At 43.9% G+C, this 57671-nt stretch carries 36 protein-coding genes (1 of these 36 running past the window's edge); 26 read left to right on the top strand and 10 right to left on the bottom strand.

Annotation, left to right across the window (positions count from 1 at the left end; translation table 11 throughout):
* The 13 genes from FHS57_RS08750 to FHS57_RS08690 form a co-directional block, all read left to right on the top strand.
* On the top strand, positions 1-319 hold the 3' portion of the coding sequence (locus FHS57_RS08750) for an RNA polymerase sigma factor (RefSeq protein ID WP_183972606.1). It extends 290 nt beyond the left edge of the window; the window shows 319 of its 609 coding nt (coding positions 291-609); its start codon lies beyond the left edge, outside the window; it ends in the stop codon at positions 317-319.
* A 200-nt stretch (positions 320-519) separates the two neighbouring features.
* Positions 520-1626 carry a FecR family protein gene (locus FHS57_RS08745; protein ID WP_221225577.1) on the top strand — a complete coding sequence of 369 codons (1107 nt, stop codon included), beginning with the start codon at positions 520-522 and terminating at the stop codon, positions 1624-1626.
* A 210-nt stretch (positions 1627-1836) separates the two neighbouring features.
* Positions 1837-5415, top strand: a complete 3579-nt coding sequence (locus tag FHS57_RS08740; protein ID WP_183972602.1) for a TonB-dependent receptor — start codon at positions 1837-1839, stop codon at positions 5413-5415.
* A gap of 31 nt (positions 5416-5446) precedes the next feature.
* Positions 5447-7177: a RagB/SusD family nutrient uptake outer membrane protein gene (locus FHS57_RS08735; RefSeq protein ID WP_183972600.1), complete on the top strand. Its 1731-nt coding sequence runs from the start codon at positions 5447-5449 to the stop codon at positions 7175-7177.
* Positions 7178-7251: 74 nt separating this feature from the next.
* Positions 7252-8424 (top strand): glycoside hydrolase family 88 protein, encoded by a 1173-nt coding sequence (locus tag FHS57_RS08730; RefSeq protein ID WP_183972598.1) that lies wholly within the window; start codon positions 7252-7254, stop codon positions 8422-8424.
* Positions 8421-9455, top strand: a complete 1035-nt coding sequence (locus tag FHS57_RS08725) for a LacI family DNA-binding transcriptional regulator (protein ID WP_183972596.1) — start codon at positions 8421-8423, stop codon at positions 9453-9455. Before FHS57_RS08730 ends, FHS57_RS08725 begins: the two co-directional genes overlap by 4 nt.
* A gap of 36 nt (positions 9456-9491) precedes the next feature.
* Positions 9492-11411 carry a glycoside hydrolase family 97 protein gene (locus tag FHS57_RS08720; RefSeq protein ID WP_183972594.1) on the top strand — a complete coding sequence of 640 codons (1920 nt, stop codon included), beginning with the start codon at positions 9492-9494 and terminating at the stop codon, positions 11409-11411.
* A 100-nt stretch (positions 11412-11511) separates the two neighbouring features.
* Positions 11512-12390 carry an ROK family protein gene (locus tag FHS57_RS08715; RefSeq protein WP_183972592.1) on the top strand — a complete coding sequence of 293 codons (879 nt, stop codon included), beginning with the start codon at positions 11512-11514 and terminating at the stop codon, positions 12388-12390.
* A 57-nt stretch (positions 12391-12447) separates the two neighbouring features.
* The gene (locus FHS57_RS08710; protein ID WP_183972590.1) at positions 12448-14838 is read left to right on the top strand and encodes a heparinase II/III domain-containing protein; all 2391 of its coding nucleotides are present in this window, start codon (positions 12448-12450) and stop codon (positions 14836-14838) included.
* Positions 14839-15192: 354 nt separating this feature from the next.
* The gene (tnpA, locus tag FHS57_RS08705; RefSeq protein WP_183972588.1) at positions 15193-15657 is read left to right on the top strand and encodes an IS200/IS605 family transposase; all 465 of its coding nucleotides are present in this window, start codon (positions 15193-15195) and stop codon (positions 15655-15657) included.
* Between the two features lie 45 nt (positions 15658-15702).
* A complete protein-coding gene (locus tag FHS57_RS08700; RefSeq protein WP_183972586.1) occupies positions 15703-17280 on the top strand; it encodes a hypothetical protein in 1578 nt (525 codons plus the stop codon).
* Between the two features lie 92 nt (positions 17281-17372).
* Positions 17373-17813: a MarR family winged helix-turn-helix transcriptional regulator gene (locus FHS57_RS08695; protein WP_183972584.1), complete on the top strand. Its 441-nt coding sequence runs from the start codon at positions 17373-17375 to the stop codon at positions 17811-17813.
* A gap of 1 nt (position 17814) precedes the next feature.
* Entirely contained in the window at positions 17815-18972 is a 1158-nt protein-coding gene (locus tag FHS57_RS08690; RefSeq protein WP_183972582.1) for a homogentisate 1,2-dioxygenase, read from the top strand.
* A 261-nt stretch (positions 18973-19233) separates the two neighbouring features.
* Here the strand turns inward: FHS57_RS08690 and FHS57_RS08685 are convergent, their stop codons facing one another.
* Positions 19234-19656: a GxxExxY protein gene (locus FHS57_RS08685; RefSeq protein ID WP_183972581.1), complete on the bottom strand. Its 423-nt coding sequence runs from the start codon at positions 19654-19656 to the stop codon at positions 19234-19236.
* A gap of 250 nt (positions 19657-19906) precedes the next feature.
* Between FHS57_RS08685 and fahA the strand changes: the two genes are divergently transcribed.
* Positions 19907-21103, top strand: coding sequence for a fumarylacetoacetase (fahA, locus tag FHS57_RS08680; protein WP_183972579.1), 1197 nt, complete (start codon positions 19907-19909; stop codon positions 21101-21103).
* 61 nt (positions 21104-21164) lie between these two features.
* On the opposite strand, the gene FHS57_RS08675 is transcribed toward fahA, so the two are convergent.
* The 4 genes from FHS57_RS08675 to FHS57_RS08660 form a co-directional block, all read right to left on the bottom strand.
* Complete coding sequence (locus FHS57_RS08675; protein ID WP_183972577.1) at positions 21165-22661, bottom strand: DUF1593 domain-containing protein; 1497 nt, start codon at positions 22659-22661, stop codon at positions 21165-21167.
* A gap of 34 nt (positions 22662-22695) precedes the next feature.
* Positions 22696-24285, bottom strand: coding sequence for a DUF1593 domain-containing protein (locus FHS57_RS08670; RefSeq protein ID WP_183972575.1), 1590 nt, complete (start codon positions 24283-24285; stop codon positions 22696-22698).
* Between the two features lie 89 nt (positions 24286-24374).
* Positions 24375-25652: a nucleoside hydrolase-like domain-containing protein gene (locus FHS57_RS08665; protein ID WP_183972573.1), complete on the bottom strand. Its 1278-nt coding sequence runs from the start codon at positions 25650-25652 to the stop codon at positions 24375-24377.
* Between the two features lie 102 nt (positions 25653-25754).
* Positions 25755-28199, bottom strand: a complete 2445-nt coding sequence (locus FHS57_RS08660; protein ID WP_183972571.1) for a TonB-dependent receptor — start codon at positions 28197-28199, stop codon at positions 25755-25757.
* Between the two features lie 253 nt (positions 28200-28452).
* On the opposite strand from FHS57_RS08660, the gene FHS57_RS08655 reads away from it, so the two are divergent.
* The 6 genes from FHS57_RS08655 to FHS57_RS08630 all read left to right on the top strand — a co-directional run bounded on the left by FHS57_RS08655 (position 28453) and on the right by FHS57_RS08630 (position 39979).
* On the top strand, positions 28453-29481 hold the full coding sequence (locus FHS57_RS08655; RefSeq protein ID WP_183972569.1) for a sensor histidine kinase: 1029 nt from the start codon (positions 28453-28455) through the stop codon (positions 29479-29481).
* 75 nt (positions 29482-29556) lie between these two features.
* Positions 29557-30279 carry a LytR/AlgR family response regulator transcription factor gene (locus FHS57_RS08650; RefSeq protein ID WP_183972567.1) on the top strand — a complete coding sequence of 241 codons (723 nt, stop codon included), beginning with the start codon at positions 29557-29559 and terminating at the stop codon, positions 30277-30279.
* Between the two features lie 159 nt (positions 30280-30438).
* Positions 30439-33840: a transglutaminase family protein gene (locus FHS57_RS08645; protein ID WP_183972565.1), complete on the top strand. Its 3402-nt coding sequence runs from the start codon at positions 30439-30441 to the stop codon at positions 33838-33840.
* A 29-nt stretch (positions 33841-33869) separates the two neighbouring features.
* The gene (locus tag FHS57_RS08640; protein ID WP_183972563.1) at positions 33870-36437 is read left to right on the top strand and encodes a circularly permuted type 2 ATP-grasp protein; all 2568 of its coding nucleotides are present in this window, start codon (positions 33870-33872) and stop codon (positions 36435-36437) included.
* Entirely contained in the window at positions 36427-37302 is an 876-nt protein-coding gene (locus tag FHS57_RS08635; RefSeq protein ID WP_183972561.1) for a transglutaminase family protein, read from the top strand. The genes FHS57_RS08640 and FHS57_RS08635 overlap by 11 nt, the downstream gene beginning before the upstream one ends.
* A 79-nt stretch (positions 37303-37381) precedes the next feature.
* Complete coding sequence (locus FHS57_RS08630) at positions 37382-39979, top strand: transglycosylase domain-containing protein (protein ID WP_183972559.1); 2598 nt, start codon at positions 37382-37384, stop codon at positions 39977-39979.
* Positions 39980-40067: 88 nt separating this feature from the next.
* Here the strand turns inward: FHS57_RS08630 and FHS57_RS08625 are convergent, their stop codons facing one another.
* Both FHS57_RS08625 and FHS57_RS08620 read right to left on the bottom strand, forming a co-directional pair.
* Entirely contained in the window at positions 40068-44942 is a 4875-nt protein-coding gene (locus FHS57_RS08625; protein WP_183972557.1) for a T9SS type A sorting domain-containing protein, read from the bottom strand.
* A 40-nt stretch (positions 44943-44982) separates the two neighbouring features.
* On the bottom strand, positions 44983-46413 hold the full coding sequence (locus FHS57_RS08620; protein ID WP_183972554.1) for a glycosyltransferase: 1431 nt from the start codon (positions 46411-46413) through the stop codon (positions 44983-44985).
* Positions 46414-46581: 168 nt separating this feature from the next.
* On the opposite strand from FHS57_RS08620, the gene FHS57_RS08615 reads away from it, so the two are divergent.
* Positions 46582-47448: an aldose 1-epimerase family protein gene (locus tag FHS57_RS08615; protein WP_183972552.1), complete on the top strand. Its 867-nt coding sequence runs from the start codon at positions 46582-46584 to the stop codon at positions 47446-47448.
* Positions 47449-47507: 59 nt separating this feature from the next.
* Here FHS57_RS08615 and FHS57_RS08610 read toward each other — a convergent pair whose 3' ends face one another.
* Together FHS57_RS08610 and mltG are read right to left on the bottom strand one after the other, a co-directional pair.
* Complete coding sequence (locus FHS57_RS08610) at positions 47508-47924, bottom strand: acyl-CoA thioesterase (protein ID WP_183972550.1); 417 nt, start codon at positions 47922-47924, stop codon at positions 47508-47510.
* Positions 47925-47933: 9 nt separating this feature from the next.
* A complete protein-coding gene (mltG, locus tag FHS57_RS08605) occupies positions 47934-48977 on the bottom strand; it encodes an endolytic transglycosylase MltG (RefSeq protein WP_183972548.1) in 1044 nt (347 codons plus the stop codon).
* Between the two features lie 164 nt (positions 48978-49141).
* Here mltG and FHS57_RS08600 point away from each other — a divergent pair, with 164 nt between their 5' ends.
* From FHS57_RS08600 to FHS57_RS08580, 5 genes are all read left to right on the top strand, one after another.
* The gene (locus tag FHS57_RS08600) at positions 49142-49705 is read left to right on the top strand and encodes a DinB family protein (protein ID WP_028523170.1); all 564 of its coding nucleotides are present in this window, start codon (positions 49142-49144) and stop codon (positions 49703-49705) included.
* Positions 49706-49726: 21 nt separating this feature from the next.
* Positions 49727-50632, top strand: a complete 906-nt coding sequence (locus tag FHS57_RS08595) for an alpha/beta fold hydrolase (RefSeq protein ID WP_183972546.1) — start codon at positions 49727-49729, stop codon at positions 50630-50632.
* The gene (locus FHS57_RS08590; RefSeq protein ID WP_183972544.1) at positions 50610-50801 is read left to right on the top strand and encodes a hypothetical protein; all 192 of its coding nucleotides are present in this window, start codon (positions 50610-50612) and stop codon (positions 50799-50801) included. The genes FHS57_RS08595 and FHS57_RS08590 overlap by 23 nt, the downstream gene beginning before the upstream one ends.
* A gap of 11 nt (positions 50802-50812) precedes the next feature.
* Positions 50813-53650 (top strand): TolB-like translocation protein, encoded by a 2838-nt coding sequence (locus tag FHS57_RS08585; protein WP_183972542.1) that lies wholly within the window; start codon positions 50813-50815, stop codon positions 53648-53650.
* A gap of 871 nt (positions 53651-54521) precedes the next feature.
* The gene (locus tag FHS57_RS08580; protein WP_183972540.1) at positions 54522-56153 is read left to right on the top strand and encodes a T9SS type B sorting domain-containing protein; all 1632 of its coding nucleotides are present in this window, start codon (positions 54522-54524) and stop codon (positions 56151-56153) included.
* Position 56154: 1 nt separating this feature from the next.
* Here the strand turns inward: FHS57_RS08580 and FHS57_RS08575 are convergent, their stop codons facing one another.
* Positions 56155-57402, bottom strand: a complete 1248-nt coding sequence (locus FHS57_RS08575; protein ID WP_183972538.1) for a DUF819 family protein — start codon at positions 57400-57402, stop codon at positions 56155-56157.
* Between the last annotated feature and the right edge of the window lie 269 nt (positions 57403-57671).

Raw genomic sequence — 57671 nt, 5'->3', positions numbered from 1 at the left:
AAATTCTCAAGGTGTTGAGGAAGATACCTTGGTTGAAAGCGCTAACATTGAAATTGATTTAATCAACGCTGAACTGCTATCGGAACAAGAGCAGGCCCTTCGTCGAGCCATTGAACAACTGCCTCCACGTCAACAAGAAGTTATTTTTTTGAAATTTTACGAAGGGCTTTCTAACGAAGAAATTGCCCAAATCATGGATGTAGAGCGACAAACCGTTGCTAATTTTTTGTACCGTGCGCTTTCCCAAATGAAAAACTTACTACCCGCACTGATTGTGTTTTTACCCTTTTTGCTTCGACTCTTCAAAAAACTTGCCTAAACGTTTAAGCAACCTCTTCGGTGATAGGCTTGACCTAACAATCCAAAGTTATGAGCTTTAACACACTACAAATCAATCGTTTGTAGTGTGTTAACTTTTTTTTTCAAAAAAAATCGAAAATTTTTCTCCAAAAAAGGGTATTCCTTCTTTGGTAAGTACTATTTCCTTACAACACACCTACAGATGTGAAAATAAAATCTATGAAAGATTACAAAGAATATACCGTTACTGAATTTGTCCTGGATGATTCTTTTAGGAGGTGGGTACTTAAAAACCTACCAACTGATAGTTCCTTTTGGGAAAAATGGGTACTGGAAAATCCATCGAAAAACGAAAGCGTTACCCAAGCCCGCGCGTTTATTCTCAAAATGAACCAAACACACGAGTTACTTTCGGAAAATGAGCTAAAACAAGCCATTTCTAGTCTCTCTGAGGCACGAAACCGCGAGGAAGTTTTTGTTAGACCTTTGCTTAATCGAATAAGCTGGTGGAAACAAGCCGCTGCTGCGGTCGTTGTGTTGGGAGTTTTAGGTGCATTTTATACCGTTTATCAATCAAAAATCAACCCAACGGTTGTTTATGAAGTACGCAAAAGTCAACTGGGTACTCAACTCGTTGAGGTAATCAATGACGATAAGGTCGAAAAATTGGTTTCTCTTCCCGACGGCAGCCAAGTTCGGCTCTCGCCGCTTAGTCGATTAAGTTACCCCAAAACCTTTGCTTCTACGGTTCGCGAGGTTTATTTGAGCGGAGAGGGCTTTTTTAACGTGACCAAAAATCCACAAAAGCCCTTTTTGGTTTATGCCAACGAACTAGTCACCAAAGTACTGGGAACCAGCTTTTTGATTCGCGCCTTCGACAAAGCCGATAAAGTAGAAGTGATCGTAAAAACGGGAAAAGTAGCAGTTTATTCTGTCAAAGAAGAAGTGAGTAAAACACCTACTACTGAGCTTACTGGGACGATTCTAACCCCAAACCAACAAATCGTTTTTGACCGAAAGGTAGAAAACATGGAAAAAAAGTTGGTCAGCATTCCTACACCAGTTCTTGCCATTGCCGAACAGACCAAGGTGGGTTTGTCGTTTTCAAATACCCCCGTCGAACAAGCTTTGGACGCACTTAGCCAAAAATACGGTATCCCAATTGTGTTTGACAAAAATATACTGAAAGCTTGTGAAATCAGTGCCGAATTTGCCGATGAAAGTTTTTATGAACAACTGGATTTAATCTGTAAAGCGATTGGGGCAACGTACCAAGTGGTGGACGCTCAAATCGTGATTCAAGGCAAAGGGTGTAGTACAAATTGATGATTCAAAACCCAGACAATAAACCCTAATTTTTTTACATGACATAAAAACCTACTAACTCCTCCCTTAAAAAACGAAATCGGAAACGCGCCAACGTTCCCGATTTCAGGTCAGTCCCCGCAAAGTTTCTCAGGCTTGCTGCTCTCCGACAGGACGTCGGACAAAGGGACTTTTTGTCTCAAAAATTAACATTGAAAACGTTTCAAATGTATGAAAAATGGTTCTAAAACGCTAACGGTTTGCCTAAAAATCATGCGTCTTTCTTTCTATCAATTTTTATTATCAGTCTGGACCTGTACTTGGGTATTGGCCACCAATGGCAACGCCCAAGAGCTGCTCAACCGACGTTTGTCGGTTTCGATTGAAAATCAGAACGTTGAATCTGCCATCCGTACGATTGGCAAGGTGGCCTCGGTACGGTTTGTGTATAGCCCACAGCACATTCGGGCTGAACGTAAAGTCACCTTAAACGCTCAAAATCAATCACTTTCCTACGTGCTTGAAGAGCTATTTAAACCCCTCGACATTGCGTATGAAGTAAAGGGTTCACAAATTTTACTTCGGCACATCACCCCTTCTGAAACAGCGGTTGCAGCGCCTCAAGTCGTGGATATTTCTGTCAGCGGAACGGTAAAAGATGAAAAAAATGAGCCGATGCCTGGGGTCAACGTGACGATAAAAAACACCACGCGCGGCACAACCACCGACCCCAACGGTCGTTTTATTTTGTCCGTCCCAGACGAATCAGTGGTGCTCATATTTTCATTTTTAGGGTATGAAAAACAAGAATTGGCCCTTGGGAACCGCAAAATTATCACTATTCAGCTCCGACCCGACCCCAAAAGCTTGCAAGAAGTAGTGGTGGTAGGCTATGGCGAACAGCGTAAAGAAACCCTCACAGGCTCCGTAGTGAGTGTCAGCGACCAAGTGTTTAAAAACCGTGGCCCCGTTGCCAACCCGCTACAAGCATTGCAAGGTCAGGTTCCTGGCGTAGTAGTCACGCGGAACTCAGCCCAACCAGGCCGCGAACAGTGGAATTTCCAGATGCGAGGAGCATCTTCTGTCAACAACAGTGAGCCTTTGGTAATCATTGATGGCGTGCCTGTGCCAAGCACCAACGCCCTTAACTCACTCAATCCTAATGACATAGACAACATTTCATTTCTGAAAGATGCAGCGGCGGCTATTTATGGCTCACGCGCGGCGGGGGGAGTTGTGTTAATCACGACCAAAAGAGCAAAAAATGGCAAACCAACCGTTGAATACAGCGCCGCTTTTTCTCAGAAAAAAATAGGATTACAACCCAATTTAGTTCGCGTCAACGACTGGTGGCCGCTCATTCGGGAGGCCAGAGGCAACGACGGATTTGCCCCAACCGACATTTGGTACAATTTGACCACTGTCATGGAAAAAGCCCTTGGCCAAGGAAAACAATGGCTTACGCCCGCCGAATACCAAGCCTTGAGTGTGCCAGGTGCGGGGCTTTTTGGGGATGTGAAAGACTTCCCTTTCTTTGACCAAACCATGCAAGATGTATTGTGGGGATCGGCCCAATCTCAGGAGCACCAATTGAGCGTTTCTTCACGCAGCGATAAATCAGGCTATCGGGTTTCACTTGGGTACCTCAATGACGGTAGCTTGTTGCAGTGGGGAAACAATTCCAACAAACGTTACAACCTTCGTCTGACCCACGACTATAGTTTCTCCGAAAAACTCAAGTTGGCCACCAATATCTCTCTCGAACGTCAGCAAATTATTCAGCCGACGCGCTTGGGCGATATTATGAACAACGGTATTCAGCAAGGGCTTCCGTTTTTCAACCAAAAAGGACAAGCCTACGTGTGGGGTTCGGGTATTGCCAATGCTTCTCAAGTGTCAATCGCGGCATTTGGTGGCGACAATAAAGAAACGAACACCCGAGTTAATACCAACTTATCGCTTACCTACAACCTACTTCCAAACCTCAAGTTGGTCGGAACGGCGGGGTATTATTTGCTGAACACCGATTATCGAACTTTCGAGAACAACATTCCTTTTTATGATTATACGGGCGCGAATTTGATTGCTTACTTACCAACGCGCAGTTCGTATCAGCGAGGCAACAAACAAGAGGCGTTTTACAGCGCCAATGCGTTTGCCGAGTACACCAAAAGTTTACGGGAAATCCACCAGTTTAAACTGACGGCAGGAGTTCAGTACGAGCGTCAAGAATACAACCGATTCATTGCCAAAACCTTAGATGCGATTCCTGATGTTCCTAACTCGTTGTCATTGAGTACGGGTGACCCCACGACCAAGACAGTCGCCGAAGCCCAAAATCATTACGCCATCGGCGGATATTTCAGCCGTCTCAATTATTCTTTCAAAGACAAATATTTGCTCGAAGCCAATGCACGTTACGATGGCTCGTCAAAATTTGATGCTTCTAACCGATGGAAAGGCTTCTGGGGCGTATCACTAGGATGGCGCATCACCGAAGAAAGTTTCATGAAACAATTGTCGTTCGTCAATGACCTGAAGCTTCGAGCATCATACGGGCGGGTCGGAAACCAGAACGGAATCGGTTTGTACGACTATATCCAATTCATGAATATCAATTACTCTACAGGGGCAACCGCCGCAGGTTTCCCGATTCTTGGTACCAGTCCAGCAGTAAGGGTATCGCCAAGTGGAACGTTGGTTGCCCTCGACCGTACTTGGGAGGAAATAATCAACCAGAATATCGGACTTGACTTTGCTTTTTTACAAAATCGCTTGTACGGGACCGTTGAGTATTTCAAGAAGAAAAACAACAATATGCTCATCGCCCGTACTTATCCCAACGTGTTAGGGGCGGCAGCTCCTGACGGGAATAATGGCCAACTCGAAACCAAAGGCTGGGAATTTTCACTTGGCTGGCGGGATAAAATTGGACAATTGAGCTACCACATCGCAGGAAATATCTCCGATAATACCAACTTATTGACTAACTACGGCGGACAAAAAATTATTAATTCTGCCAATCGCGGCCTCAATGGTGCCGTGGAAGGCTATCCGCTCAACACCTATTTTGGGCTGGTCTATGACGGGCGCATTCAGACCAATGAGCAATTGGAAGCTTACCGTAAATTTATTGCGGGCAACAACATCGGAATCCCCGCTGGCGTAGCAACTGCCCAAGCCAACTCTCGCTTGAGTTTGGGCGATAATATGTTTAAGGACGTAAACGGCGATGGCAAAATTACTTGGCCCGAAGATGCAGTAGCGCTAGGGCGCGATGACCCACGCTTTGTGTATTCATTCAACGGTGGTTTAGAATGGAAAGGGTTTGATTTTAACGCCATTTTTCAGGGAGTGGCCAAACGTACCATCATCCGAGACGGCAACTGGCGGATTCCTGCGGCAGTGATTTTCCAAGCTCAAAACGAAGCATTTTTGGGTAAAACTTGGTCTCCCACCAACACCGAAGCTTTCTATCCTCGACTCTCCACGACGGGAACTATCAACAACTACAACTACTACCAATCTGACTGGATTGCCGAAAATGGCGCGTATATCCGTCTTAAAAACTTGGTGGTAGGCTATACCTTACCCACTAATTTGACTCAAAAGGCCAAAATCCAACGGCTTCGTGTCTATTTCTCGGGAAGCGACTTGTGGGAAAAGTCAAAAATACGTGACGGATGGGATCCCGAATCAACGCGTTCGGTTTCTAACTCGGGCGATTCAGAAAACAACAACGTAAGCACCTTTAGCCAGCGTTTTCCTTTTTATCGGTACATGACGCTCGGATTGAATTTGACGTTTTAAGCCCCCATTACCCTTCAAACATTCAAATAAAATGAAAGCACAAAAAATATATACCATTTTGGCCTTCACAGGAACATTGTTTCTGAGTGTTGGCTGTAACAAACTCGTGGACATGAAACCGCTGAACGAGATTTCGGACGCGAGTTATTGGAAAAATGCCGACCAGTTCAAATTGGCAGCCAATGAATTTTACACCTATTTACGCAGCTTCGGGGATATTTTGGACAACAACCCCCACTCAGACCGACGCAGCGACATTATTTTTACGCGCGACGGAGCCAATACTTTTAGCAATGGCACCAATACTGTCCCCAATACCGACGGCAGTTGGAGCGGTGCTTACGCCCGCATCAGGGCTATAAACTACTTACTCACCAAATCAGAAGGTTTTTCTTCGCCTTCCGAAATTGAAAAATATGTAGGCGAAGCCAAGTTTTTCAGGGCTTATTTGTACTTCGATTTGTTGCAGTTATTTGGAGGTGTTCCAATTGTTAAAACCCTTCTCTCAACCGAATCTCCCGAATTGCAAGCAGCCCGCAACAGCCGCGACGAAGTGATAGACTTTATTATTGCCGACCTCGAAAGTGCCATTGCGGTATTGCCCCTCGAAAGCGCCATTGCCGCTGCCGACAAAGGACGGATAAGCAAAGGCAGTGCCCAAGCATTTTTGAGTCGAGTGGCATTGTACGAGGGCACTTGGCAAAAATTCAGAAACAACACTGCCCGCGCCAATGTACTGTTGGACAAAGCAGCCACAAACGCCGATGCAGTCATTTCGAGTAAACAGTATGAACTTTTTGCCCCTGCCGCTTTGGGTGACTCTTCCCAGAAATACCTTTTTATCTTGGAAAATCAGCAGTCGAACCCCGCCAACATTACAAAATCGGCCAACAAAGAATACATTTTAGCGAATCGTTACGACTTTGCATCTCGTCAAATTCGGATAAACATTACCCACCAATTGCAGGGAAATATCCATTGGGGTGCTAAAAAATTAATGGATATGTACCTCTGTCAAGACGGCCTACCGATTGAAAAATCAACACTTTTCAACGGCTACAAAACAACGCTTTCAGAGTACGACAATCGTGACAATCGCATGATTTATACGTGGGGACAAGACGGAAAGTATTATTGGAACAACGAAAACCCAGGTGCACGAACTACGTGGAAAGGCGATGCTGCCGACATCGCTAGTTCGGGTGGTAGATACAGCCCAGCGGGTGGAAGTGGCTACGCGCCCCAAAAATTTGCTACCGAACGCCGTCTGCAAGATGCCGAGGAAGGCTACGATTATCCCGTTATTCGCTATGCCGAAGTACTTTTGAACTACGCCGAGGCAGTTTTCGAGAAAAATGGAACGATTAGCGACGCGGACTTGGACAAATCCTTGAATTTGGTTCGGAATCGTATCAACAAAAAAATGCCCAAGTTGAGCAATAACTTGGTACAAACCAATGGATTAGAGATGCGTACCGAAATCCGTCGTGAGCGTACGTTGGAGTTGTTTTTAGAAGGATTCCGCCGCGATGATTTGATTCGCTGGAAAACCGCCGAAGTCGAAATGCCCAAGCCCGTTGAAGGCATTGTGTGGACGGGGACTGCTTACGAAACCCGTTGGCCTGGCATTAAAAATCAGGTAGTGAATGGCAATTATCGTTTGGAGGGCAATCGCCAATGGAGCGAAAAACATTACCTATTGCCAATTCCTTCGCAACAAATTCAACTGAATCCCAATCTGGTTCAGAACCCAGGCTGGTAAAATTAGATAGGTTAAAGTGAATCAATCGTAGTGGCAGCACCTGTTGCCACTACCTTTCCAGCGCATCCAATCTTATGAAAAATACTTTTTATATCCTGATTTTTAACCTGCTCTGCCTCACATCAAACGCCCAACCGTTTGTTAACAATAGTCTGGACTACTCGGTAAAGCAAGTCGAAAAAACCCTCGCACTCATTCCTGACAAGACCAAAGATATTCCCCGAAATATCAATCATGACTCGACCAAGTGGCGGTTTGTGAATTTCCGCGATTGGACAAGCGGTTTTTGGCCAGGGACGTTGTGGTATTTGTACGAATATAACCATGACCCAAAACTCAAAACCGAAGCTGACCATTTTTCACGTTTATTGACGCCCCTTTCCAGCAAACCAGCCTTTGACCACGATTTGGGCTTTCAAATTTTTTGCAGCTTCGGAAATGGCTACCGAAACACGAAAAATCCCGAATACAAAAAAGTGATTTTAAAAACGGCTGATGTGCTGGCGACCTTGTATAACCCCAAAGCAGGGACGATTTTGTCGTGGCCGCGCGAAGTAAAAAAGTTTGGCGGGCACAATACCATCATTGACAATATGCTTAATTTGGAATTGCTCTTTTGGGCGTCCAAAAATGGGGGAAGTAAAAAGTTGTACGACATCGCCGTCAAACACGCCGAAACTACCATGCACAACCACTTTCGTCCCGATTTTACTTCCTACCACGTAGTGGTTTATGATACCATCACGGGCAAACGTACTAAAGCCGTCACCCACCAAGGCTATGCCGACAACAGTATGTGGGCGCGTGGCCAATCGTGGGCAATTTACGGTTTTACGATGTGTTTCAAAGAAACCAAAAAGCCTGAATTTCTGGATTTTGCACAGAAAGTAACCGACGTCTATTTAAAAAACTTACCCGCCGATTTGATACCTTATTGGGATTTTAATGACCCTAAAATTCCGAATGCTCCACGGGATGCTTCCGCAGCGGCAGTGACGGCTTCCGCTTTGATTGACTTGTCTAACTACATCAAAGACCCTGCGAAGAAAAAGCTGTATTTCGACAAAGCCAAAGCCATGTTGGAAGAGCTTTCAAGTCCACGTTACCAAAGTGGCGACAAAAACAGCGCGATTCTCTTGCATTCAACAGGGCATCACCCCAACGGCACTGAGGTAGATGCCTCTATCAATTATGCTGATTATTACTATGTGGAAGCATTGATGAAGTTGAGGAAAAAGACAAAATGAAAAAGCTCTCTATCAAAGCCATTGCCGAAACCCTGCAAATCTCTACCGCCACCGTTTCGTACATTCTCAACGGCAAGTCCAAAGAGAAGCGAATCAGTGACGAATTGACCCAGAAAGTGCTGGCTTTTGTGGAGAAAACAAACTTTAAGCCAAATCACTTGGCCAAAAGTTTACGCACGGGGAAAACCAATGTCATCGGTCTGATGGTAGAGGACATTGCCGATACGTTTTTTTCGAGTATTGCGGGAAGCATTGAAAACATCGCCTACGAAAACGGCTATAAAATCATTTACAGCAGTACCAAAAATAGCCCTCAAAAAGCCAAAGAGTTGATAACAACTTTTCGGGAACGAAACGTTGATGGCTATATTATCACGCCCACCGAAAGCATCGAAGACGACATCCGCGACTTAATGCAAAGCAACTTACCCGTTGTTCTTTTTGACCGCCAGTGCAAAGACGTAGAGGCCAGCTACGTCGGGATGAATAATTTTGAAAGCGCCTACAAAGCCGTTGATTATCTTTTTGCCCAAGGTTACCGTCATATTGGCTTAGTGACCTTGGACTCGGCCCAAGCCCAAATGATTGACCGATTGCTTGGCTATCAACGCGCTGTTTTTGAACACCGTAGAGATACCCTCATGATTAAGTTTGATTATCTGACGGCCAAAACGACGGATATTACCAATGAAATTGAGCAGTTTTTACGAAAACATCCTCAGCTCGATGCGTTGTTTTTTGCTACCAATTATTTGGCTATCAGTGGCATTGAAGTATTAAGTCGTTTAAAAACAAGCATCGGTAGCGAGTTTGGCATTGTCGTGTTTGATGACAACGATTTGTTCCGCATTCACCAACCCACTATTTCGGCCATTGCCCAACCTGTTCATGAAATGGCCCAACAGCTCATTTTGACACTACTGGACCACATGAATCGTCGAGCGGAAGATTATTTACCCCAAAAACACGTCTTGCCCGCAACACTCATCAAGCGATTATCCTCTCAAAAACAGTCCCCTTCCAAGGTTTAAAACCTTGGAAGTGTTAAACCAAAAACTTTAAAAAACATGGCTCAAAAATCAACTCTCCTACTTTTCTTAACCCTTCTGCTCCACCAGATGGCGTGGGGTCAAACGGGAGTGTTAGAAAACACCCGAACCACCATTCAGTCGCCCGATAAAAATCTAAGCTGCCACGTATATCAAAAACAAGCAAGCGACGGACGGCGAAGTATTTTTTACACGGTGACGTACAAAAACCGTTCGGTTATTTCCGAATCGGCGTTGGACATCCAGCTCGACAACCACCTTTCTGAATTGGCGATGGCCTTGAAGGTGGACAAAACCCAAAATTGGTGCGAAGACCTTACCTTTATCAAAACAGAAACCTCCAAACAAGATACCACTTGGAAACCACTTTACGGCGAACGCTCTGTGATTAGGGATCATTTTGAAGCGGCGACCCTGTCGTTTCAAAAGGCCAGTAATGCCGATTACAAAATGCAAATTCAAATAAGAGCCTACAATGAAGGGATTGCATTGCGGTATTTTTTTCCTGAAAATCCCAAAGGGAGCTATTACCAAATCAAAGCCGAGAATACGGAGTTTGCACTTCCTTCTGGCAGTATCGCCTACTATACTCAATGGGCACAAGGAAAATACAGCTCACTTCCGTTGAAAGATTGGGTGGATGATTGTGAACGCCCTTTGACCCTAAAACTCTCCGAGGGTCTGTATGTTAGTCTGGCCGAAGCTGCCATGACCGACTACTCACGCGGGAAATTCAAATTGCACCCTTCCAAACCCAATTCTATTTTAGTTTCCCTAGACGATAAGGTCGATGCCATTACCTATTTTGGCACGCCATGGCGAGTGATAATGGTGGCCGAAACGCCAGGAAAATTGATTGAAAACAACGACATTTTACTGAATCTTAATCCCCCCGCTTCCAATGATAAAAGTAAAGGCTGGGGAGATTGGTCATGGGTAAAACCTGGTAAAATTATTCGAGAAATGACCCTGACCACTGAAGGAGCCAAAACAGCCATTGATTTTGCTCAACAACGTGGTTTACAATACATTTTGTTTGATTGGAAATGGTACGGCCCCGCCCTGACGTGGGATTCGGATGCCACCCAAGTAAAAGCCCCGATTGACATGCCTGCCGTGGTGCAGTACGGAAAAGAACGAGGGGTTGGGATATGGTTGTATGTGAACAAACAAGCGCTGGTCAAACAGTCAGACGAAATTTTCCCGCTGTTTCAGAAGTGGGGCATCAAAGGCGTAAAATTTGGTTTTGTCCAAGTGGGAAGCCATCGTTGGACGGTATGGGTGGAAGAAATGATTAAAAAATGTGCCGAAAATCAACTCATGGTCAATGTCCACGACGATTGGCGACCAACGGGTGAGATGCGGATGTTTCCCAATCTAATGACTGCCGAAGGCATTCGCGGAAACGAAGAGATGCCCGATGCTACCCACAACGTCACGCTACCATTTACGCGCTATATCGGTGGAGCGGCCGATTACACCATTTGCTACTTTGACAAACGCATCAAAACCACCCATGCGCATCAGTTGGCCATGGCAGCCGTTTATTACAGCCCGTTGCAAACGTTGTATTGGTACGATAAACCTGCCTTATACGAAGGCGAACCTGAGCTAGAGTTTTGGAAGCAAATCCCTACGTCTTGGGATGAAACCCGCGTACTGCAAGGCGAAATTGGTCAATACATTACCACTGCTCGCCGAAGTGGCAACGACTGGTTTATTGGCACGATGACCAACAATGACGCCCGTATTTTGGAGATAAAATTTGATTTCTTGCCAAAAGGAAAAAAATACCAAGCCAAAATTTACTCAGATGATGACACTGTAACCACCAAAACCAAAGTAGGCATTCAAACACAGGAAATAGATGCTAAAAGTGTGTTGAAAGTGAATCTTAAAGCCTCGGGAGGGCAGGCCATTTGGTTGAAAGAAATGTAAAATAGCCACGGAGTAACACAAAGTTTTTCACAGAGTAGCACTGCTTAGTGAAACTCCGTGTCGAACTCTGAGTAACTCTGTGTCTTCAAATCAAATTCAAATGAAAACGTACATAGGCGTAGATATTGGTGGGTCTCACATTACAGCGGCCGTCGTTAATCTTGTCTCAGGGACAATCAATGAGGCATCTCTACGACGTATGCCCGTTGATTCGTATGCTTCCGCTGACGAAATATTGACTACATGGACAACGACGGTTCGGCAAACTATTCAATCCGATAACCTTACCAACTGCCAAATTGGTATTGCCATGCCAGGACCGTTTGATTACGAAAACGGTATCTGTTGGATGAAAAACGTCAACAAATACGACCACCTCTACGGCCTTGACATTCGTCAAGTATTGGCAAAACGCCTCCACATTTCGCCTGCTCAAATCTGTTTCAGAAATGATGCAGAAGCGTTTTTGGCGGGCGAAATGACGTTTGGGGCGGGAAAAGGATTTACTAAAGGACTGGGCATTACGCTCGGAACGGGCTTAGGTACGTCGTTATTTGAGAAAGGGAAAGCCTACGATTTAGCGCTTGGCATCAACCACCCACTGCACGAAGGCGTAGCCGAAGACTACATTTCAACTCGGTGGTTTATAAAACGTTACTCTCAGCTCACGCAGCATCCCATTGCAGGAGTGAAAGAGTTGGTCGATACCTACGAGACCAATCCCGCCGCCCGGCAAACATTTGATGAGTTTGCGCAGAATCTAAGTGTGGTTATGGAAGAATTTGTAGCGCTTTATCAACCCGACGTCATTGTTTTTGGGGGAAATATCGCCCAGTCCTCTGCATTATTTTTCCCTGTTATTAATGCGCGTCTCATGGCCCAAGTAATGCTACGTCAATCGGCACTAAACGAATACGCTGCTTTAATGGGGGCAGTCAGCCATTGGCTCTTACCAAAGAATTACTTCCAACACATTTAGATTCCTTAAAGCTGGCAATGTTCGGCAAAGAAATCAAGAAATAACCATTTCATTTCCATGAAAAAACAGTTCTTTTTTTGGCTTTTCAACTTACTATTTTTTGCCGCGCTGGGCCAATCAAAAAAGGCACATCCCTATCTTTTTTATACCCCTGAACGCATTAAAATCACCAAAGAACGCCTCCAAATCGACACTTCGCTGGCTAAAGCTTGGCAAAATATGCTGCAACGCACCGAAAAATCCCTTGAAGCGAAAGGGGGAAATTTGGAAAACTTGACCTTAGCCTATTGTATGACAGGCGACACCAAATATGCAGAACGTGCCAAGCTTTTGCTGCTCGAATGGGTAAACCGTACTCAATGGGACGGGATGGACGACCGTACTCCACGGTGGAACTCAGGCCTTGGAACGGCCCGTGGCTGTTTTCAAACCGCCATTGCTTTCGACGGAATTTACAATTACCTCACTCCTTCCGAACGAAAAGAAATCGCTAATAAAATTATCAGGCTGGGCATTGAGCCCGCCATCAACGATTGGGTATCGGAAGATCGCCGCATTCATACCCTCAATTCAATGGGACACAATTGGTGGTCGGCGGTGGTGTACCAAGCAGGGATTGCCTCCATGGCAGTGCTTAACGAAGAACCCCAAGCCAAAGCTTGGGCCGAGGAAGTAATGCGAGCTTCCAAAGAATGGTTTGCGTTTCAGGGAAGTGTGTTGGAAAATAAGCCGTCCAATTTTGACGCTAACGGAGGTTTCTACGAAAGTGTGAGTTATGCCAACTTTGGTGTTTCAGAATACCTTACCTTTCGATTGGCGTGGACCAACCTTTTCGGAAAAATCACAATGCCCTACGATGCAACACTCCAAAAAACAGTCGATTGGTTTATCCATGCCTCCTACCCTACGTCCAAACACCGAATGATGTCACTCAACTTTGGTGACTCCAACGACCATGCCAACGGAGAACGTCCCGCTAAGTTAATGATGGCGTTGGGAATGGGCAATCCTCATTATTATTGGTATTTACAACAAATTGGCAACAGTGAAGGGCGAGAAGACATGAATCTTGCTACACCGTTAGGGCTGCTGTACCACCCTGCGGAATTACGAGTTAGGAATGACGAATTACGAAAAGGGACTACAAATTCGACACTCGGTCTTCTGAACTCGACACTCCCTAACCCTCTTCCTACAGCTGCCATTTACAAAGATATGGGCTGGGGAATGTTGCGCTCGTCGTGGGACAAGGATGCAACCCTTTTGGGAGTAAAATCGGGTTATACTTGGAATCATGCGCACGCTGATGCAGGTTCGTTTGTGTTGTACCACAATGGCCAGTACTTACTCATCGACGGCGGGGATGTGGGCTATGGTTTGCCTGAGTACAGCGGCTATTTCGTTCGAAGTGAAGCCCATAACGTTATGTTGTTTAATGGAAAGGCGCAAGACCCGCAAGACCAATATCATGCCGTAAAGACGTCGGGCAGTTTGCATCACCTTATCAATGGTCCATCGCTAAAATACCTCATGGCAGATGCCACTGGCCCCACTTCTCGTTACTTTTTACGGAATTACCGCCATTTTTTGTGGCTTGACAAAGTAATTTTGGTAGTAGATGACGTAAAAACGTACGAAGCTGGCAAATTTGAGTTTTTGTTACACTACCAAAACGAAGCTAAAAAGAAAGGCCCCGACCTCGAAATTGGCCAAGGAGAAGCATCTATTCTGTTTCGTCCGCTCTACCCAGAAACATTGCCTTTAGGGTATCCGCACGATTTTCCCGAAAAAATGAAGTTGGAAGAACGATGGGGCATCAAAGACCGTGACGTCAAAACGAAAATCCCTTATTATGCCATTTCTCCCGCCGAAAACTCACGACAAACAAAGTTTTGGAACGCCATTATCTTATTAGACAATAACAACAAAGCCGTCGAAACCTTCGTGGGCTCGTCGGGCGCAAACGGAGCCGCAGGGCGTACCAATTTGCCCGTAATCGAAAAAATAAGCGGTGATAATTGGCAGGGAGTACGGATTACCCAAAACGGAACGATAACGGAAGTGTATCTCAATCTGCTCGCCGATGGCCGCCTCATGCACCGCAACGCCAATGCGGTTATCAATGGCTGGGAAACCGACGCCTATTTAACCGCCATTTCTTTCCCCGAAAAAGCCGACCGTACTAATCCCGATAACCTTACCTCCTTTTTTGTGAGCAACGGAAGTTATTTGCGCAAAGACGGCAAAACCTTTTTGCATTCGATTTCCAAGGTTTTTATGAATGCTGATTATTCTAACAAGCAATTGAAAATACAAGTAGATGGCCAGCCGTTGATGCGTATTTCCTTGCGGGCTACCGAAAAACCAAACGCAATGAATATCAACGACAAAACGATAGCACCTGCATGGAAAGATGGTAAGGTAACAATTGACTTGGAAAACAAATGATGCGTGATACGTTACAAATAGGTAGCCCCTACGGGACAAGGACAAACGAAACATCTATCAAAAATGCTACAAACAGGTAGCCCCTACGGGGCAATGATAAACGAAACATCTATCAAAAATGCTACAAACAGGTAACCCCTACGGGGCAAGACAAACGAAACGTTTGTTAAAAACGCCGTAAAAACTGCCCCATCGGGGCTACCTATTTGTAGATAAAAAAATGATTCGTGACAAATTGGGAATGTGCCCCATCGGGACTAACCATTCAAATTGCTGGACGAGAAGTATCCTTTTTCTTTAAATCGTGTCTTAAACAATGGAAAATGAATCAACTTATCCTTATTGTTTTAAGCCATGGCCAACACATATTCCCAACTTTACATCCATTGCGTTTTCGCCGTAAAATACCGAGCAGCCGTTATTCACCCCGACTGGGAAGATATATTACACAAGTACATTACAGGTATTGTACAACACAACGGTCATAAGCTATTAGCAATCAATTCTGCGTACGACCACATACATCTTTTCATTGGCCTCAATCCCAAACAATCTATTTCTGAACTAATGCAATTGGTGAAAGGTGATAGTTCTGAACTCATCAATAAAAAAGGCTTGACTAGCCAAAAATTTCAGTGGCAAGAAGGGTACGGAGTTTTTAGCAACAGTCGCTCCCAAATTGATTCGGTTGTCAAGTACATTCTTAACCAAAAAGAACACCATAAGAAAAAAACATTTCGAGACGAATACCTCAAAATGTTGAAAGATTTTCAGGTCAATTTCGACGAAAAATACATCTTTCAAGACCCCATTAATTAATATGCCCCTACAGATAGGGCAACCCACTTCTCGATCAGAATCAAAATGAAATACAAACCCCTACTTCTGTTACTCTTCTTTTCTTCACCCCTTTACGCTCAAGTTTGGCAATGGTCGGTGAAAGTCAAAGGGTACAAACACCCTGAAATCAACGATAATCCCACGGCTTTTCTCTGGATTCCTGAAAATTGTAAAGAAGTCAAGGGCGTGGTAGTTGGAATGCACAATATGATTGAAGAAGGAATTTTAGAAAATACTAAATTCCGTCAATCCATGCGTGATATTGGGTTTGCAACCGTCTGGGTAACGCCAGGCTTAGACATGGTTTTTGATTTCAATAAAGGGGCAGGCGGCACTTTCGAAACCATGATGAAGCAATTGGCCGACGTATCTGGTTATACAGAGTTGACCACGGCGCCCACCGTTCCTATCGGTCATTCTGCCCATGCTTCCTTTCCTTGGAATTTTGGCGCATGGAATCCCGCCCGAACCTTGGCGATTATATCTATTAAAGGCGATTCTCCCCTCACCCACCTCACAGGAAGCGGCAAACCAAACCCTGATTGGGGCACTCGGACGGTAGAAGGTATTCCCAGTTTGTTCATTATGAGCGAAGTAGAATGGTGGGAAGAACGCGTTCAACCTGGTTTTAATTACGTCAAAAAACACCCCAAAACTCCCATTACTTTTTTTGCAGACGCAGGGCACGGCCACTTTGACTATAATCAACGTATGGTTGATTATATCGCATTTTTTATCAAAAAAGCGGCTAACTATCGCCTTTCCAAAAACGGACTTCGTTTCATTGACCCGCAGCAAGGGTGGCTTATCGACCGCTGGCGACCCAATGCCCCTCCAACTGTTTCACCTGCCCCGTATTCTCAATTCACGGGCGATAAAAGCGTGGCTTCGTGGTGTTTTGATAGAGAAATGGCGCAAGTCACCGAAGCCTATTATGCTCTTCCACGAGGAAAGAAAAATCAATACTTAGGGTTTATCCAAAACGGTGATACCTTAAAACCCTCCAAATCACATGGTCAATTCAGCCTCACGTTTAAACCCGCAAACGATGGCATTACCTTTTACTTAAAACCTTTTTTTACCGATACTTCTAAACTAATACCCGCTTCACAACATGCAACATCTTCCTTAACCATTGACCGTATTTGTGGACCAGTCCAAAAAATAAACGATACAACTTTTCGACTAAGTTTCTACCGAATGGGGTTTTTGAATCCTAAACGAAGCAATGCCATTTGGCTCTTGGCGCACAATGAAGGTGACGAACGCTTCAAATCGGTGATTCAGCAGATTGAACTCAAATTTCCAATAAAAAACACCCAAGGCACCGCTCAAAAAATTGATTTTGAAACCATCCCCAACCCATCCAAAACACAAAAATCAATTCCATTACACGCCAAAAGTTCAGCCAGTTTACCTATTTACTTTTACGTAAAAGAAGGCCCTGCTTTCATATCTGGAAATCAGCTGGTATTCACAAAAATACCTCCCAAAACAAAATACCCCGTCAAAATCACTGTCGTAGCGTGGCAATACGGCCAAAGGGGGCAAATTCAATCCGCCGAACCTGTTGAACAATCATTCCTTCTCCATCAACACTAATTCTTATTTTCAAGGGTTATTAATTATTTTTACCAACAATTGATATATCAACTATTGATTTTAATTATATTTGTCACAACAATTTAAAATCAATGGAAAAATTAACGACCTCCTTTTTCTACAATTTAGAAAAAACCGTCAAAATCTATCGTCAGTTTTTTCAAAACCAATTCAAAATCAATGGGTTTGATATTACTCTTGACCAATGGTTGATTTTAAATACAGTCGCCGAATACCCCGATTGTACCCAAAATGACATCGCCGAAAAGGTGTTCAAAGACAAAGCTTCGGTGACACGGATTATTGAATTGTTGGTTCAAAATGGCTTTTTGTTGCGTGACATTCATCCTACCAATCGGCGGATGTTCCAACTCACCATTACCGAAAAAGGACTTGAAACCATCGAAAAATTGACGGAATTAGTACCCCAAATTCGCCAAAAAGCACTCGAAGGAATTGAGCCAGCATCGGTTTCGGCCGCCCAAGAAATGCTGGCAATGATTGTTCAGAACTGTATTCCAACTTCATCATAACATGCCTATTTACCACAAACTTGGAAAAATTCCTCCCAAACGGCATACCCAGTTTCGTAAGCCTGACGGCGGGTTGTATTACGAGCAATTGTTTGGCACCATCGGTTTTGACGGGATGTCGGCGCTGATGTACCACGTGCATCGCCCCACGATGATTCGTGAGGTTTTGTCCGAAACCGATGTAAATCCCAAAATTGCGGTTTCAAAAAGTATCAAGCCTCGTTTATTAAAAGGCTTCGAACTCACGCCCGAAGATGATTTTTTGGCAAGTCGAAAGGTGTTATTGGCCAACGCCGATATTCACATTGGTTTGGCAGCACCACGTCAATCGCTCCGCTCCTATTTTTACAAAAATGCCGATGCCGACGAGTTACTTTTCATCCACCAAGGCACGGGAACCTTACGGACGCAACTGGGAAATATTCCCTTTGAGTATGGCGATTATTTGGTCATTCCGAGGGGCATGATTTACCAGATTGATTTTGATGGCATTGACAATCGGCTTTTGTTTGCCGAATCGTTTCACCCCATTTATACCCCCAAACGATACCGAAATTGGTTTGGTCAATTGCTTGAACATTCGCCTTTTTGCGAGCGGGATTATAAACTCCCACAAGACCTCGAAACCCACGATGAAAAGGGGGATTTTATCCTAAAAATCAAAAAACAGGGCGTTTTGTACGAACTCCTCTACCCTACGCATCAGTTTGACGTAGTCGGTTGGGATGGGTATAATTTCCCCTATGGCTTTTCGATTCACAATTTTGAGCCTATTACGGGACGTATCCATCAACCGCCGCCAGTGCATCAAACGTTTGAGACGAAAGCATTTGTGGTTTGTTCGTTTTGCCCGCGGTTGTACGACTATCATCCGCAGGCCATTCCTGCTCCGTACAACCATTCAAATATTGATTCGGACGAAATGCTCTATTACGTTGACGGCGATTTTATGAGTCGGAATAACATTGAAAAAGGGCACATTACGCTCCACCCTGGGGGTATTCCGCACGGGCCAGCACCTGGGGCGTACGAACGCAGCATTGGCAAAACTTCCACGGAAGAATTAGCAGTGATGATTGATACGTTTCGTCCCCTTTCGATTACGGAAGAGGCATTGAGATTGGATGATGGGAAGTACTATCAAAGTTGGATTGAGTAATTTTTGGGCTACGTGACCCTATGTGTAAATCCTATGTATCTATGTGTTTAAATTTTTTTTACCACATAGGAAACATAGAAGTTTTCACAGTAGAATACATAGAAAACGCTATGTAAAACTATGTGTAAATCCTATGTACCTATGTGTTTAAATTTTTTTTACCACATAGTAAACATAGAAGTTTGCACAGTAGAATACATAGAAAACGCTATGTAAAACTATGTATAAATCCTATGTACCTATGTGTTTAAATGGTTTTCACTATGAATCAGGCAGTTCTCGAAAATATTCATTCACAAACGTTTTTTGTCCATTGTTGAAAATGTTCAAAACGTGAAAGTTGATTAGGATGCCTTTAGGAATTTTCAAATGTTTCATATAGGTTAATAAGGTTGCTTCAAAAATAGGGTGCATATCTAAAACCGCTTTATTTTCTACTATCACTAAGTCTTCGACAAGGATGTCGTACCTAAGTTCACAATCAAGCAAAATTTCCTTGTAAGGTACCTGTATTGTTTGTTGACTTTTTGTGTGTAACCCACGAAGCGAAAGCTCATGAATTAATGCCTTTTCGTAATTGCTTTCTAAAAGGCCAGGACCAAGGACTTTATGAACTTCAATGGCAGCTCCAATGATTTGGTAAGTCAGGTCATTGATTATCTTTTTTGTGATTATTTGACTCATGTCTCTATATGCTTGTTCTTTCTATAAAGACTAATTTTTTTGCTTTTAGATACAGAAGAGGCGCTACCTATGTGTTTAACCTTTTCTTTTACCACATAGGAAATGCTATGTGAAACTATGTGTAAATCCTATGTAACTATGTGTTTAACCTTTTTTTACCACATAGTAAACATAGAAGTTTTCACAGTAGAATACATAGAAAACGCTATGTGTAAATCCTATGTACCTATGTGTTTAAATAACATCTAAAATGAACTTTTCCCTCGATACCATCCCTTTTGGCATTTTCTCGGTTAAAAATCGCCGTAAAAAAGTAGCAACCATTATTGGAAATCAGGTCGTTGATTTGGCAGAATTAGCCCATTTAGGGTACTTCGATGGCCTTAAAATTCCAAAAAGAGTCTTCACGAACGACTACCTAAATGATTTCATTTCACTAGGTAAAGCAAAAACCAACGCGGTTCGAGCTGAACTTCAAAAACTCTTAGCTCAACCTAATCAGCTACCAGAATCGGTCTTTCATGAAGTAACAAATGTGCAGCTTCATTTACCCGTTAAAATTGGAGACTATACCGATTTTTATTCCTCCGAACAGCACGCCACCAACGTAGGCATGATGTTTCGCGACCCCGACAAAGCACTTCTACCCAACTGGAAGCACCTGCCAGTGGCCTATCACGGGCGAGCCAGTTCAATTTTTGTTTCTGGCACCAATTTTCATCGCCCCAAAGGCCAACTGTGCCCCGACGAAAGTCAACCTCCTTTTTTCTCCCCGACTAAACGCCTTGACATAGAACTTGAAATGGCCACGGTCATCGGCAAAGCCAATTCGATTGGACAGGCCATTGATGTGGACCAAGCCGAAGAATATATCTTTGGTTTTCAATTATTTAATGATTGGTCTGCCCGCGATATTCAAAAATGGGAGTACGTTCCTCTTGGTCCTTTTTTGGCCAAAAACTTTTTTTCATCCGTATCGCCTTGGGTTATTCCTATTGAAGCCTTAGCACCCTTCCAAGTAACGGGTGAAAAACAAACCCCAGAAGTATTGCCCTACCTTCAAGAAAAAAATAGGCACTTTTTCGACGTAGAATTGGAAGTAATTTTACAAACGGCTTCGGGAAATGAAGTGAAACTTTGTCATTCCAATTTTAAAAATTTGTACTGGACAGTCGCCCAACAAATTGCCCATCATACGGTGAACGGTTGTAATTTAAACGTAGGAGATTTACTTGCATCGGGCACCATTTCGGGGAAAGAACCCACGAGTTTTGGTTCTTTGTTAGAACTAACTTGGGGAGGCAAAAAACCGATTTTGTTGCCCGACGGCGCAGAACGACGCTTCTTAGAAGATTTCGACACCATCATTATTCGAGGTTATGCCGAAAAAGAAGGAGTTCGAGTTGATTTTGGAGAAGTTAGAAATACGGTGCTGCCTGCTGTTTAATATTTTAGACCTTCCAAGTTTTAGAAACGGGGACGCCCAGTCTTGGAAGGTCTTCACTCATTTATTTGACTTTCAAAATCACTCGCTGATACCTCGTTAATGCTGGCGTGCCATTGTCTTCGGCTTCGACGATGATGTGAATGGTATCGCCGCTTTTAGCAGAAGTCGGTACGGTAATTTCAGCACGATTTCCATTTTGAGAAATCAATGCTTCTTCTTTACAAGTACCTACTTCCTTGTATTGCCAAAATTTCAACGAAACTTTATTCCCATCGGGATCAGAAGTAGTTGGTTTTAACATAATTTTCTGCCCACGAGTAACTGATAACTGTTTACTGGCAACTGACACCTTCGGAGCATGATTCGCTCCTTTAAAATCTTTGATGCACCAATCGGCGCGAGCAGCAAAGTCGTTTTGGATGGCTGGAATCCAGCGAGTTTGAGCAAAAGCATCATCCATTTTTTTTGTATAAGGATTAAAGTCTGCGGCTGCTTTACCATCTTCCCAGCGACTCGGTGTAACCGTAGATTGCACCAAACGCCCGCCCCAACCACCATCTTGTGGGTTTTCGAGGTTATTCAAACCCACGTCTATCAAGTGTAAAAACGCTGGAGAATCCCCCTCCGAAATAAAATCATACTGGCCAAAACTTCCCCATTGGTTCTTTTTGGCTTTTTCCATGCTGCTGTAAATGTCTTCAATCTCACCTTTTGGCGGATTACCATCGCCGTAGCTGTAGTACATTTTCAGGAGCGGCCCGTGGTTATTGATGATTTCACCCATAAATTTCCCCTCCAAGTAAGAGTGAAGTTGCTCAGGTACAGACCTTTTCCAAAAGTAGGCAAAACTCCAAAATTGGCTTGCATTGTAATACACCTTGATGTCTTTCCAATTGGGTTCGATGTATTTTTTGTACGTAGCATCTTGGTCAAGAATCGCGTAAAGAATGGCTTTTTGGCAAACTTTACTATAAATTTTATCCCATTGTGACGTATTTTTATAGGTATCTTCAATGCTTTTCAACGCCCGAGCGATGGTGTTTGTCCCGCCCCACACTTGCAAGTAAAGCGGAGTCATATCATCATCCAGTAGTTTAGCTTTGATAAAATCCGAACCTGGGGTGTCTTTGGCCATTTCTCCTTCAAAATCAATATTCCCAATGTGGATTCTATCTCTCAAATACTTGTGGGTAGGAAAGTCCTTTGAATGTTTGATAAGGTTCGGATACACTTTTCCGTAGGCGTCCACCAAATCGTAAATCCACTGCTCGCCTGGCCAACGAAGTTCGGTACGTTCGCCGTAGAGTTTTTGGGTCATCTCCATTTCGGACGTAAACTTCGTTCCTTTGCCATCGCCTTTGTAATGCCACTGTGAACTGCTGACAATCAAACCTTCCACCTTGTATTCATTAGAATAAAGCAACATTCGTATAAACGAATCCACATCATCCAGTTCTCCGTCGGTGGTAACGATGGTGCGCGGTTTGGAACTTTGGGCAAAACCTATGCTAGACACCCAACTACAAATAATACACAAGAGCAAAATGTTTATTTTCATCGACTTTGGTTTTTAAATCATTAAGCTAAAAAAACTACTTCCCTCTTACTTCGATGATCACTCGTTGATAGTTGGTTAGTGCAGGAGTTCCAGTATCAGTTGCTTCTAAAACAACATGAATCGTTTGACCTGCCGTGGCATCTTTTGGAATCATAACCTCGGCTTGCAATGATTCAGCATTATTGATTTCAACTTTATTTGGGTAGCTCCCTGCGGGCATTTGTATCCATTTTACCGATACTTTATTTCCATCTGGGTCCGAAACAATGCCATTTATTTTTACTTTTTGACCCGTATTTACCATAATTTTAAGTGGCCCTTGGATACTCACGCTCGGCTCATGGTTAGCATCCGAAAACTTAGAAGTCACCGCCCATTTCATTCGAGCTGCGAAACTATTTTGTGCCTTGGCGAAAAAGTCAGGAAACGGAATCACATCGGTCGAACTGGTTTTGCCTGCATTACCTATTTGTTCTGCCAATTGGTCGGCACTACCTTCCCCCGAAAAAGAAAACATTGGACCTGTATCGGCTTTTGACCTTCCACCCCAACCACCATAACTCCCTCTTTCATACGCGCGTAGGCCATTACCTAACATATTCATAAACGTATGATTATCGCCTTCACCAAGCCACGAGCCTTTTTCTTGGGGCGGCATCCAAACAAAATACCCCATTTTTTTCAATTCTTCACTGGTATATCCAGAGAGTCCAAAATAATCTACCATATCCCCCTTCACCATCTGTTTACCATCGCCCCATACTCTGTAAAGGCTACCTAATGCCCCTTTTGAAGTTACGTTTTCGGTCATCCAAACAGGCGTAAGCAACGGTTTATTGGTTTCGTTGGCTCTTATTTGTGCTCCGTAACCATAGTTGGGGCTATTGCTAAACTGACGGTATTCTATCTCTGGCCAATTGGGTTTTATATAAGTGGCATACGTATCGTCTTGATCGCCTGAAGGAAGCAATACTACTTTTCTAGCAATTTTGGCTTTGATATTTGTCCACTCCGTGGTAAACTGGTATTGGTCTTGAATAGATTTCAAGGTTCTTGCTATGGTACTAGCCCCCCCCCAATTGGTAATGTAAAGCTGCCCAGGTTTGTCATCTAAAATAGCTGCTTTTATCAATTCAGACCCTGGAGTGTCTTTGGAAAAATCACCGTCAAATTCAATGTTTCCGTAACGAATCTTTGACTTTAAATAATCAGGGGCTGGATAGCCTTTGTGATGCACCTTAAGATTGGGGTACGACTTGGTGTAAGCATCAACAATATCATGAATAAATCGCTCGTCTTTGGCCCATCTCCACGACTCGCACGGACAGACATTCATGCCAAAGCGCTCGTATTCTCTTCCTGGCACGTACCATTTTGTTCCTTTGCCATCGCCTTTCCAGTGAAACATACTGCTCGCATATACCAAGCCCTCGATTTGAACATCAGTGCTATATAAAATAAATCGAATTAATGAATTATTATCATCCAACTCGGGGTCGGCTGTGATGATGATTCGGGGTTTGGGCTCAACTTGGGACCAAACTGGAGTAACTAATCCAACAGAGAAGGCTACTAAAACCCCTGCAAAGAAGCGTTTTGTTAATAAAGGACTGTAGAACGACATGATTTGAACTTGGTTAAGGAAAAAGACACACTTTCGAATACTTACTATTTCTTTTATTTTTCTTCACTTCATAGCGTTTTTTTGTGCACTTACTTTAACCATGCCCAGCGTTTTGCCCAATCCGATAGATACGCTTCACGGTATTGGGAAATGGTTCGTGCCCCTTGTTGTTCTCCCAAAAACAAGGCAGGGTTTGGTAAATCACTGTACCAATTTTTACCAAGTGGATAGTCGTCTTTAGTGGGTTTGCCAGGCCAAGGCACGGTGCTGACATACGCTCCCTTTTGTCCATCTAACTCCTTGATTGTGCTGTGGAGAACGTAATTTCCAACTTCAGGTTTTTTCGACGAATAACGTACTGCATACACACCATTCCCTAAATAATACCCAGGCCATTGTTGATTCTGCACCTCCAACGTAAAACAAGTTGAGTCTTTGGAAATAGGCAACACAGGCCCTTTGAAGCGCCATTCTAAGATTCCGTAGGCTGGAATGGAGTCAGCGGTGGTGGTATTTCGTTCAAAAATAGTTCTTGAACTTCGGCGAATGGGAACAAATCTACCTCCCCAACTTTCCCCCTCAGGGTTTAGTGGGTTTCCAACCATTAAGTAGGCCAAAGAAGGCGTGTCTCCCATTTTAACGTGGCCTTTATAATGATTCACAAAATCAGCCCCCATCGCCCCATGCCCTTTCACAAAGTTCTCATAATAAGCACCTCCACTCATATTTTTAGGCGCATTTTCGTCTTCCATAAACCAACCACGATAAGTAGCGTTGGCCTCAATCATCCACAGATTCGGGTGGTGTTCTACGATGTAAGAGTACGCATTTACACTCCATTTTTTATTAGGGCCACCAATCCAATACACCTTTATTTTCTGCTCAATTTCGGGCGCGTCGTGCAGCGCTTGCGCAAGGTCTTCTAAACCACCCCATACCAGCACCCAAAGCGGTTGTTTGCTTTTCTTTTTGGCGCATTTCACCATCCACTCCGAGCCTTCCGTTGGCTTCGAATAGCCTTTGTATGGCGCTTCTGGAATGGTTCCTTGCTTGCAAACTTGGCGCAGTTGGTCTGGCGTTGCTAAGTTTTTGTTGTGAGCAATCAATTGGGGAAAATCCTTTTCGTAAAGGTCAATCATACCCAACAAATCTTTCTTTCTTCCTTTTCCAAACGGCGATGAAATCAGTCCTTCAATTTGAAACAAATCGGAATACATCATCAAGTGTATCATCGACTGATTGTCGTCAGGGTCGGTTCCACCAATGTCGGTGCTAACAATAATGCGAGGCTTTTCTTTCGGCTGTGCCCATGCAAGTTCAAAAAGGCTTGTTCCTAAAAGAAACAAAAACAGAATAAAAGTGCGCATCAAATTATCTTTTAACAGTATTTTTTTGAAATAATACGCAATGATACATACAAAAAAGAAAACTATCGAAAATATTAATAAATTTTCGATAGTTTTCCCAACTCATTGTACCCTTCCTTTTTCATCGTCGGCGGCATTGTCGTTGTGTCGTCGCTTGCGGGCAAAAGTATCCTTTCCAAAGCGATACGAAAAAGCAATTCCTATTCGCTGGGTGTCTGATTCATTGGTCTGAAAAAACTGAGCTTGCTTGATTCCTACCGAGCGGTTGTGGCGTACCCAAGAGTGAAATACATCGTCGATTGTAAGGCGAATGCTGGCTTTATCTTTCCAAATTTTCTTTTGAACTGCTACCCATACTCGGTACATTCCATCGGTATAGGCTTGCCCATTTAGGTCTGAACTAGCATAGTATCCCGACAAATCGGCGCTCCATCCTTTGGCGAATCGAAATTGGTTGTAAACCTCAAACCGCGCGATGTAAACCGTTAGATTCAATTTTTCGGTATAACTCATACCATTAAGGCCCAGTTTCGATAATCGCAACGTATAAATCAAATTCCACCATTTGGCTGGCGAAGCAGACACCGTGGTGTTCAGCAACAGCATAGAACCCTTGGCAACGTTGTTGGGACGAGTAATAAAAATCGTGTCCACCGCCTCTGTCGTTTGAAAAATAAGGTTGGTAAAATGATTGTAACTCAACCCCATTTGTAGCCAATGTTTGTGTTGAAATTTCAACTCAAAGCGGTTTTGGTACTGAGGCAACAGCAACGGATTACCAGCGGTATAAGAATATTGATCTCTAAAAAACACAAACGGATTAAACGACTGGTAGTCAGGGCGATTTATCCGACGCGAAAAGCTCAAATTCAACGAATTTTTGTTCAAACTATCCAATTTATAGTTGATAAAAACCGCAGGAAACAGCTTTGTATAATTTTTGGTAAACGTACTTCCTTTCACCGCATCATTGCCTAGTTGATTGCCCCACGCTTGGGTCGTTTCGGCGCGTAGCCCAAGCTGCACTCCTACCCGTTTCCACTCTTTTCGGGTATTCATGTAGGCTGCGTGGATGTTTTCGCGGTACTTAAAATGATTCGATTTCGTGTTGTCGATGCGTTGGGTTAGGGCAATGACGTCAAAATAATCCGAACGATTGTCGTTATCAATCACACTCGATTTGACGCCAGCCTCCCAACTGCCTTTATTCTTCAGGGGGTGAATATAGTCCACTTTGGCAGTATAGATTTTGATGTTACTGGGTACGAGGTACAGAAATTCTTCACTATCGTTCAACGTACCTTCGGGCCAGTAACTAAAATCCCGAACCCGTTGGTTGCCATTAGAAAGGTACGTAAGGTAGTTCAAGTCCGCCATCAATTCGCGGCCTTTGGTGTTGAATTTATGCTGAAAGTTAAGATTACCACCCACATTTTTTCTTTTGTCGTTAATTCCAGTTACCCCATCCCCTACTGCATCAAGCAAGCGAGCGGCATTGTAGTTATTGCTTTGATAATCAGTCACTGAACTGCGATTTCCACCATTTACGTTCAACAAAAATCCGTAGGTGTTTTTTGAACTTGCGGCATAATCCACTCCCAAAATAGCATTCAAACTTTTGGTATTTGTAACCGCATTGTTAAGCAATTCAACATTAGACAGTTGTTGCCCCTCCGCCGAGTAGAAGCGTCGATCAAATACATCCAAGTTGTAGTTTTTCTCACGGTTGGCTCCCAAGTTGGCAAACACATTCAACTTTTTATGATTGTAGTTCAGGTTCATTGCGCCGTTGTTTCTGCCATAAACTCCTTGGCTAGAAGCCATTGAAACGCTTCCCATAAAGCCGCCTACTCGGTTCTTTTTCAAACGGATATTAATGATGGCATTGCCCGCTGCATCATATTTTGACGACGGATTGTCCATCAATTCAATTTTATCCAACAAGCCCCCTGGCAGTGATTTCAGGTACGCCGCCAAATCTTGCCCCGACATGTACGTAGCCCGACCGTCAATCAGCACCCAAATGCCGCTTTTCCCGTTGAGGCTAATCTCGCCATTCATTCCTACCGTCACCCCAGGTGTTTTTTCCAGTACTTCCAACGTGTTACTTGTAGCGCTGCTAATCATGGATTCGACGTTGACGACGGTCTTATCAATATCTTGTTCAATCAACGGGCGTTTGGCCTTGACAACCACTTCTTTCAATTCAATGTTTTTGGCAGGTAAAAGCACGATGATAGGCAATACTAGGGTAGTTCGACTATCATCCAGCGTCAATAACGTACTCATAAAAGGCTTTTGCCCCATGGCCGTAATGGCCAATAAGTAGGCACCATTGGGTAGTTTATTGAACTGAAACTTGCCATCCGAATTGGTAATTTCTCCCAAAATCATGGTCGAATCCGAGGCTTTTAAAAGTTTAACTGTAGCTCCAGGAATGGTTTCATTTTGGGTGTCTTTTACCGTTCCACGGATGTTTCTGGAGGCCGTTTGGGCGAAGAGCGTAAAGGACAAAAAGGTCAAGAACAAAATGGCTGCTGATTTCATGTAGGTGTCTTTTTAAGCGTTGGTCAATTTTGACGAAGCAAATTTGCACTGGCAGTTTTGCGTGCTAAAAAAAAACCTGTTGTATCTTGCCAAAAGTCTGACAGAATACTGATTTTGGGTGTCGAACCGGTTGGTGGTCTTCCAACAGGTTTCCGTCAGCGTTTTGGAAGTGTTCGTCCTGAAAATAGCCTTGCATTTCCCAAAATAGTCAACTTTGCTGCCAGTTCAATCAACACAGGTAAACAGTACGCCCATGAATACTCCACAAAGTCACTGGCTCACTTCTTTTTTCGGGAAACAGCTCTATATTTACCTATCGCTTCTGTTCAGCGTTCCTTTATTTTTGATGATTGAAGTCTATGTCAGAAACGTAGGAATCCACGAAGATGAAGCCACGGCCTCGGCCATTACGTTTTTATTTGTAATAGGTGTATTTACGGGGAGGTATCTTTCTCAACTCTGGATTTCTCACCAAAAACCCATTGATAATGAATACGTTATTGCAATGATTCTGTTAATTATTGGGTGTATTATCGCGGTATTTGTTCTTCCGTTTCAGGGAAATAGACTCATCAAATTTTTATTTTGGATTCCCCTCGTATTTATCCCGTTGCTTTTGGGTGGTTTGATTAAAGTAGTGAGGCACAATGTTCAATTTCAATTGCGCGAAGCCCAAACGTCGGCCGCCCACAGTAAAAGTGAATTGCAGCTGCTACAGTCCCAGTTAAGTCCCCATTTTTTGTTCAACACGCTCAATAATTTGTACGGATTGTCGATTACGCAGCACGAAAAAATCCCACCGCTTTTATTAAAACTGGCCGATTTACTGCGGTATTCGGTCTATGATACCAAAGAAGTATTTGTTCCGTTGAAGGACGAACTGACCTACATCAACAATTACATTGATTTTGAGAAAATACGCATTGGAGAACGGCTAATGCTTACCGGCGCGTTCGAGTCACTTCCTCGACCCGACATCAAAATCGCCCCCATGTTGCTGATTGTATTCATCGAAAATGCCTTTAAACATTCCAAAAACACCGCTGAAGAGCATATTTTTGTAGAAATCACCCTCAAAACCTGGGCAGATTCAATTCTGTTCTCAGTCAAAAATTCATTTAGTCTGCCGCAAGAAGGCGAAAATGTGATTGACAAACACAGTGGTTTTGGTCTAGCAAGTATTAGAAAACGACTAGAATTGCTTTATCCTAATGAACATGAGTTGAAGATTGAAGAGACCGAGGGTTTTTATCAGGTCATGTTGCAGCTGAAGATGAAGTGAGAGATAAACGATGAGTTAGGAGATATGAGTAATTTTCGATTTCTTACTTCCTAATTCTTACTTCCTAATTCAATTATGCCCCAACTCCATTGCCTGATTGTTGACGATGAACCCATTGCGCGGGAAATCATCAAAGCGTATTGCAGTCATTTACCGATGCTTCACATCGTAGCTTCGGTGGGCAATGCGCTGGAGGCTAAAACGATTTTGCAAACTCAACAAATCGACCTTCTTTTTTTGGACATCAATATGCCCGTTTTGAACGGTATTTCTTTTCTAAAAACCCTCAAACATCCACCACAAGTCATTTTCACGACGGCCTACAAAGAATACGCCGTCGATGCGTTCGATTTGGCAGCTTGTGACTATTTGCTAAAACCCTTTTCTTTAGAACGCTTTATTGTGGCAGTGGACAAAGCATTGGAGAAAAGCCCCCTAACCCGCGCAGCGGATCGTCCCAATGGAGGTACTATTTACTCTGAGAAAACGGAGGATTATTTATTTCTGAAGGCAGATGGCAAAATTTTCAAAATCATTCACGACGACTTGCTGTTTGCAGAAGCACAGGGAAATTATACGAAGGTTGTCACCACGCAACATACGCTGCTGCCAAGTATGACTTTTTCAAGTTTTGAGGAATTACTTCCGTCAACGCATTTTTTACGGGTACATCGTTCGTTTTTGGTGAATAAAGCTAGAATCACCCACATCGAAGGAAATCGCGTTTTTATCCAGTCCTATGAGGTACCCATTGGTAGTAGTTACCGCGAAGGATTTCTAAAAACGCTGGGCCTTTGAATGATTGGCCTCCAATCGCTTATTACTCCTCAAAGGAAAAGTATAATTTTTCAGGTCTGGGCTTATTTTATCCAACATTTTTTGCTTTTTTTACATAGAACGTCTTTCGACGGTTTCTTGTCAACCCACTGTTAACTTCTTAACTTTTCGTTGCTGGCTATGTCAATAAAAGTTGCTATTTCCCACAAAACCAAGTACATCTTCGACCGTAGCGTAAGCCTTTCTCCTCACGTATTTCGGTTACGGCCAGCGCCCCACTCACGGACGCCCATCGAAGGGTATTCTTTCAAAATTTCGCCAAAGAATCACTTTATCAATTGGCAACAAGACCCTTTTGGCAACTACCAAGCGCGGGTTGTTTTTCCCGAAAAAACCACTGAGTTAAGCGTTGAAGTAGAGGTCATCGCCCGAATGCAGGTCATCAACCCATTCGATTTTTTTGTGGAAGAGTATGCCACAAAATTCCCATTTAAGTACGACGACCTTTTAAGCAAAGAACTACTCCCCTATTTAGAAGCGCGCGAGTCAGGGGCATTGCTGGTCGATTGGATTGAGCAAAACAAAATCACGACCGATATAAACACCGTTGACTATTTGGTACACCTCAATCAACGGATTTTTAGCGACTTGTTTTACAATGTACGCATGGAGCCTGGGGTACAAACTTGCGAAGAAACCCTTACCAAACGCAGCGGTTCTTGCCGCGATTCGGCTTGGTTGTTCGTGCAAGTGCTTCGTCATTTGGGCATTGCAGCGCGGTTTGTATCTGGTTATTTGGTGCAGCTGACCTCCGATGTCAAATCGCTGGATGGGCCTTCGGGACCTGAAAAAGATTTTACCGATTTGCACGCTTGGGTAGAAGCCTATATTCCTGGGGCAGGCTGGATTGGGTTAGACCCTACTTCAGGGCTGTTTGCCAGTGAAGGACACATTCCGCTTTGCTGTACGCCAGACTTTGCAAGCGCCGCTCCAGTAACAGGGGCCACTGACGTTTGCGAGGTTTCGTTTGAATTTGACAACCAAGTGTTTCGGATTCACGAAGACCCACGGGTTACTAAACCCTACAGCGAGGCGCAATGGGAAGCCATTATGCAAGTTGGAAATGTTGTCGAAAAAGACTTACAAGATGGCGATGTACGGCTCACAATGGGTGGCGAACCTACCTTCGTTTCAATTGACGATTATGAGTCGCCCGAATGGAATTCCGCTGCTGATGGCCCACTCAAGCGCAAATTGGCGTACGACTTAGCCTTGCGCTTAAAAAATCGCTTTGCCCACGGTGGTTTGTTACATTTCGGACAAGGGAAGTGGTACCCAGGCGAATTATTTCCGCGCTGGCAATATGCACTTTACTGGCGGAAAGACGGCTTGCCAATCTGGAAAAATGATGCGCTGGTAGCCAAAGAAAATGAAACAAATTATACGTTTGAAGATGCCCATATTTTTGCCCAAGAGCTAACAAAATACCTGGGAATCAATCCTCAAAATCTAAAGCCAACTTACGAAGACCCAATTTATTGGGCGTTAGAGGAAGGCAAACTGCCCGTCAATCTTGACCCGCTTGAGGTGAATCTCAAAGATTCGATTCAGCGGCAAACAATGGCTAAAATTTTTGAAAAAGGCTTAAACAACCCAACTGGCTACGTATTGCCCCTCAAATGGCAGTATGAAACCAACGCTTGGACAAGCTGTTTGTGGGAATTTAGAAGGAAGCATGTCTTTTTAATCCCTGGAAATTCTCCCGCTGGTTTGCGTTTGCCTTTAGAATCTTTGCCTAAGGTTGCCAAAGACAAAAAAGAGCCCATCGTAGAACGGAGCCCTTTTGAAGAATTGGATGACCTAGGAACCCACCATGCCACTGCCGAAAAAAGATTCGGAACCATTGCACCTGATTATCAACTACCTACCTCCTCCAAAAACGAGTCGAAAGAGGAAGAAGACAAATCCATTCTTTTTGAATTGAATACTTTCACCACTGCCTTGTCGGTGGAAGAAAGAGATGGAATTATTTACGTTTTTTTACCCCCAACCGATTATTTGGAGCACTACCTCGATTTGGTAGCTACGGTTGAGGTAACGGCCGAGAAATTACAAATGCCTGTGCGAATTGAAGGCTATACACCGCCTTCGGACTACCGTATCCAAAAATTGATGGTTACGCCTGACCCTGGGGTAATTGAAGTGAATATTCACCCCGCTAAAACTTGGCAAGAACTTGTTGACAACACAACGGCCCTCTACGAAGAAGCCTTTCTAGCGCGCCTTGGCACCGACAAGTTTATGGTGGACGGCCGTCATACAGGCACGGGCGGCGGCAACCACGTGACCATTGGTGGCGCCAAACCTGCCGATAGCCCTGTGCTTCGTCGGCCAGATTTGCTGCGTAGTTTGCTTACCTACTGGCAGCATCACCCCGCGTTGAGTTATTTGTTTGCAGGGCCATTTATTGGCCCTACCAGCCAAGCGCCACGTTTCGACGAAGGCCGCGATGAGCGATTGTACGAAGTTGAAATTGCCTTCGACCAAATCCCTGAAAACGAAGACGTTCCGTTTTGGATGGTGGACAGGATATTTAGAAACCTGTTGGTGGACATCACAGGCAATACCCACCGTACCGAATTTTGCATTGATAAACTGTACTCGCCCGACTCTTCTACGGGACGCTTGGGGATTCTCGAATTTAGGGCATTTGATATGCCTCCACACAAGCACATGAACTTGGTGCAAAACCTCTTGGTGCGGGCGTTGATTGCCAAATTTTGGAAACAACCTTACAAGAAAAAACTCATTCGCTGGGGTACGGAGCTACACGACCGCTTCTTGCTGCCTCACTTTGCATACCTCGACATGGTGGATGTCGTCAATGACTTAAAAGACGCAGGCTATCACTTCGACATTTCGTGGTTTGATGCCTTCTTTGAGTTCCGATTCCCGCATTATGGCAACATCGCCGTGGGTAACATTCAGCTAGATTTGCGACTTGGCATTGAGCCTTGGCACGTCTTGGGTGAAGAACTTTCCAGCGCTGGCACGGCTCGTTTTGTCGATTCCTCGCTCGAACGCCTTCAAGTCAAAGTAAGTGGTTTTGTGGAAGAACGTCACATCCTGATTTGTAATGGCTGCCGTGTGCCGTTGCGCAGCACAGGTGTGAAAGGAGAATACGTCTCGGGTATTCGCTACAAAGCCTGGAACCCACCGTCGGCGTTGCACCCTACAGTTGGTGTGGATGCGCCCTTGGTATTCGACATTGTGGATACTTGGAATAACCGCGTGCTGGGAGGTTGTACGTATTTTGTCACTCACCCAGGCGGCCGCAGCTTCGACACCTACCCTGTCAATAGTTATGAGGCCGAATCGCGGCGAATTAGTCGTTTCTGGGATTTCGGGCATACGCCTTCGGCCAAGCAAGACGCCATCGAAGTAATTACAAACCAAGGCAGTTCGGTTTCGCGTTTTATGGCCGAAAACAAAAAAGACCTCAAAATTGACACTCCTATTGAACTTATCAACCCTGAATACCCAACGACGCTCGACTTACGCCGTTTTTGGCGAGCGCGTTAGTAAAAACGTTTTTCTAAATACCCTATTTGATGCTGACTGATACCCAAACTAGCCTCCTCCAATCGTATCGACGCGAAATAAGTACGTATGATGAAGTCATTGGGGCCGATGGGCTGGTGAAGCCCCATTGGAACAAACTTTTTGCATCTTTAGAAAAAATAGGGTTAAAAGAACTTGACTATCGTAACCAAGAAATAATCAACAGGTTACGAGAAAATGGCGTTACGTACAATGTCTATGAAAGTGCCGATGGGCTCAATCACCCTTGGCAACTAGATCCCATCCCCTTTTTAATTGAACAAAAAGAATGGGAACAAATTACGCTCGGTTTAAAACAACGGGCGCAGGTCTTGGACTTGGTGCTGCGGGACATTTATGGCCCGCAACGCCTTGTCCATGAAGGCATACTTCCGCCCGAGCTTATTTTTGACAACACAGGATTTTTCCGCCCTTGTTTTGACGTAAAACTTCCTTCCGAAAACCAGCTGTTACTTTACGCAGCTGACGTCGCACGGGGACCCGACCGTCGAATGTGGCTGGTTGACAACCGTACCCAAGCGCCTTCTGGAGCTGGATATGCCCTCGAAAACCGCCGAATTATGAGCAAACTCCTTCCCGAACTCACGGAAGGGATGTACGTTGGGCGCTTGTTTCCTTTTTTTAATACCATTCACCAAACAATTCTCAGCCTCGCTCCTCACACCAAAGAGAACCCCAATGTGGTGTATCTTACCCCTGGGCCAAACAATGAAACGTACTTTGAACATGCCTATTTGGCCTCTTACCTTGGCTATACTTTAGCCCAAGGCGATGACTTGGTGGTGCGGGATGGCTATGTATGGTTAAAATCTTTGGAAGGGCTGGAGAAAGTGGATGTTATCATTCGGCGGGTTGACGATGATTGGTCTGACCCCCTCGAACTCCGCGAAGATTCTCGACTTGGTGTACCTGGGTTGCTGCATTCGATTCGTTCGGGGAAAGTAGCTGTTATCAACCCTCCTGGGGTCAGTGCGCTTGAAAACAGCGCTTTGTTGTCCTTTATGCAATCTTGTTCTAAGTTTTTCTTGCAACAAGACCTTCTCATGCCCTCTATTGCCACTTGGTGGTGTGGACAACAGAAGGAATTAGGGTATGTGTTAGACAATTTGCACCGACTTATCATCAAAAAAGCCAATCGAAAACAAAAATTTCGGTCGGTTTATGGCAAAACATTGTCCAAAGAAGCCTTAGCACAGCTTCGACTCGAAATCCTGAAAACGCCCCACGAATACGTGGCGCAGGAGGAGGTAAGCTTGTCCACGACGCCGTCGTTGGTCAATGGAAAAATAGAACCCCGTTTGGCCTCTTTGCGGGCTTATATGGTATCCAACGGCTCCGATTATTGCATGTTGCAAGGTGGCCTGACGCGGAGTTCGGCCGAAAAAGACCGCTACGTTATTTCTAATCAGTACGGCGGAATTTCAAAAGATACGTGGATTGTTTCGGATACAGTGGCCGAGACGCCAAGTCGGATGACCAACACGGTCAAAAATACGGCTACGCCACACAGTACTTTGCCCAGCCGAAGTGCCGAAAATTTATTTTGGGCAGGGCGTTATGCCGAGCGAACCATGTCGCTCACGAAGTTTCTTCGGATTGTAATCAGTGCTATCAACGAGAACGTGGACTTTCGCGGGTCGTTTAAGTTGGAATACATCGACATTTTGCTCAAATCGACCACGCACCTTACCCTCTCCTATCCAGGGTTTACGGACGAAAAAAATGAGCAGATTCGCGAAAACCCTTACAAAGAACTGGGTGAGTTGGTAAAAAACAGTCAAAAATCAGGAACTGTCGCCTCCAACGTCCAGTCATTTTTAAATAGTGCATTGGCCGTAAGTGACCGCTGGAATCATGATACCCGTAGGGTCATAACGTTGTTAGAAAACAGCTTGAAGAAAACCAAGAGCTTGGACATTCACAACCACAATTCCGTCCAAAATTTGTTGGATAAGCTCCACGGCAGGGTATTTACCTTTTACGGAACCCTCTCTGAATCAATGCCTCGCGACCATGCCTATCACCTCTTTGAAGCAGGCAAGTTGGTAGAGCGGCTTCTGGCCAAAATAAGTGTATTACGTTCATGTTTTAGTTTCAAAAATGACGTTAATACCGAAAACGAACTGATTGAAGCCGTATTGACCAATCATTACTTATTGGTACATTACCGTCAGCTGTACAAAAGTAGTTTTAACCTCGAAACCATGCTCGATATGGTATTGATGGACGACAAAATCCCGTATTCGATTGCCTACCAGCTTGATTTGTTGGCAAAATGTCTGGCCCAACTACCCAACGTTTCGCCAACTATCCGTTTAAACAAAGCGGAGAAAGCCGTACTAGAAGCAGCAACCCAAATGAAATTAGCAGATGTTTCGCGGCTTGTTTTGGGGTCTCCTAACAAGCCTTTCCGAAAAGATTTCGACCAGCTTTTGTCGCGCGTGGCCAACCTCATTTCCTCTGTCACGGTGAGTCTCACCGACACCTATTTTACCCATACCTTTATTCAGTCTGTCTTGGTAGAAAAATCTGTAAACGACGCTACTAATGAGGTATAAACTTACCCACCGAACCAAGTACAACTATTTTGGGTCTGTCTCTACCTATCATAGTTTGGTATGCCTGCAACCACGCCAACTTGAGGCGCAGATTTGTCGCCACTTTGAATTACGGATTTCGCCTGCTCCAGCCGAAATAGTCACCCGAACCGACTATTTTGGCAATACGCTCCATTATTTTTCAATTGACGTTGCTCACAAAGAATTGATTGTGGTTGCCGAAAGCGATGTTGAAAGTTTTGCCAAAGAACCCGTCAACGAGCCCCTTTCGATGACCTGCCAAGCAGCCAAAGAACATATCTGGGGTACGCGCGCCTTGAAGGTGGACTTGCTCCAATACCTACTTCCTAGTCATTTCATTGCTTGGGACGACGAAATTACCGCCTTTGCCCAACGCTTTTTTTTGCCCGACAAATTGCTTTACACCTGCGTCAAAGACCTTTGTCACGCCATTTTTACCGAATTTAAGTTTGATTCTAATTTTACGACCGTTCAAACGCCCCTGCAAACGGTGCTCAAAGAAAAACGAGGTGTTTGTCAGGATTTTTCACATTTGGCCATTGCCAGTTTACGAAGCATGGGTTTTCCAGCGCGTTATGTAAGCGGTTATCTGGAAACCCTACCGCCTCCTGGCAAAAAGAAACTCCAAGGCTCGGACGCTTCCCATGCTTGGGTATCGGTCTATATTCCGCCTTTTGGTTGGTGCGAATTTGACCCTACCAACGACATGATTCCGCAAGAACGCCACATTGTGACAGCCTATGGGCGCGATTACAGCGACATTGCTCCCCTAAAAGGTATTATTTTTAGTTCGGGACGGCATACATTATCGGTAGCCGTTGACGTCATTCCCAAAGGTCGATAAATAATTGGGTCAAACATCATTTTTTGATTTATCCCAATAACCCTATCTTTGACCCCAAAACTCATTCAGAATATCAGATATGCAGGATTTTTTGGAGAAAATAGGAGCACTTTGGCAGAAAATCACCACGCCTTTTCGAAAATTCGGGAAATGGCTCGGAGCTTTACTGTACCAGATGCTCGCCAAAATCGTGGGACCCGATCGTCTCAACGAATGGACCAACCAATACCAACAGCTTACAAAACGACTCTGGGATTACTACTACGCACGCGTTGATGTAAATTCACCCTACTACAAACCCGTCGTAACCGCCTGGAAAACATTTCTTTACGGATTTGGTGCTTTTGTTTTTTACATTTTTTGTGTCGAAACAAACTTCTTATGGCTCTGCGGAAGTATGCCGAGCGTCGAAGAACTACAAAACCCAAAAGTAGCGCAGGCTTCGGAGATTTATTCGGCAGATGGCAAACTTATCGGAAAATTATATACCGAAAATCGTACTCCCGTTGATTTCGATAGTTTGTCGCCTTACCTTGTTAAAGCCCTCATTGCGACAGAAGATGCTCGTTTTTATGAGCACTCGGGTATTGACTCCCGCGCACTTTTTGGAGTTGCCGTCGGAATTTTAAAAGGTGGCGAACGTGGAGGGGGTAGTACCATTACCCAACAGTTGGCCAAAAAGCTTTTTCGCACACGCCGTAAGTCGGCACGGGGGTTGCTTGGCAATATTCCTTTGATTAGAACGGTATTGTACAAAACCAAAGAGTGGTTGACGGCCATTCGGCTCGAACGAAATTTCTCCAAAGAGGAAATTTTGACGATGTATTTTAACACCGTTGACTACGGAAACAATACGTACGGAATCAAAACAGCCGCTCGTTTTTATTTCGATAAAGGACCCTACAACCTGACTATTCAAGAAGCCGCTGTGTTGGTAGGGCTTCAAAAAGGAACAACCCTTTACAACCCCGTTAAAAACTATGACCGTTCGCTTATTCGTCGGAATACAGTGATGAATCAGATGGTGAAATACGGGTATTTAAAACAGACGACCGTCGATTCGCTATCTAAATCGCCGATTGACCTCAAACTTACTCCCGAACGCTTTAACGACGAAAATAACGAATACGCAATTTATCAGTATTTCAACGGAAGTGTGGAAGATTTTATGGAAAAATGGGGGGAAGAAAACGATTACGACCCTTATAAAGATGGCCTAAAAATCTACACGACGATTGACTCACGGATGCAGAAATACGCCGTAGAGGCTACGTTTGAACGGATGAAAACACTCCAACAAACGTTTGAAAATCACTGGTTAAATCAAAATCCTTGGCGCGACGAAAAAGGGGTAGAAATTCCTAACTTTCTTACGGATGTAGCCAAACGTACCGACCGCTACAAAGCGCTTTCCAAACGTTTTTCCAAATTAGACTCGACCATCCGTCAGGATTCCATTTGGTATTATATGAATAAAAAAGATACCATGACCATTTATGATTGGAAAACGGGACGGGATAAAAAGGTCGTGATGAGCTCGATAGATTCGCTTAATTATTACAAACGCATTTTACGGGCGGGCATGATGGCCATGGATCCTTACACGGGTCAAGTAAAGGCTTGGGTGGGAGGTTTAAATTACAAGTTTTTCAAGTACGATGCGGTTCAGCAAGGAAAACGCCAACCAGGATCCACCTTTAAACCGTTTGTTTACTGCGCTGCCATCGACAGTTCGGCTTTTAATCTTTCTCCTTGTGATAAAATGAAAGACGAACCTTTTGAGATTGAAGTTCGGGAGAAAGTCAAAGGCAAAGACACAACCCGCATCTGGCGGCCCAAAAACTCTACGGGTGGTTTTACGTACCAAGAACTGACGCTTCGTAGGGCATTGGCTCGCTCCATTAACTCCGTTACGGCGCATTTGACCAATCGGATTGGGGCGCAGGCCGTTGTTAAATACGCTCAAAAACTAGGAATAACCACCGCACTAAAGCCCGTAGCTTCTATCGGACTTGGTCCTTTTGACGTCTCACTTTTCGACATGGTAACTGCCTACAGCGTTTTCCCTAATCACGGCAAACACACAGACCCTATCGTGGTGGCTCGTATTTTAGATTCTAATGGCAGTGAAATTGCAAGTTTTGCCCCAAAAAGTAAGCAGGTTATCAGCGAAGAATCAGCATTTTTGATGGTTCACATGCTCAAAGGCGGTATTGAAGAACCAGGTGGAACTTCGCAAAATATGTGGACTTTCGGTAGTTTATTCAAAAAAGGGTTTGAAATCGGTGGTAAAACAGGTACTACTTCCAACAACTCTGATGGCTGGTTTATGGGTGTCACCAAAGACCTTGTGGTAGGTGCATGGGTAGGCGGCGACGACCGAAGCATCCACTTCCGCAGTACGAACCTGGGCGAAGGAGCCAAAACAGCCCTTCCATTGGTGGGACGGTTCTTGGAAAAAGTCTATGATGACCCTAATATCGGCTACGTTCGTGGACCATTCCCTAAACCAACCATTGCCATCCTGAAAAGTTACCGTGATTGTGCGCCATCTTCACCGATTGAAAACTTAGCTGACTCGACTAGCACAGTCAATGATACGTTGGATATGTTACCAACATTTGATGAAAGTGACCACGACCCTCAAGTCCCCGTGGACACGACAAATTCTCGTTGATAATCGGTCGCAAATAACATCCAATAATGCAAAAACCCCGTTTAACTTTAAGGTTAAACGGGGTTTTATTATAGCAGAGCGACCAATGTTACTTACTCATTTTTAGCACTTTCAAGGTTGTTTGCTTAGAGCCCGCATTGATCCGTAGGAAATACATTCCGTTGACCATTTGACTCACATCAAACTCCTCTTGGTGTTGGTTAGATTCAGGAACAAACGAGCGTCCAAGCACTTTTCGACCAGAAATATCCATTAAATCTAGGTTTACCGAAACACCTTTTACATTTTTTACCTTCAAGTAAAGGGTCTGAGAAACAGGGTTGGGCGCGATTTCGGCGAGTTCATTTTGTTCTACTGTCGCCAAGCTTTCAGCCGCTTCTCTTGCAGCTCCTACGCCAATTCCATCTTTCGATTGGATTCTAAACCAGAATTCTTGATAGGCAAGCACATTTCCTTGCGCCTGACGAGTAGAAGGGTAAATACTTCCCCATCCTTTCATATCCCAGTAGCGAATACCAAGTTTATAAGAACCTTTGGGCAAGCCTACATCATAGATATTCCCGCCGCTACCATTGTCAAGATAGAACCCATAAGCAGGGTGGTTTTGTGCATAAAGTTCACGGAAACCATCACGGTTTGCATACATAAAATAGGGAGCGTTGTTTTCGTGGGTATTGTATGAACGCACCACGCCCGTTTCGGGAGCCGCCGACATATTATAGGTTATTGAACCATCAGTGCCTAAATTACAGGTTTCTACTTCAATCGTCCAGTACCGAGGAGCAATTTTGTTTACATTTTCTACAAAGTAAACCGTTGGGTTGTTTTGGGTGCTTTTTTCAAGGCTTGGCCCCGCATCTGGTGTGATAAAATTGGCACTCCAATCCGATTTCGTAACCACAGCTCCCGACTTCACACCCGATTGTGAACCACCTACATTATAGACCGTTAGGCTAAATGCCCGCCAGTTTATTACTTTAGAAGCACTCATTGGTGTCTCACAACCGCCCGTCAAAACACATTTGGCACTGTATGACGCCGTTGACATAGAAGCAGAACTTACTTCTAAAGTCGCTCCGTTTACGTTTGTATTCCAAACCACTGTTGAGCCAGCAGGGCAATTGGTTGTCAAACGAGCCGTTTGGCCTGCACACAAGTTATCATCGCCAATAACCGACACTATTGGAGCTACGCCTGCTTGATAAACAGTGAAAGTAACCACATCACTGGCTTCGCTCATACACCCACCCGCACTTTGGCATTTAACGTAGTACGAAGAGGTCGTTGTTGGCGTTTGACTTGGTAAGGTTACAGGTTGGTTCGTTGCTGCATTATACCAAATTGTCACCGTATTTCCACAACTAGCATTCGATAAAAATGGCACAGATGCGCTTGAACTACAAATACTTAAAGGCAAAATTGTTGCAGTTGGCTTTGGAAGAGCTGGGTAAATTCGCAGTGACATAGCACCAGATTCTGGCCCTAAACACGCTTCAATACCTGTCCCTGCTTGGCAACGTACCCGATAATTGTGATTGTTCCCATCCACCATTTGGGTTGGAATTGTTGCCGAATATTCAGCACCATCGACAGAAATCAATAGCTGTTGGCCGCTTGGGCAAGCGCTAGAAAACGTAATATCTGCGCCTACCAAATCACAAAAACTAGCCGATTGTCCAACCGTAACCATTTGTCCGTCGGCCGTTAAACTAACGTTTGTTGGTATACTTCCCACTGGTAAAGCTGTAAAAGTAATTTTTGCGCGTTCAGCACTTTCACAACCCGTCAAGACGTCTTTGCACGCTACGTAGTAATCTTTTGTCACCAAAGGTGTCTGATTTGGCACCAACACCGTACTGCCACCCGTTGGAGCATCGTACCACATCGCTGTTTTATCAGTCCCACAGCTTACCGTTGAGTACATAGAGACAGGCTCCAACACAGGACAGCGGCTACTAGGTACCAGCCCTCCTGTTACTGTCAGCGTAGGCAATGCTTTTACTTGAACTGAAGCTGTCGTAGAAGTTGAACAACCGTTATTGCTCACCAAATAAGTAACTTGAACAAAACCCGCACTTACGGCTGTTAGTTGACCCGTAGTAGAGTTAACTGTTGCTACTGCGTTATTATTTCCGCTCCAACTACCACCACCTAAACCATTGGAAGTAAGCGTCATGGTATTACCAGCACAAACTGACAATGGAGAAATCGTTCCTGCGTTTGGCAAGGCTTTGCCCGTAATGGTTTGATTAACTGTAAACGAACAGCTAGGATTAAGCGCATAAATTGCGGTAACCGTAATAGCTCCCGCTCCCGTAACCGTTAATAAATTTCCAGAGACCGTAGCTGGGCCAGTTGCAGAGAATGTTACTGCACCACTTGCCGAAGTAGTGAGGGTACGGGTTTCGCCTACGCACATTGCTGCATTGCTACTCGTCATCGCAAACACAAACGTTGTATTGGTGCCCGCGACATTAAACGCATCGGAGTCTTGGTTGGTAATTGTTCCCGTGTTATTAGAAATAGCACTCGCCGCCGTAAAACCATCTTCTTGTTTGGTAATAGCCCCCTCATTGTTAAACGTACCAGAAGTGTTAACAATAGCGGGTCTTGATTCTATCGTAGCACAGGTTTGATTGGTGAACGTTCCTTGGTTATCAATCCCTTTCGCCGTACTACTTGCGGCCCTCAGCGCCATCGTAATAAAGATTTGCGAATTGGGCGCATTGGTAAACGTTCCTGTATTTAAAATTCCTTTTTGTCCAGCCTTGCCAATCCGAATCAATTTATTGTTGATAAAAGTAGCCGCGTTGTTAATCCCATTGAAGGCTAAGCTATCGGTTTGGGCAATGAGAATTTCTCCATTATTGGTAAAAGTTCCAGTTGAGATACCTATCCCATCGGTAGTTATCATATCAAGGAGAATTTTTCCCGTAGCGGTGTTGGTAAACGTTGGGCTTGTTCCAAATTGGTCTATTCCCTTTGATCCCACAGTATCGATTTCTATAACGCCAGCATTGACGATAGTACCACCATTATTGTTAATGCCAATTTGATGACGCCCACCTTCCACTCGGCCGTTGTTATTAAACGTTCCTGTATTGTTTAACAATGGGCTACCAAAATTAGAAAAAACCAAAGACGCATCATTCTGAATCGTACCTGAATTAATGATTGGTGACCCAATATAGACAGCATTAATGCTGAATGTACTAGGCAAAATTAATTTACCAGAATTTTCAATTACATTGTTTATACTGTGAATTTTATGCTCCCCATCAATTGTCATGTAACCAGAATTTTTTATAAAAAAATTGGTATTAAACCATGCCCTAGCAAGAGCTGAACCCACGATAAGCGTATCGCTATTATCGAAAGCTCCACTGGCAGTAGTCCCAGAACTTCCAAAAGTTACTGGGACATTGATACTCATGTACTTCTCGTTTTTGATAAATGAGGTAAACGCTTCCGCTGAAATAGAACCATTTAAATGAGTAAAGCGCCCCTTATTAAGCATGAGCGGTCCTCCTAAGTATTTAAACGAGGTACTACAATTATTTACAAAAAGTGCATTGGGTTCATTCAGAATGGAAGAAGAAGCCGAGGAAATTTTTAAGGTACAACCTGTGGAGGTCATAAAGGTGTTTAGGTTCTTTATGGCCGAGCCACCAGTTGCTGAAATATCAAAGGTTGCTGAACCACCCAGCGAAATAGTTCCTCGGTTGACTATCGCAAATTGACTCGCCTGCACTGTCCATATTCCATTATTAGTGATACTCCCTGTGGCATTGTTTACGACAGCGCTATCGGCGTTATAACTTGTCTCAAACAAATTGTTATTTTCAATGACTCCCTCATTTCTTAGATTGGTTGTTGTGGTACTAGTAATCCAAAAGCTCCCTGTAGCCGTATTTAGCAACTTCGCACCATTTCGGTTATAAACCCCTCCCTTATTTCCTCCACTCTTCACCCTAAATGTGCCTTCATTGAGCAGGTATTTTTTATTGTCAAACAAAATCCCATCTTGATGCTCTTTTACTTCAAACGTTGCCCCTACCCTATTTATCACTGAATCGGCATTGATAAACTGCGGGCCCGTATCTCCAGACTTCACAATCAACGTACCTGCATTGTCAATTTTTCCTTCATTAGAAACCCCGCCGTTTTTGGCACTTTCGACGTTAAAAACGGCCGCTGAGGTTGTGTTCAACAACTTAGCCCCCGAATAATTATAGAAGCCTAACGACAACCCTCCATAGACATTGAAAGTACCTGAGTTAGTAATCGTACTCGAATTTTTAAGACGACTTCCTGTACCCTTGGCGACCGAAAAAGTAGCAGTGTTTACTAACGACGCTCCCGCTTGGTTAATAAATCCGTCACGAAAAGCAGAATCCAGCTCGGTTGTGCCGTTGTTGGTAAATGTTCCTCCGTTGGTGACACCATCGACGTCACTCCCCGTAACCCGTAGTTTTCCTCCACTGGCCACAGTGACACTCGCGCCCGCGGCAATCGTAAGAGAACGTGCGCCCGCGTTGGCTGTCACTACTGGATATCGTCCATTTCCAACCACTGGAATTTGAACATGGTTACCTATCAAAAAACCAAAATTTGGTGTACCCGTAGCCACGGCACTATTCACCAGCCAGTTGCCTGCCGTATGCCAATCGGTGCTAATAGCACCCGACCACACATAAACATCCAAAACTGGTGGATTCGTCATTTTTTTGACCGAAATGACTCCGAAAGTTTCGGGTACAATCGTACCGCCCGCAGTGGGAGCAATCAAAGCCCAAGGCTCATTATTAGAAACTTTGACTTCGTTTCCTTTGAGCGTATAGGTACCGTTTTGTTCCTTTAATGAAACCTTTCGGCGCGATTTGTTGGGAGCAGACCACGCTTGACCAGCTGCCCAACAGAGCAAGACAAGCAAATACAGAAGGCGTTGTTTAGAAATAGACATTTGACATGTGGGGATTTATTAATTAACAATAGAGTAAAATTCAATACGTTGTAAAGATTTCCTTTTCTGAGCGTATCGGGCTGGATTTTTCATCTTCAAGGTGTTCGGTTTTGTGCCAATACAAGGGAGAAATGAAGTACTCAGCATACGCCTTCACCCCCGATGCTATATGAAGAATTAAGTACAAAAACCAATCCTTTAAAATACGCAGCGGCGAAACTTCAATGCCCATGCGTCGGTAGGTCAGGTAATTTATGGCACAGGTGAAAACTAGATTGAGCGAAAACAATCCCCAAAGCGCCACGCTCATGATATAGACATTCCAAAGGGAAAGATTGCCCCACGTCATATAAACGGGAATATATAGATTAAAGAAAGGCACCAGTGCCGCCGAAATCATGGGCAACCAAAAACTTATCCATGCTTCTCCCCGCCAGCTATCACTCATAAACGTACGCCCCAAATGCACCAATTGCGTAATAAACAGCCCTTTGTTCCAACGCGTACGCTGGTTTATCCAACCTTTGGGCGTATCTGGACAGGTTTCGGTCGTGACAGAATCGAGGATTTGGAGTTTAACTCCATTCTCTGATAGCCGCACACTCAGGTCGGCATCTTCAGTCACGTTGAAAGGATCCCATGCACCTGCCTCTTCAAGGGCTTTTTTGGAGACAAAAAACGAATTTCCCCCGAGTCCAAAGGGTAAACCTTGCGCCGATAACTCACTCAAATGCCGTTCGTACCACTCGAAATATTCACCCGCAAAGTTTCGGGTGAGCCAGTTTGTCCCTGCGTTTGAAATACGAATTTTCGACTGAAAACATGTTTCTTTCTTAGCCTGTAAAAGAGCAGTGGCAGCTACTTTCAATTGACTAGGCTCTGGCCTACTTTCGGCATCATACACCGTGATATACGTACCCGTAGCCTCGCTAAGTGCGTACAACAATGCCCGCCCTTTGGTAAAAGGAGGAAGCTCAGGTATGTGAATAATCCGAAAAGAAAATGGCAAATCAATTTGAGCCAGGCTGCGTTGGGTAACCACATCGGTATCTTCCACAACAATCAACACCTCTTTTTGGTCGCTGGGATAATCTAAATTTTCAATGGCTTGCAGAGTCGCGTGGATTACTTCGTCTTCGTTTTTTAGGGGTACTAGAATCGAAAACTTCGGCCATTCTTCCACTAACATCGAAGCTGTTATGCTTTTTTTTGTTCGACGAAAAAAGTTGTTACTTACCCTAAAACTCAACAGCAAGATGTAGTTAAGAAAACCTAAGCCAAATAAAAACAATCCCAGTGTTTGCGAGAAGAATACGCCCGTTATGATGACAACAACAACCAATGACAATAGAAGAATGCGCGTACGTTTGCCTATTTTTAGGAGAGCAGTTTTATCGCCAAGTAACGACAACTGAAATTGCGCACGTGAGTCCATCAAAAGGCTAGAGTTAAAATAGAGTTTTTGTAACATGAGTAAGAGTCTGAAATTATGGATTTTACTGTTCTCCGCCAACTTTTTTGAGTTATATTTCTAGCAAACACTGTTTTTCTATGCCTTATTGTCAATTTTTGCAAACTTGTTCACAATTCACTCACTCTAAGCCTCATTATTTTACCTGTACAAACCTTCAACTACGCAATGATACAACTTAAAAATACCCACCTCCAAGTTCAGATTCATCCCAAAGGGGCAGAACTTCAACAACTATTTCATGTACCCTCGCAATCAGACTATCTCTGGAATGCACAAGCTGTTTGGGGCAAACATTCACCTGTTTTATTCCCCATTGTTGGAAGCTTAAAGGGCAATACCTATCGTTACCAGAAAATTGACTATCAACTACCTAGACATGGATTTGCTAGGGATAAAGTCTTTTTAGTCGAAGAACAAACCGAAAATAAAGCCACTTTTTTACTTACCCAAGATGAAAGCACTTTGGCCAATTATCCGTTTGAATTTGAATTGAGGCTTATCTACGAAATTGTGCAAAATCAATTAAACGTTACGTATCAGGTTCATAATCCTGCCGCAAATCAATTGTGGTTTTCTGTGGGAGGCCACCCTGCTTTTCATGTACCTTTTGATAAGAAAAGAACGTACGATGACTATACGTTAAATTTTAATACAGAAGAAGAATTATGGCGTTGGCCTTTGTCGCCTGACGGACTTATTGAAACTCAACCTACGTTGGTTTCAACAACAAATAGCTTGGCTTTAACCAAGTCACTTTTTTACGAAGATGCACTGGTATTTAAACACCTCAACTCTACTGCCGTTACGTTAAGCTCAGTAAAAGGTAGCAATTCATTTACGTTTGGCTTTCGTGGTTTTCCTTACGTGGGCATTTGGGCGGCCAAAGATGCCGACTTTGTGTGCATTGAGCCTTGGTGTGGAATTGCTGACAGTGTCGATTCTACGCAAGAATTGACGCAAAAAGAAGGAATTATTTGCCTAGAAAGTAACCAGACGTTTGAACGTACTTGGTCGGTTTCCATTGCTGAGTGAGACTAAAAAAGGCAAGCCTCCGAGTTAAACCAATTCGGAGGCTTGCCTTTTTTGTAATGCTATTTAGGTTCGTAAAACCCTTGCAGTCGCTCAATCATTTCTTTGGGAGCGCGCGTTGGGCGGTTGGTCGTTCGGCTTAAAAACAAAAGTGTCGTTTTTCCTGTGTTCAACAATGTGCCTTCCTGGTTCCGTATTTCGTACTCAAAGACAATCCGTGCCATTGGTAACTCTGGAATCGTCACTTTGATGCTAAGTTCATCATCATAACGAGCGGGTTGGAGATAACGCGAATAATTGTCATACACGGGCATCATTATGCCACTGTCCTCCATCTCGCGGTATGACATACCCAAACTACGCAAGGCTTCTACCCGACCAATTTCATAAAAACGGCCATAATTACCGTAATACACGTATCCCATTTGGTCGGTATCGGCGTAACGAACACGGACGCCTTTGTACTCATAGACAAACATGGGCAGTGATTATTTGATGTTTAATTTATTAAGCGCCTCTTGGTATATTTTTGCGTTTTTGAGGTGATCTTCGTACGTAACTGCAAAGTCGTGGTAGCCCAATAATTTACCATCAGGGTCGATTTTTACGCAGAAATACAAGTAATCATGCTGTTCGGCGTTCAAAACGGCGTTGATGGCATCCGTGCTTGGGATGTTGATTGGCCCTGGAGGCAATCCCAAAACGCGGTACGTATTGTAAGGAGAATTGAGGGCCGAATACTTACTCGTTACCCGCTTAATGCTAAAATCACGCCACGCAAAAATCACCGTTGGGTCAGCCTGTAAAGGCATACTTTGTTTGATACGGTTGAGATACACACCCGCAATGCGCGGCATTTCGTCGGTTCGGTTGGTTTCGGCGTCCACAATCGAGGCCATTACCGACACTTCTGCTTTGGAATAACCCAAAGCCTTGGCTTTAGCGATTCGTTCGGGCGTCCAAAACTTGTTATACTCATCGTGCATACGTCCCAAAAACTTATCCACTTTGGTTGTCCAAAATATCTCATACGTATTTGGCAAAAACATGCTTACGATGTTTGTGGTATCAAACCCGTACTTTTGGCATACCAGAGGGTCGTTCAACAATCGGCCTAAAGTATCTGCTCCAAACGCAAATTTTGCCCCAATTCGCTTCACCAAATCCTCTTTAAGTCGAATATTATTGAAGGTCAAGCGAACAGCATCTTGACTGCCATTGCGAAGTTTTTGGATGGCCTCTAAGTTTCCCATTTTACGGGTTAGAACATACCGTCCAGGTTTTACTTTTTCGGGTAAATCGAGCAATTTAGCCAAAAAACGAAACGACATCTGGTCATTTACTACGTCGTTTTTTTTGAGCGAGTCGAGCACCGTTTCGTAGGTAGCCCCCGCAGGAATCAACAGGGCAAAGTCTTTGTCTTTCCCTTGTTGAAAGTTGGGTGTTTTGGCCAATTGCCAAAAATAAAAGGAGAATGATGTGATGATTACCGTAACGGTAACAAACAAGCCAATTTGAAAATTACGAGACATGATAATGAGTCAATTTGAACAAATGAACGAGGCTGCCAATAGAATCTACGGTGCAAAAGTACACGTTCACTTTGGTTTTTCTACGAAAACAGTCGCAAGTTTACCGAACAAAACAAGAATTGAGTACCTTTGGAGTTTAACAAAGATTGTCTTATAACATCACAATGGACGCAAAAGAAGAGTTATTACGCATTATTGACCAATTTAATCTAATCTACGAAAGTGAAGGAGCATGGCATGGGCCATCGGTGGTAGAAGTATTGAGCGATGTATCGTGGGAAATGGCTGCCGAAAAAATCATGCCGAATACCCATTGTATCGCCGAACTTCTTTATCACATGACCACCTGGCGCATCTTTGTCATCAAACGATTACAAGGTGACGGTGAGTATGAAGTAACAAAATCACGCGACTGGAAGACGTTCCCGATGTTTGATGAGTTTGAATGGGAAGCACTCCAAATGGAACTTAGTTTGAGCCAAGAAGAGCTTATTGCGGAGCTTGAAAAGCGGGAAGATGACGAATTTTTAGAGGAAATCGTACCAGGACGCGAGTACGATTATTATACCATGCTTCACGGAATTTTACAGCATGATTTGTACCACGCGGGTCAAATCTCCATTCTCAAAAAAGCACTTACTTACAAAGGTTTGGGCAAACAAAGCCGTAACGACGAAGACGACTATTACCGCTCAGGTGGTATTACAGACTTCAATGACATGTACTAAGTCGATATGCCTTAGCCAATTATGTATCCAACCCATCATTCACGACATTCTTTGTTGGCTTTGCTGTGTTGGCTGCTGTGTAGCAGCGTAGTTGCCCTTGCCCAATCTAAAACCGTCTCGGGTAGATTGGCAGTCAATGACACTCGGCTGTATTACGAAGCGGCGGGAAAAGGCGAAACAGTGGTCTTGATCCATGGATTTGCCCTCGACAACCGACAGTGGGATAGCCAATGGTCAAAATTAAATAAACGATACCGAGTTATTCGATACGACGTGCGTGGGTTTGGACAATCAGCCCGCGCACGCGACCCCCACGACCCCACCGACGACCTCAAGGCATTATTAGATTCATTGGGTATCACACAAACGCACCTTGTTGGGGCGGGAATGGGTGCTAACATTGCACTTCATTTTGCGGCTCGTTATCCTCAACGTGCCCTTAAAATCGTTGCTGCTAACACCGAGCTTGATGGTTTTGAGGAATATACCCCCGAATTATCGGCGTCGCTTCACAAAGCCGTTGGCATTATTTCTCAGCAAGGGTGGCACGACGAGCAGCAAGAATTTTGGCTTCGTTCGCCTTTCACGCGTTTGTACGCGGCCGAAGATCGTGCAGTGATTCGACTAAGTGAAATGACCGCCGACTACCACGGCGACCACCTCATCAATCCCCGCATCAACCCGTACTTTGGCCCCCCTCATACCCTTGAGTTGCTTCCAATTATCCAAGCTCAAACCCTTATTTTGACAGGAAGTAAAGAAGAGGAAACGTTTCATCGGATGGCGAAAGTGATGGCCGAGCGAATTCCCAATTCTTCTACCTTTGTCATTAAAAATTCAGGGCATTTGTCCAACCTTGAGAAATCAACCATTTTTACTTCAACACTTCTTCACTTCTTAAAAAATGGAATTAGACAAACGCCGTAGATGGTCTAAAATCGCAGCCATTGGCATGGGCTTTGCCACCCTGGTCAGCATTTTTGCAGGCTTTTATGTAGAATGGAACTTCCCGCGTATCTTGATGGTGATTTGCTTTGGCGCAAGTGCCGTTTTATATACGTACCAATACCGACAATTACAGAAAGAGGAAGAATAACATCCGCTCTTATGCAGTACAGAAAACTTTATTTCGCCGCCCTTCTTAGCACAATGGGCACGTATTCGTTTGCCCAAGACCAATTTGGGGGACACATCACAGGCCAGCAGTGGCAAGTCATTTCTTCGCCATCGGCCAACATTATTTTTCCAAAAGGCATCGAACCGCAAGCTCAGCGAGTGGCTAACGTGGTGAATTTTATAGACCTTAACAACCGTCGTTCCATCGGTGACAAAAAAGGACGCATTAACATTGTTTTGCAGACCCAAACCGTTAACCCCAACGGATACGTAGCCCTAGCACCCTTTCGGTCTGAGTTTTTTTGTACACCTCCCGCATCCAATCTCCTTTTGGGAAGCCAAAATTGGCTGGATGTGTTGTCTGTCCACGAATACCGTCACGTACTTCAAACCCTCAATGCTCGGCGAGGTATTACCAAACTTGGTTCAATTTTGCAGGGACAAGGATTATGGGCTGTGATGAGTGCTTTGAGTATTCCTAACTGGTACAGCGAAGGAGATGCCGTTATTTCTGAAACCGCCCTTAGTAAAAACGGGCGTGGAAGAACCAGCTTTTTTACCCTTGAGCAACGTTCGTTGGCCAACGTCGGGGTAAATTATTCCTACCAAAAAAATCGGAATGGTTCTTATCGCAGTCTCGTGCCAGACCATTATCGACTTGGCTACTTGATGCTGACCCAAGCTCGTCAATTGAAAGGAAACGACATTACGGCCAAAATCCACGCCGAAGCTGCTCGCTACAAAGGAATTGTGTATCCATTTTCGAGAGCACTCAAACGTAACCTTGGCTATAATTCTACCAATTTGTACAAGCTTGCCTGGAAAGAAAATAAACAAGCGTGGCAAGAACGCCTCGATGCTACGGCGTTGATTCCAACGCAAGCCGTCACCCAAAAAAACAAGCGAACGGTGACTGACTACCGTTATCCACGGGCTTGGAAAAATGACATTCTCGTTGCTCGAAAAAGCAGTTACAAACAAACCGACCAGCTTGTCCAGCTCGAAAACGGCAAAGAAAAAGTACTGACAACCATCGGCTATAACAACGACGATTTCTTTAGCCTGAACGGAAACACTGTCGCATGGGCCGAACTATCGCGCAACCCGCGTCGCGGTTATCAGGATTTTACCAACATCTATCTATTTGATTTACAAACCCAACAAAAAAGACAACTTACCCACAAAACCCGCTATTTTTCTCCTATCGCCTCGCCCGATGGCCGTAAAATTGCGGCGATCTATGTATCTCCGATGCTGAAAAACGAAATTCACGTGCTAGATGCCATTTCAGGAAAACTATTAGAAACCATCACTAGCCCTGACAATTATTTCTTTTCTCGGCTGGCATGGACCGAAAACGGGGACGCACTGGTTAGCATTGCCAAACACCAAAGCCAACTGGCACTTGCCAAAATTAACGTCAATGAAAAAGGAATTACACTTTTAACTCCTTGGACGTACCATACGATTGAATCGCCAGTCATTTCCAACGATAAAGTCTATTTCAATGCCTCCTTTTCAACCATCGATAATATTTATTGTACTGATTTAGCGGGGAGCAAAAAAATCTCAAAAGTCACCTCCGTTCCCGTAGCTGCTTTTGAGCCCGAAATAAGCAAAGACGGCAAAACGCTTTATTTTTCGGAGTTTACCAACATGGGCTATGTCATTTCAAAACAATCACTTGAGGCCAATAACTCGTCCGAATTTGTGGTGAAAGAACCCTTTGAATTGCCCATTTTTAAAGCCTCTAATTTTCCTGAAGAAGGAGGTTCAATTTTTGAAAAACTACCGACTCAAGAATATGGCGTAAAATCTTACCGAGGGTTGTTCAAAGGCTTAAAGTTGCACAGTTGGAACATTATTCCATCGCCAAGCAATCCGTCTTTAAGCGTCCAATTCGATAATTTCCTGAACGATGTTTCACTGAGTTTTGGGGGAAGTGCCAACTTTAACGAAGCGGGGAGTAATTCGTTTAATGCCTTGCTAAAAATTGCCCGTTTTTACCCTGATTTTACCTTCATGACGGAATATGGACAACGTAGTACCGCCGTTTTGCGCAACAACCAAGTGGTTAATCAGCAGTTCAACGAGCTTGACCTTTCAGCCCAGGTAGCGATTCCTCTTCGCTGGCTCAAAGGCAATTTCTCTACGTCGCTTATGCCTTATGTCACACTCACGCAGCGAAATTTGACCAATTTTACCATTGATAACGTAGCTAGTAAGCCCGACAACTCGTTTTTGAGTAGTAATGTGGGGCTTACCTTTAGCACAGTTCGTCGTAGGGCCTACCAAAACGTTGGGCCAAGACTTGGTTTTGCTCTCCAATTGGCCAGCATTTCTACCCTAAATAGGGACGACAATTCCAAAACCGTTGCTTCTAGTGCGGTGTATCTTCCAGGCATTGGTAAAAATCACGCCATTCAAGTCAGAGGAGCTTTCCAGAAAGAACTCTTGAGTAATTCTTACCAATTCTCCGATACCTTTGTCTATCCACGCGGCTACAACGCCCCTGCCAACGACCAAGTGACAAGCCTAGCGGTCAATTATGACTTACCACTTTTTTACCCCGACGCGGGTTTGTTCGGAATTACGTATTTTAAGCGAGTAAGGGCCAATCTTTTTTACGATTACGCCATGACCGAACGACTTATAGCGAAAACCAAAACTACCTACCGTTCGGCAGGAGCTGAACTTATTTTTGACAATACTTTTTTGAATATCTTACCCCTCAGCATTGGGCTTCGGAATTCGTTTTTACTAGACAAAGACCCCATTAACCCAAGCCAATCTTTCCATTTTGGTATATTCGTTTCGACGGGTTTGTGATTTAGATTTGAAAAACAATCAAAAACAGATGCAGAAACAACACATTGTTCATAGTGGAATAGATAGATTCATATTATCTACAAACTCAATTGAATAATGGATATGAAAATTACCATAGATTAACCATTTTCAAGCGAGTCTGCCAGAAATACGCTTAATCGGCACTATTCACACGTTAATGCAGACAATATAAAATACAAAAAACTAATTACACAATGTACTTAGTAAATGCTTCCGTAAAATAAAATGTTACTTTCAGAGGATGCAAAGCGTCGTAAGAATAGCTATTTTTACGGCCAATAATCCATAAATATTCCTCTAAGAACCTGAACATATTCTGTTCATCAAAAAAACTATGAAGTTGTTTTATGGCTAGTCGTAATTAATTCCTTTCTGAATTGTGCTGATTATGAACCGTTTGAAGATGTACTGGAAGCTTACACTAGTTTTATTTTTTACGTATTTTATTCATTTGCACTGTTTTTCCCAGTGTAAGCAAGACTATTCTTGGGCAACTTGGACTAACTTTAAAGGAAGGGAAGCAACTGGCACTATCCAAGTGAATGGCCGCCCTGTTAACGTCACCATGAGCGCCAATTATGAGTTTGGTTCTACTGACAAAATATATGGGTTTGAGAATTTTAGCGGGTACAGTGGCGTAACTGTAATCCCAAACGCTACTGTTCCAAGAACAGAGTGGACTGCTGGTGCAGACGGAACAACAACCATGTGTTTCTCTGAACCAGTAACAAATCCACTTTTACTAATTGCATCGCTTGGTCGAGATTTCCCCAATACACCTGGCGAACAAATCACTCCTGTTAGTCTTCGTTTAGATCAACCATATGTAGTTGTATACAATGGTATTGGAATGAATTATACTAGTTCATATACTATTCGTGGTTTGGAGGGCTATTCCATATTACTATTTCCTGGCACTTTTACTTGTTTAACCATTTTCTCAGATACACCCGAGGATTACACAAATATCACTTGGGGGCTTCAACCTCCTATCTTTCCTGTTAAAATTACCGAAGACTCAAAATCATGTGGAAGTACTGTTTTAACTGCAAGTGGCGGCACTTCTTATAGGTGGTCTGGCGGAAAAACACCCACAAATGCAACCAACACCTTTGAAGAAAGTGGAGTTTACTCCGTAACCGCGACAGACGCTAATCGATGTACTTCAATCGCCCTAAAAGTTGTTAATGTCCCCCCCAAAGTACAAGACGCTACGATTAACAAAACCATTTGTCAAGGTGAAATCTATGATGGGTATTCCTCCAGCGGAACTTATAAAGATAACTTTAAAACAGCCCTAGGCTGCGATAGTAGCCGAACCTTGAATTTGAGTGTAATCGGTTTGCCTCAAGTCGCTTTTAACGCGACCAACGAATTCTGTGAGGGAAATATCGTAGAGTTATCACCAACTATTACTCCAAACAACCTCCCAGTTTCTTACAAATGGACGACAGGAGAGACTACTTCAAAAATCAACGTGGCAAAAACAGGAACCTATGCCATAACTGTTTCTAATGGTGCTTGTTCTAAATCATTTTCTACTACCGTTGTCGTTGGTAAACCACCTGAATTAAAACCAAATGAAACCCTTTGTTTTGCATCTCCTTCGATGGTATTAGAAGCAGGAGCACTAGGCACCAATACCTATTCGTATTTTTGGGCCTCTTCCAATACAACCAACCCTCAGTTAACTATTTTCCAACCTGGAACATACGCCGTAAAGGTGAGTACATTAGGTGGCGGATGTGTTACAAGCAGAACCATTACTGTATTGCCAACCCCACAAATTGATTTAGGGCTTGACAAACTTACTTGTGAAGGCGAGGCTGTTACCTTACGTCCAAACGTCAACGCTTCTGGGGGAAACATTAACTACAGTTGGTCAAACGGCAGCACAGGTATCGAAACAAAGGTGTCTCAAAGTGGTCAATATATTTTAACAGCGACGCAAGGACCTTGTTCTGGCCGCGACACTATCATTGTTCGAAACCACCCATTACCTAATATCGCTAAAGAAGCTACTACTTGCAATGAAAAACCGCTTTTTGCCGCTGAAAACGACGATAGTGATTTGACCTATTTATGGGATTCAGGAGAGACAACGCGGTCGATACAACCACAACCCGACGGTATTTATCGCGTGAAAGTAACCAACCAACTTGGCTGTTCTCTATTCCGAACCATTACCGTTTCAGGGCCATGTAATCCCCGATTTTATGTTCCAGACATTTTTACTCCCAACAGCGACGGAGTCAACGACACGTTCAAAGCCATCATGGTAGGGGGTGAAATCGTTAGCCTTACAGTTTATAACCGCTGGGGGCATCCTGTCTATTTTGAACAAAGTAAAGATCCCCAATGGAACGGGACATTTAAAGATGCCGCCGCCCCCAATGGATCCTATGTTTACCTTTTACAATACAAAATTCAGAATAGTGAATCAATTTCCGAGTTCAGAGGGGCAATTTTGCTCGAACGCTAGTTTATTCTGCTATCCATTGCATCATCAGTCCAGTCAAATACCCTCCGTACGTTCCCAATGCGTACCCCAATATTGCCAATAATACACCTACCGATGCCAGCGAAGGATGGAAAGCCGCGGCAACAACCGGTGCTGAAGCAGCACCTCCTACATTGGCTTGTGAACCTACTGCTGTAAAAAAGAAAGGCGCTCTTAACCATTTGGCAACCAACAAGGTAATCATTACGTGTATGGTCATCCATAGAATCCCTACTACAAATAACCCAGGGTTTTCGGCCACGGCAAAAATATCCATTTTCATACCAATGGTTGCCACAAGTACGTAGAGGAACAAACTACCAATTTTTGAGGCTCCCGCAAATTCGAGTTGGCGCAATCGGGTAAAAGAAAGCAAAATACCCAAAAATGTAACGACCGAAACAACCCAAAAAAATGATGAAGTTAGGCTAAATTTCTCAAGAGAGGGATAATTAAGTTTGAGCCATGGAGCAACCAAATCTGCCACAAAATGAGCAAGGGCCGTAGCACCAAAACCAACCGCGGCAATCATCATTAAATCATTGAGTGTTGGTATTCGCTTAGATGTTTTCTGTTCTAGTTCAAGCTTTGTTTTTAATTCATCAATGGCAGTAGCATCTGCTTTAAAATAATAATCAATTTTAGCTGCTTTTCCCGCGCCGTAAATTAGTACGGCCATCCAAATTTCCGCCACAATGACATCTACTGCAATCACTTGCGAAAAAAGACGATCACTTGGTTGAAAAACTTCTTTTAACGCCGTTTGATTTGCCCCTCCCCCAATCCAACTTCCCGCAATGGTAGATAGCCCCCTCCAAACAGCATCAGAGCCCGAGCCGCCAACCACTTCAGGAGCAAAGGTTTTAACAATCGCTACTGCTATTGGACCACCAAGCATTACTCCCAGAGTGCCTGCCAAAAACACAAGAAGTGCTTTAGGGCCTAAACGTACTACCGCTTTAAAGTCCATTCCAAGGGTAAAATAAACCAGACACGCTGGTAAAAAATATTGGGAAACCACTGAATAGAGTTTAGACTCCTCTCCTGAAATGATTTTAAAAGAATTTAAAACTCCTGGGATGAAATAACAAAGAAGTAAAGGAGGAAAAATTGCGTAAAACTTTATCCAAAGTGGGTGTTTTAAGGAAGCTGTATAAAAAACACCCGCCAAAATGATAAAAAGTAAGCCAAGAACGACGGCGTCTGAAGTAAAAACAGTGAGAAGTAACATATGTCAAGTTAAAAATCGAAAAGTTGGCAAATAAACCATTCTTTTGAGAATAACTAGGTATAGGCACAAAAAAAACACACAGGCCTCAAAGCTGAGCCTGCGTGTCGCAATTACACTTCATCAACAAACTAAAAACCAAATAGTTTTTCTTTTAAGTAAGTGTCAATTGGACACTTCATTTTATATTTTAAAAGGATAACTTGTTGAAATGAATCATTTAAACAAGCTATCCTTAGGGTCGTGAGGGGTAATTGTTTTACCATTCACAT

The sequence above is a fragment of the Runella defluvii genome (assembly GCF_014195535.1).
GTDB classification, from domain to species: Bacteria; Bacteroidota; Bacteroidia; order Cytophagales; family Spirosomataceae; genus Runella; species Runella defluvii.
The sequence above is the reverse complement of the archived record's forward strand: the minus strand, read 5'-3'. Positions and strand labels throughout refer to the sequence as shown.

Coding starts and splice junctions, on each gene's coding strand:
- FHS57_RS08745 (WP_221225577.1), top strand. CDS start 520: ATGAAAGATTACAAAGAATATACCGTTACTGAATTTGTCCTGGATGAT.
- FHS57_RS08740 (WP_183972602.1), top strand. CDS start 1,837: ATGAAAAATGGTTCTAAAACGCTAACGGTTTGCCTAAAAATCATGCGT.
- FHS57_RS08735 (WP_183972600.1), top strand. CDS start 5,447: ATGAAAGCACAAAAAATATATACCATTTTGGCCTTCACAGGAACATTG.
- FHS57_RS08730 (WP_183972598.1), top strand. CDS start 7,252: ATGAAAAATACTTTTTATATCCTGATTTTTAACCTGCTCTGCCTCACA.
- FHS57_RS08725 (WP_183972596.1), top strand. CDS start 8,421: ATGAAAAAGCTCTCTATCAAAGCCATTGCCGAAACCCTGCAAATCTCT.
- FHS57_RS08720 (WP_183972594.1), top strand. CDS start 9,492: ATGGCTCAAAAATCAACTCTCCTACTTTTCTTAACCCTTCTGCTCCAC.
- FHS57_RS08715 (WP_183972592.1), top strand. CDS start 11,512: ATGAAAACGTACATAGGCGTAGATATTGGTGGGTCTCACATTACAGCG.
- FHS57_RS08710 (WP_183972590.1), top strand. CDS start 12,448: ATGAAAAAACAGTTCTTTTTTTGGCTTTTCAACTTACTATTTTTTGCC.
- tnpA (WP_183972588.1), top strand. CDS start 15,193: ATGGCCAACACATATTCCCAACTTTACATCCATTGCGTTTTCGCCGTA.
- FHS57_RS08700 (WP_183972586.1), top strand. CDS start 15,703: ATGAAATACAAACCCCTACTTCTGTTACTCTTCTTTTCTTCACCCCTT.
- FHS57_RS08695 (WP_183972584.1), top strand. CDS start 17,373: ATGGAAAAATTAACGACCTCCTTTTTCTACAATTTAGAAAAAACCGTC.
- FHS57_RS08690 (WP_183972582.1), top strand. CDS start 17,815: ATGCCTATTTACCACAAACTTGGAAAAATTCCTCCCAAACGGCATACC.
- FHS57_RS08685 (WP_183972581.1), bottom strand. CDS start 19,656: ATGAGTCAAATAATCACAAAAAAGATAATCAATGACCTGACTTACCAA.
- fahA (WP_183972579.1), top strand. CDS start 19,907: ATGAACTTTTCCCTCGATACCATCCCTTTTGGCATTTTCTCGGTTAAA.
- FHS57_RS08675 (WP_183972577.1), bottom strand. CDS start 22,661: ATGAAAATAAACATTTTGCTCTTGTGTATTATTTGTAGTTGGGTGTCT.
- FHS57_RS08670 (WP_183972575.1), bottom strand. CDS start 24,285: ATGTCGTTCTACAGTCCTTTATTAACAAAACGCTTCTTTGCAGGGGTT.
- FHS57_RS08665 (WP_183972573.1), bottom strand. CDS start 25,652: ATGCGCACTTTTATTCTGTTTTTGTTTCTTTTAGGAACAAGCCTTTTT.
- FHS57_RS08660 (WP_183972571.1), bottom strand. CDS start 28,199: ATGAAATCAGCAGCCATTTTGTTCTTGACCTTTTTGTCCTTTACGCTC.
- FHS57_RS08655 (WP_183972569.1), top strand. CDS start 28,453: ATGAATACTCCACAAAGTCACTGGCTCACTTCTTTTTTCGGGAAACAG.
- FHS57_RS08650 (WP_183972567.1), top strand. CDS start 29,557: ATGCCCCAACTCCATTGCCTGATTGTTGACGATGAACCCATTGCGCGG.
- FHS57_RS08645 (WP_183972565.1), top strand. CDS start 30,439: ATGTCAATAAAAGTTGCTATTTCCCACAAAACCAAGTACATCTTCGAC.
- FHS57_RS08640 (WP_183972563.1), top strand. CDS start 33,870: ATGCTGACTGATACCCAAACTAGCCTCCTCCAATCGTATCGACGCGAA.
- FHS57_RS08635 (WP_183972561.1), top strand. CDS start 36,427: ATGAGGTATAAACTTACCCACCGAACCAAGTACAACTATTTTGGGTCT.
- FHS57_RS08630 (WP_183972559.1), top strand. CDS start 37,382: ATGCAGGATTTTTTGGAGAAAATAGGAGCACTTTGGCAGAAAATCACC.
- FHS57_RS08625 (WP_183972557.1), bottom strand. CDS start 44,942: ATGTCTATTTCTAAACAACGCCTTCTGTATTTGCTTGTCTTGCTCTGT.
- FHS57_RS08620 (WP_183972554.1), bottom strand. CDS start 46,413: ATGTTACAAAAACTCTATTTTAACTCTAGCCTTTTGATGGACTCACGT.
- FHS57_RS08615 (WP_183972552.1), top strand. CDS start 46,582: ATGATACAACTTAAAAATACCCACCTCCAAGTTCAGATTCATCCCAAA.
- FHS57_RS08610 (WP_183972550.1), bottom strand. CDS start 47,924: ATGTTTGTCTATGAGTACAAAGGCGTCCGTGTTCGTTACGCCGATACC.
- mltG (WP_183972548.1), bottom strand. CDS start 48,977: ATGTCTCGTAATTTTCAAATTGGCTTGTTTGTTACCGTTACGGTAATC.
- FHS57_RS08600 (WP_028523170.1), top strand. CDS start 49,142: ATGGACGCAAAAGAAGAGTTATTACGCATTATTGACCAATTTAATCTA.
- FHS57_RS08595 (WP_183972546.1), top strand. CDS start 49,727: ATGTATCCAACCCATCATTCACGACATTCTTTGTTGGCTTTGCTGTGT.
- FHS57_RS08590 (WP_183972544.1), top strand. CDS start 50,610: ATGGAATTAGACAAACGCCGTAGATGGTCTAAAATCGCAGCCATTGGC.
- FHS57_RS08585 (WP_183972542.1), top strand. CDS start 50,813: ATGCAGTACAGAAAACTTTATTTCGCCGCCCTTCTTAGCACAATGGGC.
- FHS57_RS08580 (WP_183972540.1), top strand. CDS start 54,522: ATGAATTATACTAGTTCATATACTATTCGTGGTTTGGAGGGCTATTCC.
- FHS57_RS08575 (WP_183972538.1), bottom strand. CDS start 57,402: ATGTTACTTCTCACTGTTTTTACTTCAGACGCCGTCGTTCTTGGCTTA.